The 57671-nt window shown below is 47.6% G+C and carries 49 protein-coding genes (1 of these 49 only partly in view); 10 read left to right on the top strand and 39 right to left on the bottom strand.

Annotation, left to right across the window (positions count from 1 at the left end; translation table 11 throughout):
- Positions 1–302 precede the first annotated feature (302 nt).
- From AC3WTP_RS02745 to AC3WTP_RS02650, 20 genes are all read right to left on the bottom strand, one after another.
- Entirely contained in the window at positions 303–3044 is a 2742-nt protein-coding gene (locus AC3WTP_RS02745; RefSeq protein WP_492393056.1) for a hypothetical protein, read from the bottom strand.
- Between the two features lie 6 nt (positions 3045–3050).
- Positions 3051–3875: a copper amine oxidase N-terminal domain-containing protein gene (locus AC3WTP_RS02740; RefSeq protein ID WP_492393055.1), complete on the bottom strand. Its 825-nt coding sequence runs from the start codon at positions 3873–3875 to the stop codon at positions 3051–3053.
- 239 nt (positions 3876–4114) lie between these two features.
- The gene (locus AC3WTP_RS02735; protein WP_492393054.1) at positions 4115–4927 is read right to left on the bottom strand and encodes a copper amine oxidase N-terminal domain-containing protein; all 813 of its coding nucleotides are present in this window, start codon (positions 4925–4927) and stop codon (positions 4115–4117) included.
- An 87-nt stretch (positions 4928–5014) separates the two neighbouring features.
- The gene (locus AC3WTP_RS02730; RefSeq protein ID WP_492393053.1) at positions 5015–6925 is read right to left on the bottom strand and encodes an Mbeg1-like protein; all 1911 of its coding nucleotides are present in this window, start codon (positions 6923–6925) and stop codon (positions 5015–5017) included.
- Positions 6918–7754 carry a hypothetical protein gene (locus tag AC3WTP_RS02725; protein ID WP_492393052.1) on the bottom strand — a complete coding sequence of 279 codons (837 nt, stop codon included), beginning with the start codon at positions 7752–7754 and terminating at the stop codon, positions 6918–6920. The genes AC3WTP_RS02730 and AC3WTP_RS02725 overlap by 8 nt, the downstream gene beginning before the upstream one ends.
- A 40-nt stretch (positions 7755–7794) precedes the next feature.
- Positions 7795–9060 carry a hypothetical protein gene (locus AC3WTP_RS02720; protein WP_492393051.1) on the bottom strand — a complete coding sequence of 422 codons (1266 nt, stop codon included), beginning with the start codon at positions 9058–9060 and terminating at the stop codon, positions 7795–7797.
- Positions 9061–9151: 91 nt separating this feature from the next.
- Entirely contained in the window at positions 9152–9451 is a 300-nt protein-coding gene (locus AC3WTP_RS02715) for a WXG100 family type VII secretion target (RefSeq protein WP_458568560.1), read from the bottom strand.
- A 35-nt stretch (positions 9452–9486) separates the two neighbouring features.
- Positions 9487–9816 carry a WXG100 family type VII secretion target gene (locus AC3WTP_RS02710; RefSeq protein WP_492393050.1) on the bottom strand — a complete coding sequence of 110 codons (330 nt, stop codon included), beginning with the start codon at positions 9814–9816 and terminating at the stop codon, positions 9487–9489.
- A 51-nt stretch (positions 9817–9867) separates the two neighbouring features.
- Positions 9868–13755 carry a type VII secretion protein EssC gene (gene essC / locus AC3WTP_RS02705; RefSeq protein ID WP_492393049.1) on the bottom strand — a complete coding sequence of 1296 codons (3888 nt, stop codon included), beginning with the start codon at positions 13753–13755 and terminating at the stop codon, positions 9868–9870.
- Positions 13756–13759: 4 nt separating this feature from the next.
- Entirely contained in the window at positions 13760–14584 is an 825-nt protein-coding gene (locus AC3WTP_RS02700) for a DUF5050 domain-containing protein (protein WP_492393048.1), read from the bottom strand.
- A 15-nt stretch (positions 14585–14599) separates the two neighbouring features.
- A complete protein-coding gene (locus AC3WTP_RS02695; RefSeq protein ID WP_492393324.1) occupies positions 14600–14821 on the bottom strand; it encodes an EsaB/YukD family protein in 222 nt (73 codons plus the stop codon).
- A 27-nt stretch (positions 14822–14848) separates the two neighbouring features.
- A complete protein-coding gene (locus tag AC3WTP_RS02690) occupies positions 14849–15346 on the bottom strand; it encodes a hypothetical protein (protein ID WP_492393047.1) in 498 nt (165 codons plus the stop codon).
- Between the two features lie 14 nt (positions 15347–15360).
- Positions 15361–15840: a hypothetical protein gene (locus tag AC3WTP_RS02685; protein WP_492393046.1), complete on the bottom strand. Its 480-nt coding sequence runs from the start codon at positions 15838–15840 to the stop codon at positions 15361–15363.
- A gap of 19 nt (positions 15841–15859) precedes the next feature.
- Complete coding sequence (locus tag AC3WTP_RS02680; RefSeq protein WP_492393045.1) at positions 15860–16054, bottom strand: hypothetical protein; 195 nt, start codon at positions 16052–16054, stop codon at positions 15860–15862.
- 18 nt (positions 16055–16072) lie between these two features.
- Complete coding sequence (locus AC3WTP_RS02675; protein WP_492393044.1) at positions 16073–16954, bottom strand: hypothetical protein; 882 nt, start codon at positions 16952–16954, stop codon at positions 16073–16075.
- Positions 16951–17934, bottom strand: a complete 984-nt coding sequence (locus tag AC3WTP_RS02670) for a hypothetical protein (protein ID WP_492393043.1) — start codon at positions 17932–17934, stop codon at positions 16951–16953. Before AC3WTP_RS02670 ends, AC3WTP_RS02675 begins: the two co-directional genes overlap by 4 nt.
- Positions 17912–19381 (bottom strand): TadA family conjugal transfer-associated ATPase, encoded by a 1470-nt coding sequence (locus AC3WTP_RS02665; protein WP_492393042.1) that lies wholly within the window; start codon positions 19379–19381, stop codon positions 17912–17914. The genes AC3WTP_RS02670 and AC3WTP_RS02665 overlap by 23 nt, the downstream gene beginning before the upstream one ends.
- Before the next feature lie 14 nt (positions 19382–19395).
- Positions 19396–20223 (bottom strand): AAA family ATPase, encoded by an 828-nt coding sequence (locus AC3WTP_RS02660; RefSeq protein ID WP_492393041.1) that lies wholly within the window; start codon positions 20221–20223, stop codon positions 19396–19398.
- Positions 20196–21086 (bottom strand): hypothetical protein, encoded by an 891-nt coding sequence (locus AC3WTP_RS02655; protein ID WP_492393040.1) that lies wholly within the window; start codon positions 21084–21086, stop codon positions 20196–20198. The genes AC3WTP_RS02660 and AC3WTP_RS02655 overlap by 28 nt, the downstream gene beginning before the upstream one ends.
- A gap of 2 nt (positions 21087–21088) precedes the next feature.
- On the bottom strand, positions 21089–22453 hold the full coding sequence (locus AC3WTP_RS02650; RefSeq protein WP_492393039.1) for a CpaE/TadZ family protein: 1365 nt from the start codon (positions 22451–22453) through the stop codon (positions 21089–21091).
- Between the two features lie 120 nt (positions 22454–22573).
- Between AC3WTP_RS02650 and AC3WTP_RS02645 the strand changes: the two genes are divergently transcribed.
- Positions 22574–22996 carry a prepilin peptidase gene (locus AC3WTP_RS02645; RefSeq protein ID WP_492393038.1) on the top strand — a complete coding sequence of 141 codons (423 nt, stop codon included), beginning with the start codon at positions 22574–22576 and terminating at the stop codon, positions 22994–22996.
- A 784-nt stretch (positions 22997–23780) separates the two neighbouring features.
- Here AC3WTP_RS02645 and AC3WTP_RS02640 read toward each other — a convergent pair.
- The 9 genes from AC3WTP_RS02640 to AC3WTP_RS02600 all read right to left on the bottom strand — a co-directional run bounded on the left by AC3WTP_RS02640 (position 23781) and on the right by AC3WTP_RS02600 (position 35048).
- Positions 23781–25433: an FAD-binding dehydrogenase gene (locus AC3WTP_RS02640; protein ID WP_492393037.1), complete on the bottom strand. Its 1653-nt coding sequence runs from the start codon at positions 25431–25433 to the stop codon at positions 23781–23783.
- A 381-nt stretch (positions 25434–25814) separates the two neighbouring features.
- Positions 25815–26921 carry a zinc-binding dehydrogenase gene (locus tag AC3WTP_RS02635; protein WP_492393323.1) on the bottom strand — a complete coding sequence of 369 codons (1107 nt, stop codon included), beginning with the start codon at positions 26919–26921 and terminating at the stop codon, positions 25815–25817.
- 73 nt (positions 26922–26994) lie between these two features.
- Positions 26995–27756, bottom strand: a complete 762-nt coding sequence (locus AC3WTP_RS02630) for a DeoR/GlpR family DNA-binding transcription regulator (protein WP_492393036.1) — start codon at positions 27754–27756, stop codon at positions 26995–26997.
- Positions 27757–27907: 151 nt separating this feature from the next.
- Positions 27908–28711 carry a TIM barrel protein gene (locus AC3WTP_RS02625; RefSeq protein ID WP_492393035.1) on the bottom strand — a complete coding sequence of 268 codons (804 nt, stop codon included), beginning with the start codon at positions 28709–28711 and terminating at the stop codon, positions 27908–27910.
- Between the two features lie 27 nt (positions 28712–28738).
- On the bottom strand, positions 28739–29617 hold the full coding sequence (locus AC3WTP_RS02620; protein WP_492393034.1) for a carbohydrate ABC transporter permease: 879 nt from the start codon (positions 29615–29617) through the stop codon (positions 28739–28741).
- A gap of 18 nt (positions 29618–29635) precedes the next feature.
- A complete protein-coding gene (locus AC3WTP_RS02615; protein ID WP_492393033.1) occupies positions 29636–30535 on the bottom strand; it encodes an ABC transporter permease in 900 nt (299 codons plus the stop codon).
- An 84-nt stretch (positions 30536–30619) separates the two neighbouring features.
- The gene (locus tag AC3WTP_RS02610; RefSeq protein WP_492393032.1) at positions 30620–32239 is read right to left on the bottom strand and encodes an extracellular solute-binding protein; all 1620 of its coding nucleotides are present in this window, start codon (positions 32237–32239) and stop codon (positions 30620–30622) included.
- A 111-nt stretch (positions 32240–32350) separates the two neighbouring features.
- Positions 32351–33427, bottom strand: coding sequence for a response regulator transcription factor (locus tag AC3WTP_RS02605; protein ID WP_492393031.1), 1077 nt, complete (start codon positions 33425–33427; stop codon positions 32351–32353).
- Positions 33402–35048, bottom strand: a complete 1647-nt coding sequence (locus tag AC3WTP_RS02600) for a cache domain-containing sensor histidine kinase (protein WP_492393030.1) — start codon at positions 35046–35048, stop codon at positions 33402–33404. Before AC3WTP_RS02600 ends, AC3WTP_RS02605 begins: the two co-directional genes overlap by 26 nt.
- A gap of 394 nt (positions 35049–35442) precedes the next feature.
- On the opposite strand from AC3WTP_RS02600, the gene AC3WTP_RS02595 reads away from it, so the two are divergent.
- Both AC3WTP_RS02595 and AC3WTP_RS02590 read left to right on the top strand, forming a co-directional pair.
- Positions 35443–37281 (top strand): right-handed parallel beta-helix repeat-containing protein, encoded by a 1839-nt coding sequence (locus tag AC3WTP_RS02595; protein ID WP_492393029.1) that lies wholly within the window; start codon positions 35443–35445, stop codon positions 37279–37281.
- Between the two features lie 53 nt (positions 37282–37334).
- The gene (locus AC3WTP_RS02590; protein WP_492393028.1) at positions 37335–38144 is read left to right on the top strand and encodes a glycerophosphodiester phosphodiesterase; all 810 of its coding nucleotides are present in this window, start codon (positions 37335–37337) and stop codon (positions 38142–38144) included.
- A gap of 50 nt (positions 38145–38194) precedes the next feature.
- Here AC3WTP_RS02590 and AC3WTP_RS02585 read toward each other — a convergent pair whose 3' ends face one another.
- From AC3WTP_RS02585 to AC3WTP_RS02570, 4 genes are all read right to left on the bottom strand, one after another.
- Positions 38195–38722 carry an AAA family ATPase gene (locus AC3WTP_RS02585; protein WP_492393027.1) on the bottom strand — a complete coding sequence of 176 codons (528 nt, stop codon included), beginning with the start codon at positions 38720–38722 and terminating at the stop codon, positions 38195–38197.
- A 70-nt stretch (positions 38723–38792) separates the two neighbouring features.
- Positions 38793–40754, bottom strand: coding sequence for a GTP-binding protein (locus tag AC3WTP_RS02580; RefSeq protein ID WP_492393026.1), 1962 nt, complete (start codon positions 40752–40754; stop codon positions 38793–38795).
- Positions 40755–40851: 97 nt separating this feature from the next.
- Entirely contained in the window at positions 40852–41118 is a 267-nt protein-coding gene (locus AC3WTP_RS02575) for a hypothetical protein (protein WP_492393025.1), read from the bottom strand.
- A 96-nt stretch (positions 41119–41214) separates the two neighbouring features.
- Positions 41215–41970 (bottom strand): IclR family transcriptional regulator, encoded by a 756-nt coding sequence (locus tag AC3WTP_RS02570; RefSeq protein WP_492393024.1) that lies wholly within the window; start codon positions 41968–41970, stop codon positions 41215–41217.
- Positions 41971–42204: 234 nt separating this feature from the next.
- Here AC3WTP_RS02570 and AC3WTP_RS02565 point away from each other — a divergent pair, with 234 nt between their 5' ends.
- Genes AC3WTP_RS02565 through AC3WTP_RS02545 form a run of 5 tightly spaced genes read left to right on the top strand, consistent with a single transcriptional unit; the run spans position 42205 to position 47320 of the window.
- Positions 42205–43341: an extracellular solute-binding protein gene (locus AC3WTP_RS02565; RefSeq protein WP_492393023.1), complete on the top strand. Its 1137-nt coding sequence runs from the start codon at positions 42205–42207 to the stop codon at positions 43339–43341.
- A gap of 33 nt (positions 43342–43374) precedes the next feature.
- The gene (locus tag AC3WTP_RS02560) at positions 43375–44484 is read left to right on the top strand and encodes an ABC transporter ATP-binding protein (RefSeq protein ID WP_492393022.1); all 1110 of its coding nucleotides are present in this window, start codon (positions 43375–43377) and stop codon (positions 44482–44484) included.
- Positions 44485–44488: 4 nt separating this feature from the next.
- Positions 44489–45352 (top strand): ABC transporter permease, encoded by an 864-nt coding sequence (locus AC3WTP_RS02555; protein WP_492393021.1) that lies wholly within the window; start codon positions 44489–44491, stop codon positions 45350–45352.
- A complete protein-coding gene (locus tag AC3WTP_RS02550) occupies positions 45349–46164 on the top strand; it encodes an ABC transporter permease (protein ID WP_492393020.1) in 816 nt (271 codons plus the stop codon). Before AC3WTP_RS02555 ends, AC3WTP_RS02550 begins: the two co-directional genes overlap by 4 nt.
- A 16-nt stretch (positions 46165–46180) precedes the next feature.
- A complete protein-coding gene (locus AC3WTP_RS02545; protein WP_492393019.1) occupies positions 46181–47320 on the top strand; it encodes a M20 family metallopeptidase in 1140 nt (379 codons plus the stop codon).
- A 179-nt stretch (positions 47321–47499) separates the two neighbouring features.
- Here AC3WTP_RS02545 and AC3WTP_RS02540 read toward each other — a convergent pair whose 3' ends face one another.
- Positions 47500–48411 (bottom strand): ArsR/SmtB family transcription factor, encoded by a 912-nt coding sequence (locus AC3WTP_RS02540; protein WP_492393018.1) that lies wholly within the window; start codon positions 48409–48411, stop codon positions 47500–47502.
- Between the two features lie 211 nt (positions 48412–48622).
- Here AC3WTP_RS02540 and AC3WTP_RS02535 point away from each other — a divergent pair, with 211 nt between their 5' ends.
- The gene (locus AC3WTP_RS02535) at positions 48623–50365 is read left to right on the top strand and encodes a glycoside hydrolase family 2 protein (RefSeq protein ID WP_492393322.1); all 1743 of its coding nucleotides are present in this window, start codon (positions 48623–48625) and stop codon (positions 50363–50365) included.
- An 87-nt stretch (positions 50366–50452) separates the two neighbouring features.
- Here the strand turns inward: AC3WTP_RS02535 and mutT are convergent, their stop codons facing one another.
- A complete protein-coding gene (gene mutT / locus AC3WTP_RS02530) occupies positions 50453–51457 on the bottom strand; it encodes an 8-oxo-dGTP diphosphatase MutT (RefSeq protein ID WP_492393017.1) in 1005 nt (334 codons plus the stop codon).
- Between the two features lie 259 nt (positions 51458–51716).
- On the opposite strand from mutT, the gene AC3WTP_RS02525 reads away from it, so the two are divergent.
- The gene (locus AC3WTP_RS02525) at positions 51717–53207 is read left to right on the top strand and encodes a stalk domain-containing protein (RefSeq protein WP_492393016.1); all 1491 of its coding nucleotides are present in this window, start codon (positions 51717–51719) and stop codon (positions 53205–53207) included.
- A gap of 84 nt (positions 53208–53291) precedes the next feature.
- Here AC3WTP_RS02525 and AC3WTP_RS02520 read toward each other — a convergent pair whose 3' ends face one another.
- The 4 genes from AC3WTP_RS02520 to AC3WTP_RS02505 form a co-directional block, all read right to left on the bottom strand.
- Positions 53292–54317 carry a Gfo/Idh/MocA family protein gene (locus AC3WTP_RS02520; protein WP_492393015.1) on the bottom strand — a complete coding sequence of 342 codons (1026 nt, stop codon included), beginning with the start codon at positions 54315–54317 and terminating at the stop codon, positions 53292–53294.
- A 6-nt stretch (positions 54318–54323) separates the two neighbouring features.
- A complete protein-coding gene (locus tag AC3WTP_RS02515; protein WP_492393014.1) occupies positions 54324–55454 on the bottom strand; it encodes a mandelate racemase/muconate lactonizing enzyme family protein in 1131 nt (376 codons plus the stop codon).
- Positions 55455–56151: 697 nt separating this feature from the next.
- Positions 56152–57234, bottom strand: coding sequence for a lactonase family protein (locus AC3WTP_RS02510; protein WP_492393013.1), 1083 nt, complete (start codon positions 57232–57234; stop codon positions 56152–56154).
- Between the two features lie 89 nt (positions 57235–57323).
- Positions 57324–57671, bottom strand: the 3' portion of a protein-coding gene (locus AC3WTP_RS02505) for a hypothetical protein (RefSeq protein WP_492393012.1). The gene runs 243 nt beyond the window's last position; 348 of the gene's 591 nt are visible here — the last part of the coding sequence; the start codon falls outside the window, past its right edge — the gene reads right to left on this strand; the stop codon is at positions 57324–57326.

Genomic DNA, 57671 nt, shown 5'->3' with positions numbered 1-57671 from the left:
TATCTTTATTCAAACCTATCATTCTACTTAAATATAGTTTTGACAAACTTATCATCATCGACGACAAGCATTTTTAGCATCCTAACTCACCGCCTTCCGCTAGAAATTTATTCTCAAAACGTGTCTATCACAAACTAGAGAACGATAAAAAGTGCCACGTCGTAATAAACGATCGTGGCACAGCTACATAATCAAGAACTAATGACTCACGTGCTTCTTCTAACATTACGTTTAACTGATTCGTTCGAAGATTCATTAGCCCGTATATGTGGGGTTCTGGTACCCGCACTTATATTATGCTATTAATTGTCCAGATCATCATGCATCGATCCCATAACCGTGATCTCCATGTTGTCTAGATTATCGATTCCTGCTAGTGTTCCTAACTTCTTATATTCGTGATTGCCTCTTGTTAGTTGAGCAGCATCGATCCATACTCGCACATTGTACTCGCCATTCGGCATCTGGGCGTGGGTGTAGACAGGGATGTTCTCAGGATTGACGACGATCGTCACGGTTGTCTTCTCCGTGATCTTGTACATCTCCTGGCCAGATTTCACATATTCCCGATAGCGGTATTTATCGTAGCTGTCCGCTGTCTTCGAATCCGCATATCCTTCGAGCACTCTCTTCCAGTATTCATGCGTGAAGCCGGTGCTTTCTTGTGAATGTTTGATTTCTTCCACTTTCTTGCTATAACGCGACCCATCTGCGCTTCGATCCAACACTTGGAGCATCACTTGACCGTCTACTCCTTGATTGTTCTTCGCCGTAAGGACACCTGGCTTGCGATCGTAGCCGGCTCCGCGCTTCGGCAGCTGTTCATCGCGAATATTAACCGCATCCTTATGTTGGTTAATATAGATCAGGTCGCTCTCATAACGGAAGGAGTCCACAAGTGTACTCACGAGATCCTTGTGATCCTGCGTATCATCGTTTGTCGGTTTAAAAGACACCGTCTCTACTGTAAACGTATAGCTGCCGGCAGGATTAAAATAATAGCCTGATTTGATCGGATAAGCATACTTCTGCAGCTCCTTATCGGTTGCGAATACCGCTTTGTCATATAAGGACTTGCGATCGCTCTTGCTCGCTGCAGCCTTACGAGCTTGCTCATATTGTTGCTTCAAGGTGCTCTCGGTCTGCCACTTCACGGAAGCGCTCGCCTGCTGCGTGAATGATCTTTTATACTGTCCGCCTACCGCAGTCCAGCCATATGCCTCATCCTTCTCATCCAGATGATACATCCAGCGGATCACATCATAGAGGTACGGCTCACTCTCCCACCATAACTTCTTCGCGTGGGAAGTCCCTTCATTTTTCTCAATTTCATTCTTATAGCTCTGCTTAGGCATCTTCTCGCGGCCATTATAGACATACATCTCATAGACGGGGCTGTCTGTACCCGAAGGAAAATCAGCCGTTGCCGTGCCCCTATCTGTATACGTGGTGCAATCGGTATTACCCTTTTCATCTATATCACAGACCTGATAAGTATATTCGTAGTTTCGCTGCACAGAGCCGCTGTAGCTAATCTGCCCGGTCTTGGTCAGAGGTACCGCAGGATTATCATGAGGCGACCAATGCTTGTTGATCGGATCATCTCCGAAGTCTTTGCGATCGATCGTGAAGTTCGCGATTGGTTTACGGGTAATCGTCGCACTTTCTTCATTTACAATAGGATTGTTCGTAACAGTGAAGCTTCGCAGAAGATTCGCCGACCCATTGACTACGCCAAGCGAACCGCTGGCATTGCCTTTCCATTGTCCCTTCGGTAAGACAAGATGAGCTGTCAACGCATTCCCTCCCATGATAGGGAGAGCAACCTTTTTCGTCAGCACATTGTATGCAAGCGGCTTCGGTTGAGCCCATCGGATTGCACTTGGTGCGGACTGTATCATATTGTTAGCGAGATACTTCTCCTTAGGCGAAGCCCCCTTCTCGTTGATCTTGAACTGAATCGCCACATCGTTCTCCGGCATGGTAAAAGTCGCATACATCAAGTATTCCTTCCCTTTTTCAAGGGTCAGTTTACCCGTTTCTGTCTCCCCGTGCCCCGAGAATATTGTTGAAGTCAACCTGTTGCCGCCGTTGGTGATCGACCAGCTGTAACCAGCAGTCACCGCCTCAGGGAATGTCGATGTTACCCGAACACCGACGATTACCTCCTTGCCCGCACTAGACATCATCGGTAACGTATCGAACATCGCGGACAGATCCGGCTGATCCGCAGCACTTAAAGCGGCTATCGGAATGTCCAAATAAGTGCGTCCGTTCTTGCTCTTAATATAAACCGTCCCGTAGCCCTCAGAAAAATAAGTCGGAGGCTGGAGAATATGCACATAATCGACCCATCTTTCGCTCTTCGGCTTCTGATTGGCATCATATACGATCTCTCTAATCAAACCTGAGTTTTGATTATTATATATAAATTCCTCGTAACGGCGTCCCGCATACTCCTTATTCAGTGCAATTTGAATCGCATTTTCGAATACGCCATCATCCACAAATTTTTGGTAGATCTTTTTATTTTCAAAAAGTTTGCTTCTCTCTATCGGTATATCAGCGTCATTCCAAGGTGCCTTGATCAAGTTAAATTCATTAATCTTAACCCCGCTCCAGCCCGCTGTCCATTTTACACCTTCCGTAGAAACAGAGTTACCTTCAACTGAGTACCCGGAATACTCCATTAATCCGCCAATCAGCCGGTCACCGTGATCCTCACCATACACGATCTCAAACCCTTTATATTTATCGTTACCAATATCAATTTGGTTATCTTTATAATATTTGAGGCGCTTATTTATTAGATCCTCTCGCAGGTCCAATTTTACTTTTTTCTTGTTTATGACCATAGTTATGGAAAGAGGAAAGTAATTCTTAACTCCATACAACTCCTCCACTTCCTTATTGCTGAGCTCGAGTATCTTCTGCGGCGTCAAGCCATCCAGTTCAAGCTTCTCTGCTACAAGAGGATGAGGTAGCATCGTGAGCAGCATGAGCAAGATAAGCACAGATAAAAAAAATCGACTTTTTCTCATCATCAGCACCTACTTATACCATACGCCAACACCGACACCTCCAGCTGATCGAGAGTGAATTCTGACTCGATAAGTGTCGTCATTGAACCATTTTTGCTCCAGCTCATCTGCAAGCTCCTTCTTCTGACGAATATACGCCATAACGTCGTCTACGACATTTGTTGCGATCTTCTGACGAAGAATATCCTCTACCTCTTGCTGCTGCATCTCATAATTATCAGTTCTGCCATCGGTAAATTGTCGATCCATTTGCAGCGTAAAAGTCATTAAAGCTCTATCCTTATCCTTATACTCAGCATAATCGCCTCTTTCAACATACAACCCTGATCCAGTATCATTAACGACCTTGAAACCGTACATATCCTCAATAACAACATCTTCTTCCCCTGTACCGCCTGAATACTCTGGAGTGCTGATATAGACGGTATTGATCTTCATATCATATTTCACAGTTGCCCCTAGCCCCTCACTAACGAAACGAATCGGAACGAAGGTGCGCGCATCCTTCAGCAATGCCACGGTATCCATACTCTGCTTCTTGCCATCCAATTCATACTCTTTCTTGCCTACCACCAGCTTTATGGTCTTTTTCCCATACTTCAACGTCGCCGTTCTTGTCTTGTTATCCCAGCCAACTTCAGCCCCCAGCGCCTCACTTACAAACCGTATGGGTACCTGCGTTCTGTTGTTTGCATCAACAAATGGCTGTGCATCGGGAAACAACACCCGTTCTCCATCCACCACCACCCGTAAAGGCAGCGCCGCATTCGTAAGAGTGGGGATTAACATGGAGATCAGCAATAATAGCGTAAACGTGATTTTTAATTTTTTCATGAATATGAACCTCCATTATTCAACATATAACGTCAATTTGTTAACGAATCATACACCAACACTATTCTTAGTAAAATGCTAATTTCCTTCACTTCTTGATTACTCATCTCCAATATCTTCTGTGGAGTTAGACTATTCATATCAAGCTCCCTAGCCTCAAGGTGATTAGGGAGTATCGTAAAGAACAGCAGTAATATAACAGCAGCTATAAGATATCGGTTAGTTTTCATGTTTCACACCTATTGATACCATATGCTAACACCCGTTCCCCCACTAGGTATAGTGATTACTCGAACTCGATAGGTTCCATCATTGAACCATTTAAGCTCCTGCTCTGTTTCAACATCCTTCTTCTTCTTTCGAATAAACTCCATGATGTCATCAACAGTATCAGATTTAATCTTCTGGCGGAGAATATCTTCAACCTCTTGGATCTGCATCTCATAATCACCGTATACGAGGTTCATTTCCAATCCTAAGAACAGCAAAGATCTATTCTTCGTACCGTATTCATCATAGTCGCCGCGCTCAACATCTAACTCCGATCCTGTAAACAGCGGTACCTTGAAACCGTACATATCCTCAATAACAACATCTTCATCCCCTGTACCGCCTGTGTGCCCTGGAGTGCTGATATAGACAGTATTGATCTTCGTATCATATTTCACAGTTGCCCCTAGCCCCTCACTAACGAATCGAATTGGAACGAAGGTACGCTCATCCTTTAGCAATGCCGCGGTATCCATACTCTGCTTCTTGCCATCCAATTCATACTCTTTCTTGCCTACCACGAGCGTTATGGTCTTATTCCCATACTTCACCGACGCTGTTCTTGACTTGTTATCCCAGCCAACTTCAGCCCCCAGCGCCTCACTTACAAATCGTATAGGTACCTGCGTTCTGTTGTTTGCATCAACAAATGGCTGTGCATCGGGAAACAACACCCGTTCTCCATCCACCACCACCCGTAAAGGCAGCGCCGCATTCGTAAGAGTGGGGACTAGCATGGAGATCAGCAATAATAGCGTAAACATGATTTTTAATTTTTTCATTGCAATGACCTCCATCATTCAGCACATAACGTCAAATTATTTACGAACCATAAATCATTACTATTACTAGTAAAATGCAATTAACTATTATATCGGACGTATCGGATGTAACGATGTACGAGTTGCTCTAATGATCTTCGATTCCACTTCACGGTACTTCCCAACCGACGATTGCAAAGCTGATGACTTCTGTCGTAGATTGTCCGCTGCACGTTTATGGTCTGTTCGAATCCGGTCGCTTACCCGCTCCAGCCTTCTCAATTGTGCTTGCACATAGTATTCGTTGTAATTTCTGCCTACATCAGAGGCAACTCTCGAAGCTTGGGCTTGGATGCGATTGACCAAGTCTCTTAACTTCTCTTCTTTCCTCTGTATGGTCCGCTGTAGGTCTTCGATCTTAGGTAGATTAGCCAGCATGTTCAATCCTGTTGCCGCACTAGAAGCACCAACCATGAAACCAACTACCGTCTTGAGCGCTTTCGCTCTTACTTTGTCAATCACTTTATCTTTAATGGAATCAGCAGTTCTGATAAAATTATCTTTCATTTGTTTGACTTTCTCTTTTACATTCCCGACGATATCGTTTAATTTTTGGGTCACTTTGTTCTTCACACTAATCCAGTATTCCTTTTTCGCCTTAATATACTGAATCATATTGTCCACAAATTTCTTGAACCCTTTCTTCATATCATCGCAAAATTTCTTTGCAGCCTTTCTGACGTTCTCTACAATCTGCCCCACCTTGTCGGCAAATAAATTCATTGCTACGACTGCGCCCTTGACCATATCTGTAATAAAATCTACACTCTTCTCCCAGAACGAATGGATGCTTTCCATCAGATTCTTAATGCCTTCCTTAATCCACGGAATGACTTTATCTATAATAAAGCCAATAGCGATCAATGCGAGCAGCGCAGTGACTGCGATTTCAAGTGCAGCAATTGGTCCTATCGCTACAACCGCTGCGATTCCAAGCACGGCGTAAAAGAAATGTTGGAAATCAATATTTCCATCCCAAATATTGATTGCCTCAGTTATTATTAATTGCTTGATCGCGTCAGGAACGATCTCTAAGCCAACCGTTAAATTGTGCACCACAGAAGGTAAGATGCCGCTCGCTTGCACATCTGAACGCTTAAAGTTGGTTTCGTCCCCCACCATATCAAGCATGAACATCGAATGATGATCGAAGCCAACCCCCTTCGCTTCAGTATCGATGTAGATCCCCTTCGAAGGATTCAGGAATAATGCAGGCACGATATCTTCCACATTCCGGAACTCTTTTAGCTTTCCTTGCTTATTCATCTCCTCAATCTGCTTCGAATACTCAGCTAGAACTTTTCCGTTAAACCCAGGCGCGTTAAAGGTCGTTGCTGAAATAAGCTTCTTACGCTGCTCATCCGGTAGAATGAAGGAGGAGAAGAGCGCCAGATTGCCGCCTAAGGAATGACCTGTCAAATAGGATGGAAACTTGCCTTTTTTAATCATATCCAGGATGTAATTTTTCGCATCCGTTTGCTGTAATGATTCATCGAGATAGGCGGTAGTCGCATTATTTTTCCAATCATTTCGATAAAGCGGGTCATTCATCGGTTCACTGCCTCGGAAAGCAACCACGTTAACACCTTTTACCTCGAACGTCATAGCTACGAAGCCAGATTCTTCCTTTTTGTTCTTTGTAACTACATTCGTAATCTTTATTTCCCGATATTTGTCTTGATCCAATTTCGTAAGCAGCTCGTTCCAGTATTCAGATTCGTTCTTGCCGTCCAGTTTTTCAGAAAACCTCGTCTTAATCTTCTGCTTGCCTTCAAGGTGACCCTCATAACTCTTTTGACCAAGATAATAATCGATCACTTCACCTAGTGTGATCTCCTTTTTTCGATTATAGGCATCAGCTAGTTTCGTATCTTTGCCCTTGGAATCCTGACCTTCAATATCCAAATAAACAATCTGCGCGATCTGACGAAGCTCTACTTCAGTTAGAGGTTCAATCATTGAGATCCCCCTTTAGCTTCGTGCTCTTTACCCTTTCTTCTTTCCAAATATCAAAGCCTTTGCGCAACTCTTCATTTGTTGTTACTATTTGACCTTGCTCATCAATTTCAATACCGTTCGCAGTAACCAGATTCAGTTTACCCTGCTCTTTTTCTTCATCCTTGAAATAATTAATTACGGTCGAATCTGAATTTTTGGCCTCATCAAATCGATCGTATGCATCGGGCGTAATATACCAGATGGAAATGCTGCTTCTCATGTATTTATGGTCCGCCAGCTTCTGTGCGAATGCTTTATATTTATCAATCTCAGCTTGTTGATCTATGCCGCCGTTACTGTCGATGTAGCGTTCACAATTTAAATACACCTTTACCAGCTGCCAATTCATCGGATATAGCTTCAGAAACTGTTCATAGGACATATTTGTATCCGAATGTTCTGGATAGGTCATAGCTGTATCGTTCGTCACCTGAACCCTGCTCTCTCCCCAAATGCTGTTCGCCATTTCTGAAATTGGTTGTACAGCAGCTTTTGCGACTGCTTCATTCAAATAGTCATCATATACATTTTTCAGGTCCTTAGTGATTTCTACAGCCACTCTAATCGAAGGGTCATCCTTGGGCTTCACGATGGCTTTTAACGTATTGCTGTTCATCGTCCCCCATCCGCCGCCGATCGAATCGACTACAAACTCCTTTCCATACTTCTCCTGCAACGCTTCTACGATCCTCTTCGCTGCTTTCTCATCCTTTGATCCACAACCTATCATGCTGAATATTGACAAGAACACCATAAGGATCAACACCGCCTTCTTTGTTTTATGCTTCAAACGATCCCACTCCTGTTCTGCTTGAAATCTTCCTCCATACTTAGAAGTCTAGGTGAAATTCCGGCAATCGGAAGAGATTGTTTCTATGCATTTGGATAATATGATCGACATGCTCGCTTATCTGCTCAGCAAATTGTTCTATGCTATCCCCTAATGCAGCCGACAAAGCCATCATCTCATCTTCTAGCATTGTAGTATAGAGCGGCTGATCCGCATTGGCGATAACAAGAACACCCATCAGGGCGTCCACATATTCAAAGGTTCGCTCAACAATGTCTGCTGCTTCAAGCATAACCTGATCCACATAGGTGTTGATGACTGTCTCCTCGTCATCCAACGCAGAATCTTCAAATTTCTGGGTCATCTCACGTTTCCAGAGTTGATATTGATGATGCAGCATCCGATCACATTGGCTTACGATATCACGGACAGCAGTCTTTACTTTAAGTGGATCCAAGCGGTTATGCAGCAGAAGCAGCATCAAGCCATATGGATCATACGCTGTTTCTTCAAGCTCGAGTGCGCTGTTAAATGCTCTCATCACAACTTCAGCTACAGGAGATTCTTCTTCAGCTATATGATATAGCTTCGAAACAATCCGGTAAATATCACCTGCTTCTCCTACGTGAACACCGCCGTCCTGATCAAAGCTGAACATGGGATACACACTTCTGTTCATATCGAAGATATCGCCATCATCCGTCAATTGCTGAACCGCATATCGAATTTCTTCTACATGCGAACCAAAGGCTGACACAAGACTGTTATGGGCAGCGTAATTAATTACAGGCACGCACACTTTCTGCTCAGCTGTAAGTCTGTCAGCAATGCCCGGCGCATCGAAGACTACCCCTGCGCGAACACCCTCCGTCGCGGCTGCTGCATATACAGCCATAGCTCCTCCCCATGAATGCCCGCTGACGAGACAACTGCCTTCTCCTGGATGATCGTTCATATAGCGTATAACGGCATCAAACACACTGCCATCTCCGTTCATAATGACCGGAAAGGCTTCGAGTACATTCGCACATTTATATGAAAAGATATGAATGGTATCGTTATCGTCATCTTTAAAGGAATAGGCCTCCAATTCGCCAGCTTTCATTCTAGCGTTCAGCTTAAGATGGCTTAGATCATGAATGAACAGCTCTTGATGCAGACTGCGTACATCATCATTCAATCGGATAGCGTCCGAATCCTTTAAGACTAGCAAAATGTCCTTTATCGAATAATTAAGATGTTCGTCAGTCATATTGAGTTCCACAAGTGAATTCAGCAATAAATACTGTCTCTCCGTAAGCTCCACTTCATTCCCCCCGTATCTGCTATTGCTGCAGCATTAATAAGGTTGACAAGGCAGCCCTATGTTGCTGACCGCCTTGTCTAATAAGTATGAATTATCTTCCGCGCAGTTTTGCTGCCATATCTTGCTCAGCCTGCTGCTTAATTCTCGCAATCTCAGAAAGATTAGAGCTGATCTTCTCTACACAGCCGATCATCTCTTTGAAGCTCGGCATGAGACTTTCGAACTGATCGACGAACGCCTTTTGGGATTCACCTGACCACCAGCTGCTAACGGAGGTAATCTCCTTACGTAATTGGTTGATAAGTGTCTCAGCATTTGACGCTTTCGTTTTGATAGACTTCGCTACACTAGTAGCTTGTTCTGGACTAAACGTTAAATTGTTTCCAGCCATTTTTTCACCTCCTTTCATTGCTTAACCATTCACTTTTATGGCCTCTTGGATTTCTGTGCCGCTGCGGCAGCTAAAGCAGCCGCTTCTTTTCGTTTCTTTTCTTCCCGCTCTTCATCTGCTCGTCGTACATCATTCGCGAGCTGCCTCATGACCTCAACCAGATCCTCGAGCTGATTCAGCTGCTTCGTTAGATTAGCATCTATTTCTCGAGCCTCCTTTTGGAAGGTCGTGTGAGCCAATCCTTTCCAGTATTTGCTTGCGCCTGCTATTTCTTTATTGACATCTTTTGATTCTTTCCTTACATCCTGCGTCAATTGATAGATTTGAGAAGCACTTCTATTAATGTCAGAAGGACTAGTAGACATGCATTCAACCTCCTTCAGAAAGCTCAACGGCATGCTGTCATATGCTAGTGTTTATTGTTGCTGCATCGCGCACCTGAGACCTGTATATTTATGCTTGACGATCATGTAGCCGTCGCCATACTCTGTAACTTGTTCTTGAACACCGTATGGCAGATTGACTGAATACAGCGATTGATCCTTCATGCGTCCAAGAAGCACGCCGGTCTGCTCTTCTCTGATTGCTTTGCCAAGTGAATCCCAATTCGAGGCGAGGTCTCCCGTATTATCAGCTGCTATAATGGCTACTTTCATCCCGCGTTCCTGCTTCACTATTCTCTCCAGCAGTTCATTGAAGTTGTACATCATACCGCTAGTTAATTCACTTAATCGATCGATGACAAAGATGATCTGAGACCATTCATTCATCAGCTCAGCCAGGTTTCCGCCGGACATACGGCACTGAAGAAGCTGAGATCGTCGAAGATTAAGCTCATCCGTAATACTTTCGATAAGCTCTTCCATGTCATCCAAGCTCGATAAGTCGGTGACATGAGGTTCATTCATCATCTGGTAGATCCCCATGGCTGATGAATCTAAGGCGTATACTTGAACCCGCTTCAGCTTATGGACCAGCACCTTCACCCAAGAAACGAGCAATGTGCTCTTCCCACTGGCTGCATCCCCCGCTACCATAATGACCGGCGTAGCGGCTAGATCAAGCAGGACAGGCTGCAGATCATGGTTGCCTAGACCGATTGCCAGCTTATCTGAGTTCTCATTCAATAGTTGAATATTCAAGCTGGCAGGCATAATCGGAATTGGAGCTGCTCGAGCAATAGTCTGACGAACAGCCAACTGGTCAAAGAAATCAATCCATTCTTCTGTATTCCAAGCTTGGAATGCTGGAAGAGCGGTTTGAAATTCTAGCGGAGGTCTGTTTCTCACAAGAGCACGTCCCGCTATTCCCGCCGGCTCAAGCCCCTCGGTTCTGCCGACAATGCCGTCATATTCGCTCTTCTCCGTCATTTGCAGGCTGATGGCCATCTTGAAATTAACCGCCAGCTTATATCGAACTAATGAGGCATTGGATGCTGTTACCACCATGAATATGCCGTACTTCGTGCCTTCTCTGGCGAGCAGCACCATCTTCTCATCAACCGTTTCGTACGTTTCAGACAATGCGAAGTAATTGTCTATGACAACGACGATCGCAGGCAGCTGCCCTCCCTTGCTCTTGTAGTCATAGTAGCTGTCTCGCTTTGTTTCCTCGAGCAGCTTCTTGCGCTCTTCGATGAGCCTGAACAGGTACAATACGAATTGAATCAGGCTGTCTTCTTGCTCCAAGGTGATCACTCCGCCGCAATGCGGAAGCCGTTCAAACAGCTTAAAGGATGCGCCGCCGAAGTCCAACATATAGATATGAACATCGCTGGGAGAATATCGATGTGCAAGCGACATGCATAGTGTCTTCAAGAGAACCGTCTTACCGGTGCCAGGAGATCCATATACGAATAGATTACCTTCATCCGCCAGGTCTATCATGAGCGGTTCCTGTCTCTGACCTCTAGGGTCATCCAATATACCGATTGGGACACTTAATAGATCTGCATGCTGTGCCCATACCGCCTGCTCATAATCGAAGCCCGTGATCGTCGTATAGAGCTCGTCGAGCTGCAATGTTTCCGGCAGCGGTGGAAGCCAAGGTCCTTCCAGCGGCTCGATGACGGCTCGCTCGGCAGACATCACGATATGATCGACCATTGCTCTAAGCTGTGTCGGCAGCTCCTTCTTCGCGATCTTCTCTTCATCGAGCGGATAGATCTGTTCAGCTCTGCCATCCAGCGCGATCTGGTATATTCTCGCTACCTGATTCTCGCTCTTCTGCAGCTCGCCTTCTGGATCATAGTCAGCACCTGCATAGGCGGATTGGAACAATTCGAATATTTCATCATTTCCAACCTGTATATAAGCGCGCCCCGGATCCTTGATCATAGCGGCATCCGGTCGCTTAATTACGTCTTTGCTGTCTGCCTCATCCTGTACCTTCAGGCATATCTTGAACTTAGAGTTACTCCAGATCTGATCGTCTACGATGCCCGCGGGCTTCTGCGTAGCCAGTATCAGATGAATGCCTAAGCTTCTGCCTACACGCGCTGTACTGACTAGCTCCTTCATAAAGTCCGGCTGATCCTGCTTCAATTCCGCGAATTCATCCGCGATCATGATGAGATGCGGGATAGCAGGCATTCCACTATCTCGGTTCTGGCTATAGTACTGCTTCTGATAGCGATCGATATTGTTCACACCATATTCAGAGAAGATGCGCTGCCTTCTCATCAGCTCACTCTTGATCGATAACAGCGCTCTCGTCGTCTGGTTGCCGCCCAGATTCGTGATGGTGCCGACGAGATGAGGCATTCCTTTAAATATGTCGGCCATGCCGCCGCCCTTGTAGTCAATAAGGACAAAGACTACATCATGCGGATGATAGTTAATGGCGAGCGAGATGATAATGCTCTGAAGCAGCTCACTCTTGCCTGAACCTGTCGTGCCTGCGACTAGTCCATGAGGTCCATGCCCTGTCTCATGCAGGTCCAGGTTGAACAAGGCTCCGCCTGCTTTGGCTCCTATCGGAACGCTGATCCCTTTGAAGGTCTTATTCAGCATCCAACGACCGAACACATTGATCTCAGCGACCGATTCAGCTTGAAGCATCTCCATCAACGTAATCGAGCTTGGCAACGAATAAATGGCGTTCGCGTTCTTAATTCGCAGCGGAGCCAATAACCGCGCTGCCTGCTCCAGCTGTCTTCGATCCGCTTGATCCGGGGAGAAGATGGACTTTTCACCAGAGAGTCGATCTGCCAGCTCGCCGGTCTTGCCCTGAAGTGTGATGACCGACTGACAATTCATCGGAAGATAAGCTTTATTTTTAGCGATGAACACCGACGAAACCCCAAGCTCCACCGATTGATTGAACAGATACTTATGAATCGGAACGCCTTCCAGCATGGATGTATCTTCAATCACAAATACATAATGAGGAAGATAATGCCCGCCAGCCTTATTCATTTCACGTTGCTTGAATACGGTGTTCAGCTCTCCAAGCAGTTGATGTCCCGTGTCCTTGCCACACATCAGAAATCTAATGTTGCCGCCATCATCCCATAGATGAGGCAAGCTCTTGAGCCAATTCCACTTGTCGATTCCTTCTTGCGAAGCAAGCACTACAACTTTGACATCATCGTATCCATGATGAGTAACGAGCTGCAGCAGCATCAACGTAATGAGGCTAGCCGTCTTATCGTCCTCGCCCGCAATCCCGCATATTCCGGAAGTGATCAGGTTAACCGAAACAGGCACTTCCTGAACACGTTCAAATTCTAAGGCTAAGCGCTGCGGTTCCATAAGCAGCGGATCCGACTCCATGATGATGGCCTGCTTCGTATACTTGATCTGAACAGCGGACGGAACACTGCCTACACCGAGGCGAAGCGATAGAAAGTCATGATGCGAGGGGGTTCTCTCCCATAATTTATTGTCGATCTGCTTGATCCGCTTGATGCAGTCGGAAGGCTCTGGATTCAGTTCATTCATCGCCTTCACCTGCTGCTCTCTCGAGATCGCCAGATCGCTGCGTGTATCGGCGATGAACTGGAGATATTTCACTTCTCGCTCTTTCTTTTTCTTCTTGTATTTCTTGATCTGAGAGGTTGCTCCAGACAAGGAGACGAGAAGTGTCATAATGGTCGCCGTAATCGAGATCATCATCCACATTGATTGAGAACTCAAGGCGAGCAAGAACGTTATGATGAGCATAACCGCAGGCGGAGCCAGTAAAGAGAACCAACCGATTTCCGGCTTATCCTGGACATGGGGAGGATTCGGGATCTCGACTGCGCCGCCAGGCATATCCGGCATAAATCTCGGCTGCCGGCTGAATTCAACATTAGGATTCATTCAATTAACCTCTCACATAGGCAGACACAATTACAGGTTGACCGCCGTGTAATGATATTCGATTCCATTCCTTACCGCTCCAGAAGTAGATATGATCATCAACGATATGTAAGTAGTCCACAATCTCACCGCATATTCGGATCCAGGCGCTGCGCTCAATGTCCACTCGATAGAGAGTTCTTCCATTTAACTCATTCGAGCAATATAAATACTTGCCATCCGTATTCAGACCGAGCGGTAATAGCTCATCGAATGAACGGGTGCTTCTTGTGTTCAGATCCAGCAAGGTCAGCATACCGTTGTTATTCTTAGCCGAGAAAGCAACCTTCTCCCCCAGCATTACCATGTGCAGAGCGACTTGATCAGATATAAGCTCGGAACGGAAACCTTCCAGATCACCCATCCGAATTCCCATCGAGGTTGAATAATAGATGCAGTCTCCGTGAATAACGAAGCTTATAACCGATTCATCCGTCAATCTCGATGGGCGTGTGCCGTTTAACTGACACCGATACAGCTTGCGATCATCATCGTGAATGTAGTACAACCACTCCTTGTGCCTCGTCAATCCATAACAGGGCTCATCACGAAGCTTCTCCACCGTCTGCGAACTCACATGATAGCGATGCAGTGCATTCCCCCGCTGCTGATCGCTGTAATAGATATAGGGATAATCCAAGTTCATAAACCACCATATACCGTCGACACGACCGTACTCGCCTGAATCCAGGTCTAAGACCGTCGTTCCAGAGAAATGGTGTATATCAGTCAGATACAGCTTGTTTAAGGCCTTTAACACTAAGCCGCCATTAGCCGCGTTACTGTTCATGCAGCACACACCTCATTATATGAGCGTCAACAGGGCGCCATGCAGCACTCCCTCTTCCTTCAACGTCAGATTGCTGTCAAGAATTCTGCCAAGCGGTTCGGCTTGCAGCCTGCTGTCCGACTGAATAGGCAAGTTGTAAGTCTCGGACAACATAGCAAGCAAGTCGCATATTCTCACATATTCCGGAACCTTCAGTTCCGCCTGAACCCGTTCACCTGCATGAAATGTAACCAACACCCCATCCAATCGAACGCCTCCCCTCAATCAGTTCTTAACGGATAGCAATAGCTTTCGTTCTTCGATCAGCTTATAAGCGACATCTTCACCCGCATCATCAGCGATCTTCAGATACTTCGTCTTAAACTTATAATCGGACTCCGCTCTTACTGTCACTTTCGTTATGGTTCGCTCGGAACCATAATCAGTCGTCTCCTCGAAGTCTAGGGTGACGGTGAAGTCGTTATACTTGCCGTCCAACGATGAGAACGACAACATATGTCCATCTCGCTTCTTCCGTGTTAGCTGCATCGCATCTTCAAACGATTCCGAGAATAATTCCACGAACCGATCTTCATCAACCTCAGCGTCAAGCTGCCTCTGTGATTCATAGACCAGGCTTCTATTCTTAGCAGCCTGCGCGGCATTCGATAAGGCTGTGCCGAGTACAATTCGCTCTCGATATACGTTCAGGAATTCAACCAGCGGTTCGATGAAGACGGATAGCAGGATTACCATTAATAGTCCTATTGCGATATTCCTCATGATCCCAGCCCTGCTTAATCAAAGTAATATTCGAGATCCTTATAATGCTTCAGTCCTGTCGCCGTCAGTGAGAAGGATACAGGTATGACTTGCTCATATTTCTTTCCCCATAATGAAATGGACAGGGGATATTCCGCTTTTATCTCGATCTTGATCGGTTCACCACGTTGTCTGTAGGGTTTGTCTTGCTCGGAAGCGGATTCGTAGGTAGTTTCATCATCATTGCCAATAGCCTTGAAGTCGCTCGAGTTGAGCGCGGTAATGACGATCTTATCTGCGCGATCTCTGAATATCGGCCGTTCTCGCAAGGATTCGAGGGCATCGTCATAGTAGGTTTGCTTGATGTAGTTATCGCCGGCTGCGACCTGTGAGAGGTTGAATGTTTCTAAGATTAAAGTTGAATACCACGAGAAAAAGAAGATAAAGTTGGTGAAGAGCATTAAACATATGGATACTAAGATCACGATCAGGATCGACTTCGCCATTCCACGCATTTACGTCACCGCCAGCTGATCACTCAAAAAATTTCTCGATCTGGTCAATAAACATAGTCCATACTGTAGTTATCCATCCATCAAGATTTGCTTGAATGATCGAAATGGTGGCACCGATTAAGACGATAACTGCAATTGTAATGGCAATTCCCTTAACCCCGAATTCACCTTTCTCCTCTTTCCAAAATGATTGCTGCTTATTGATGTTGTCCATACGCGCTTCCTCCTCGACTTATTGGAACATCTTTAAAGATTCCATGATAGTAAATAAATAATAGATAGCTATGTAAACAACGAGCACCAAGATGAGTACGAACTGCACTCGTGCATTACTGCGTTCGCGCCGCTTCAAGTCATCTTCCAGCGCATGAATTCGGAATTGATCCACTTCATTCTTGAGATAGGCCATCTGCGATACATTATCATAGCCCTTCAGCCTCGTCTCCATAATGTCGCAGAACTTAATAATATAATGAAGCGGCACCCGCTTCTTGAACTGCTTCAGCGCATATTCCTCGCCGTACTCGATGTTATCCAGCATGACTCCGAGCTCTTCCTGCATGGCGTCATTCGCATTAGGCAGATAGTCCTTAATCACATCAGCAAAGTATATATTTACTGACTTAGAGTACTGGTAATAGACCATGCTGTAGAAGGAAGGAAAGTCTAATGCGATACTTTTATTCCTCTTCTCGATCTTCTCTTCCATCGTAGTCACTGGATACAGCCATCCGATAATGATCAATATTCCAGATACACACCCCAACAGTCTGTTCGCGCTAAACATGAATAGGGTAATCAAGATCGTAACCGCCGTGTACAGCAATTGGTTAAGCCGAACCTCTTCCGGCGTAATCGAGAGATCCAGTCTGTCGATCATCTTCTGGAATCTGAGCCGTTCTGCACTGCTTAGATAAAATTTCACATAGTTCTTCGCAAAGTTGACCTTCCACCGATTCAATTGATCATGAAACGCCGCATTCTTTCTCTCCTTCACATAACGGCGCGTACGATTCTTCTGCCTCTTATTGATCGGTCTGATCACGGGGTACAGAAATACTTTCACCAAGTAGATGATAGATAGCAGCGCGCAAAGCTTGGCGATCATGATCATTTCGCGCCACTTCCTGGACCTAGATTCCCTTGCAACGCCTGTGTACGAGCAAAGCTTAAGCAGATGATGCTCAAGATAATCGTGTTAATCGTCTTCCCGATATCACTGTTGAGCATGAACTGTTGGAATTCAGGCACTGACAGCGCGTATAGGAAGAATAAGAGGATCATCGCTGTCTTCAACAGAAAGTCTCGGTTCATTTTACGGAAAATACGGTCTTTCCGAGCATTGATCGCACGCAGTACGGCATTCTCATCGACGATATCCAGAAATATATCCGCCATCCCTTTACGCTCATTGTATTCAAAAATGATAGCTTTCTTCGTAAAATTATCAAACTTCGGTCCGAGCTGTCGGTTCAACAATAGAATAGCCTGCCTAAAGGAGTAGCCGTTGTTCTCGCAGTTGTCGATGAACTGTTGAAAGTAAGGACGTATACTCGGCTGAATATATTCATCACTCTCCATCACCTTCTTGATTGCGACGAGCACGCCTTCACGCGCTAATGGGCAGATAATATCCTCGGCATCCATGATATGCTCAAGCTTCTCCGCCTTAATCGCCTTCGATTGCATCACGAAGTAGGTCAGCAGTCCGATGAAGAAGGAGATCGTAAGCAAGACAGACAACGTAATATTTTGCATAAATAAGATCATCACCAGCGCGAGTATCGCAAAGCAGATGGAGAGAAGGGAATTGAAGCTTTCTAGCGTTAGCGGCATATTGAAATCCAGTATCAACCCCTCTACCAAACGATTGTACTTGGCGAATATGTTCTCTTTCTGCTTCACAATCCGTTCTTTCTTCACGCGTTCGATGTATCGCTTCGTGTTGTATTTGCCCAGATGCTCAGCGAGTGTATTCAGCATATCCAGAAAGAAGCCCGCCGTCCCCTTAAAAAACTGCACTTGAAACATCGTGTTCACGAGAATAAATGCCGCCACACCCATCAACAGGCTAATGATTAAGGCTGTGTTCATCTAATGCGTACCCCTCAATCTCATCATCTTCAGGATCCGTTGTCAGAAATGCAAACCGGCTCTTCTTAATCCCCGCCTTCAGCATCGACTGCTGCAGCTTCTCTGACAGCTTGCCGACACGCTTGTGCCTTCCGATAATCCGCAGCACTTTGTGTGTCTCTTCCTCTTCGAGAACATCATCGCAGATGAACTTGTAGATCGGATTCACGATCGGATTCAAGCCCTCTGAGCCGAGCACCTCAGAGATCGAGGTCACCTTTCGGGTGCCATCTGCCAGCTTCTCCTGGAAGATAACGAACTTCACCGCGCTGCATATGTTGCGCAGCGCCAGCTCCGCAGGCTCATTGGATGCCATCAGATATGCGGTTAAGAACCGATAGATCGCTTCCGTATCCCCCTCCGCGTGGAGCGTTGTAAAGAAGAAATGTCCTGTCTGCGCTGCTCGAAGCGCTGTTGCGAATTCGCCAGGAGTCCGCAATTCACCTGGTCCGATCCAGTGCGGCGATTGTCTCATCGCATTAATGAGGAGATTCTCCATCGTAGCGGGACTTGAATCATCTTCCTCTGGGACCGATTCATACTGAAGCACATCATTGATCACTCTTCCATACTCGCTGCCGCCCTCTCGCTGCAGCAGCCGCATCTCCGAAGGATTCTCAATCGTTATAATCCGGGATAACGGGTTAATCTCTTTGACGAGCACTTCATTCAGCGTCGTCTTGCCGCTTCCAGTGGGTCCAACTGTTATCCAGGACATATCCGACTTCGGAATTAAGGACAGCAGCCTGAACATGTTAACAGAGAAGGAATGATTCTGAATCATCGTCTCATAGGTGATCTTCTTCTTGCTGAACTTCCGAATGACGAAGGCCGGAAGATCATACGGCGATATCTCTGCATGCGTCGCGTTTACGCGAAAGCCCTCTATCGTTCTGGCATTTACCATCGGGATCTTAGGGGTCAACCGCATCTTCGAGACGCCGATAAGCTTGGAAACGATTCGTTCCATATGCTCGCGATCGCTGAAGTGCTGATCCCAGATCAGCGTCCTTCCGCCGCTCTCTACGAAGATCTGATCCGGTCCATTCGCTCTGATCTCATCGATCGTCGGATCTTCCATCGCTTTCGTGATCGGGCCGTAATGCGTAATCTCGTCAATGAGCGCCTGCTTCAAGGCCGCAAGCTCGAAATAACCCTCAACGCTGGGCCGCTGAGAATCGACGAATTCGTTAATGTACGATCTCGTCATCTCGCGTTTTCTAGCTGCATCGTTTTCCCGTCGGAATGTATGTGTGGCGATCTTGGTTATGTATTTCTGACATAACTCAAGCACTTCATCGAAGCTGATCGTTGTATATTTATGCTTGAGCTCCGCCATATCATCCTTGGTGTTTATCTGATGGGATACTTTCTGCTGCATTTCACTGATCTTGCCGCGTGTTAGCATGTGTAGCTCCCCCTTTACTGGTTGGCAAGAAGATCTGCTAGTCTCCGAATTTCCTTGCGGAAATGTTTATTGATCAGTGAAGTGTCTTTCATATATAGACTTCCATCCATAGGGCTGGCGTTGGCTGCTTTCACAAGCGGCAGCGCAGCGACGATATGGAATCCAAGATCCTTAAGAGCTTCGTAATCGTAATCGATATTTTGCAGATTCATCATGATGACACTTTTGAACTTGGATGTGCTGATCCCGACGGACGCAGCGAAATCAAGCAGCTTCGTCATGTTAATCGACGCTTCAATTCGCTCAGACGCCGTTAAGAAGCCGATGTGGCAATACTTCATCGCCCCCAGGCAGAATTCGAGCGGCGGGATGTTTGGAATATCGATCAAGATGATGTCGAACATATTTTTCACGGATGTAATAACCCGCTCCAGCTGTTCAAATTCAAAGTCCAGATACTCCTCGATCAGATCATGAGGACTTGGCGACAACAGAAATAATCGCTCATACTTGGTCTGCAGTATCTCTTCTCTATAGTCAACCTTGTCGCTCTTCAGCAGCTTAAGCAGGCCATTGCCGCGTTTATTAGGCTTCGTATCCAGAAATTGATACAGGTTAGGATAGAACACCTTAAGATCTATAACACATGTATTGAGCCCTTTCTGAGCCAAGATATAGCTAATATTCGATATAAGCAGGGCGTTATCCGCAAAGTCGCTTGCAGGCAAGAAGCCGACTACACTGTATATGAGCTGGCTATCCTGAAGCTCCGCGCCGATCAATTCCTTAGCAGATATTTTCTGTAATACGCTATCTAACGTGAGTTCTGCTTCTCTAGCCATGATTCCACCTCTTTTTGCAATGTAGGAAGCTGATCCACGATAATCTCACTGTTCTGTCTGCTCAGAATCGTTATTAGAATTGAGCTGTTTTCCAGATTAGCATAGCGAGCATAGGTATTAATCTGCTCTTTGGAACCCTCCAGCAGCAGGGCTCGCGGTTGAATACTTTTCAGAAAGTCCTCACTCTTCATCACTTCTTGTCGCTTATCTTCACTGAGCTTCAGCACTTCTTTATACACTTCGTATATCGAATGGCTGTTGGCGTTCAGCATATCTTTCACGACGATGCTATCGAACAGAATATCCGTCTTGGTGGATGTGCCCTTCGAAGACTGGAATGGCGCATTAGGATTGCCGGTTGAAGCGGATGACACCGTTTCCACTTCGTACGTAACGCGAATGCGGATTCGATCGCCTGGAGTCAGAATGTCTCCTCCCGCTTCCAAGTAGTTGTATGGAAGTGTCAGCAGCTCCTGTTCTTCCTCCAGTTGGTACAGCCACTCATTTTTCAGAGGACGTTCTTCAGATAATTGGTCGCGGTGTAGTATACTGCCATCTCTTAAGTAATACTTCGTATATTGATTAATCACGTCCGGCAGATCATCAGCAAGCAGCATGTCCTCGGTATATTCCTTCTTGATAAGTGAATACGTCTCCACTTCTTTCTCCGTAAGAACCGCATAAGCGGATATTCCGCCGTCTTGATTAACGCGAAGTACCTTAATCGTATCCTTGGCATCCTTATTGGCATTCGTAATGACATAGAAAGACACGACAATAACGACTAGACTGAATAGAACAGCCATCGTCTTCTTGAACATATTTCGATTCGGCGATACACTCTTAATCTTGCTTAAATCCACGATTACTTAACTCCCTCCATCAATCTCAGCAGTATATTCCCATAGGCGCTTTCGTAATCGGCATTCGCATTCACGACAGGCACATCCAGCTCGATCTGGGAATCAAAATCATTGCTGTACGGCACACTCCCAGCAACACTCATCTCATATGTAAAGCAGTCGCTTAAACCTGATGTCATGACCTCGCTAACTTTATCCGGAGTTAAGATCTCTTTCTGGAATCTGGACCTATCATTATATCTCGTAACGATCAATTTAGACTTCGCATTCAGGTAGGATGCACCCTCCTGATCAAGGACAACCTCCACATTGCGCAGCGTACTCAGAATAGAGTGCAGATTATTCGAGACACAGAGGCCAAACATGTCCATATGAATCATGGTCTCTCTGAAAGTTCTGAATAGATCCAACGGCATATCCAAGATCACCAGATTGAACTTCGTTCTTAATACGGACAGCAGACCGATTAATTTATTGTTGTTATAGAACTGCTCCATCAATCTCTTGTCGTGAAAGCCATAACCAAGCGATATTAGCCACAGATTGTCACTAATATTAAATGCTGTAGTCATGTAGTCCTGAGGCCGCGCCAGCGAGCGAATCAAGGAGGCGCTCAACTCTTCATGGCGCTGAGATTGCTCATGAAATCGGCTAAAATACATATTTGTGCTTCTATATTCAACATCCATGTCCACAATTACCGCACTGAGACCTCGCTTGCCCGCTTCACAGGCAATGTTTATGGCTGTGCTTGTAAGCCCGCTGCCTCGATGACCGGTGATCGCAACGATTCTGCTGATTCCGCGGCTAATATTCTCAATATCTTTAGTCAATCGGTCTGTAGCAGCCACAACGCTCTCAGCCTTAGGTTTGGACTTGAAACGATCTAAGAAGGATCTTCGTTTCTCCGTCTCCACATGAGAACTTCGATTGTCGGGCTTATGCTTATGTACTTGCTGAACAGGATGTTTGCTGTCTAATAGCAATTCAAACGCTTGCATATATTGCAGTCTTGAGATTCGTAGTAAGTCACTAGTTACGATGCTGAGGTTATCATATCGGCTGGAAAGGCTGTTCAGCTCTCTTCTAATCGATTCGAATCTAGTGAGAACGACAACCTGAGCTTTCGGCTTATTGCTATTGGTAATCCACTCCAGCAGGAGCAGCATCTCTTCCTTATCGCGCCCAGACTGCTGGGATAAGGCTTCATCCGTTATAAATACGGCTTCAATAACCGGATTCACTTCCGTCAGAAAATGGTGCACTTCACATAGGGAAAGCGAACGTTTATTAACGATATCGATCTTCTTGATGAGGTTCTCAATCAATAAAGGATGGATTCCACTGGAAATTAAAAGAGTCTTCATATTCTCACCCGCAGCACGGTTATGGATTGCTAATAAACGAAGAGTACATATTGACACATCTGAAATTAGCGTGAGATGATATTTTCTATTAATCCCAATATTATGAAGGTGGAGTTAGTAGTGGGGATATGGATATGGCTCATTATGGGTTCGTCCTTAGTGCTATGCAGTATATACGATATGAAGGGACGAATTATTCCTAACAATCTGGTTGCGATAGTCGCTGTCACTGGGTTGATGAACAGCATAATCTCCGGCAGCATATGGAATGCTTTGATTGGAGCCCTGCTTCCATCAGCTCTGCTGCTTCTGATTAAGATGAAGTTTAATGGGATCGGAGCAGGAGATATTAAGCTTCTATCAGCGACTGGTTTATGGCTGGGATGGCTGTTGAACATCTATGCGTTCTTGTTTGCTTGCATCGCCGCATTCGGCTATATATTATTGCGAAGGTATGGGCTCCGTGACAAGATAAGCTCAGTTCCATTCGCGCCATTTGTTACACTCGGAATATTGTCATTATATGTAATAGACATATTTTAATTGTATAATTATCTAATTTTACCTATAAATACTTTTACTATATTGCTTTCCTTAATACAACATGTAATTTGATCTATTCATCAAAATGAGCAATATGAACTAGGGGACCGTTGTGCTAGTAATCCGATCGTCACATATCTTGTACGCTTCCGATCTCGTATAACCGCACAGCTGCTGTTATTTCGGTTAAAAAGGGACTGTTTGCTTACTCTGTTCTGCATAATCAGCCCTTTATCCCAGAATGGAATATGGCGGTTATTGTCATAACCTGGAATTGAATAGTGCTGTGGATGGACAAAATGATCTATTAATACTAGAGGTAGTCTGGCAGAATGAGACGTCATATAAGAGCTTAAAGGGGCTGTCCCAAAAGTGGATTTTTTCTACCTAAGGGGCCGGGATTGGACACAGGAGCCGCTATTTGCAGCAAACACCACTAATTCGCCATACTAGCGGACCGTAGAGCCGTTATTTGACCCGAATAAGCCGTTTAGTGCTGGTTTTGAAGCAAATAGCGTCATCTGTGTCCGCAAGCCCTCAAAAAATACCCCGAAATCATGAAATAGCGGCCCCTGTGTCCGTTCAAGCGCGGGTCACATGGCCTTGCTGTCACCATATGTGCTATCGGACAAAAAACAGCTGATCCAGTTCACAGTCTCATCGACTAGGTAAGCGATTTCTTATTGGTGTAGAATCAAAGAAGGGTTGACCCAAAAGACATGAGAAAAATGACTTTTAGGACAACCCCCACGAGAAGTTGTATATCGCACTAAACACTGCATCCCTATAGTTCCGAGGCGATCGCACGTCCGGCAACGCGTCCTGTAAAGAGGCAGCCGCCAACAAATGTACCCTCAAGCGCGCGATACCCATGCACGCCGCCTCCGCCGAACCCCGAAACCTCGCCAGCCGCATAGAGACCGGGGACAGGATCGCCTGACGAATTCAGCACCCGGCCTGATAGATCCGTCTGCAATCCGCCTAATGTTTTGCGGCTGACGATATGCAATCGTACGGCGATCAATGGCCCATTCTTAGGGTCAAGCATCTTATGCGGCGCGGCAACACGAATGAATTTGTCGCCGATATAATTTCTTGCGCCGCGCATAGCCGTAATCTGCAAATCTTTCGTAAATTTATTATCGATCTCTCGATCTCGCGCCTTAATCTGCCGCTCGATATCCGCGAAGTTCAGCAGGTTGTCACCCGCTAACTTGTTCATGCCAGCGACAAGGTCCTCTAACCGGTTCGCAATGATGAAGTCCTCGCCTTTATCCATAAATGCTTGAACAGGACCAGGAGCCCCAGGCAAAGCCCGGTTCAGCACTTTCCGAATGCTCTTGCCTGTAAGGTCAGGGTTCTGCTCTGAACCCGAAAGTGCAAATTCCTTCTCCACGATCTTCTGCGTTAATATAAACCACGAATAGTCGTATCCCGTCTTCTGTATCGCCTCAAGTGTACCTAACGTATCGAAGCCAGGGAAGTTAGGCGCAGGGAACCGCTGCCCCCTCGCATCCAGCCACAACGATGAGGGACCCGGCAGTATTCGAATCCCGTGATTGGTCCATACGGAATTCCAATTCTTGATTCCCTCGGTGTAGTGCCACATGCGATCTCGGTTCACGATTCGTCCGCCTGCTTCTTCCGTGATCGCGAGCATCCGTCCATCTACATGCGCAGGCACGCCCGATATCATATGCTTCGGGGGCTGCCCAAGTCTGCTCGGCCAGTTCTGGCGGACAAGCTCATGATCAGCTCCTATCCCGCCGCTTGACACTAATACGGCTTGGCCGCAGTACTCAAAGCTTCCTATGACCTCTCTATTACTGTCTTCTCCACGCTGCGCATCGCTCGGCGCAAGAACAGAACCGCTTACACCGACAACCGCGCCGCTGCTGCTCACCAACTGATCCACTCGGTGGCGAGGTCGGTAATCGACCCGCCCGTTATTCATATGCTCTCGAACTCTTCGTTCGAAGGGTGCTACAATAGCAGGCCCTGTACCCCATACGATATGGAATCGAGGCACAGAGTTCCCGTGACCTTCAGCCAGATAGCCGCCTCTTTCTGCCCAACCGACTACGGGGAAGAAGCGAACTCCCATCGCATGCAGCCATGCTCGTTTCTCTCCTGAAGCAAAGTCCACGTACGCCTCAGCCCATTGTCGTCCCCAATAATCTTCGTCATCTTCCCGATCATAACCAGCCGCTCCAAGCCAATCCTGCCAAGCTAATTCTCTCGAATCCTTAATCCCCAGCCTGCGCTGCTCCGGTGAATCGACGAGAAACAAGCCGCCGAACGACCACCATGCCTGCCCGCCTAAGGAGGCTTCCGGCTCTTGGTCTAACAGCAATACTTTCTTCCCCGCATCTGCAATCTCCGCTGTTGCTACCAAGCCGGCAAGTCCCGCTCCGACAACAATTGCATCATAACTCATTGCATATCCCCCGTTTCATCACAAAGTATTGCTTCGATCGCATCATTCTTGCGAATTGGTATGACTTCATCTATTCGAATCACGCTGATACCTGAGGACATCGTAGGCTTATATAAAATAGTATATATTTCCAATCTGAAGAGGGTCAACATCAAAAGTCGAGAGCTGTGACTATCATAATGAAAGAAGGGGCCGAATAAATCGGCCCCTTCTTCACATCTGGATTGCAATTTGCATTATTCAATCACGGCAAGCTGAATCTCGCTCGGCACTTTCGATTCCTATGCTATTGCCATCGAACTCGTCATATCCAGATCAACCGATACAGGATTACCCATCGAGTCAATTCTATGTTACAATTCCTCTGAGACTTTCACTGTGTCACCAGTGAAAGTCGAGAATGGTTTTATGCCAGCTTTTGTGAGCCAGAGCAGATTCCATTGCGCCAGCGAAGTCATCTGCCTGGCTCACCACAGTATACGTATCCGGAAGCAAACGTCTCAATGTTGCTTGACACTCCTGCTCCGCCATCACCTTCAACACTTCTCTGAAATCTCGATCTGAGCTGCGGCTGCTGCCATAGATCGTGATCCCCTTCTCCAGCACATCCCGTGTATTAATAGGAACACGTTCCTCACTAACTCCCATCACGATCAAGTGCCCGCCCGGCTTCATCAGATCAATCCCTTGATTAATCGCGCTCTCGCTGAATTGGCCGCCTGTACACTCAACAACGATATCTGCCGTGCCTCCAGAGGAGAAATCATAGCTCTGCACCATCTCGGTGTCAGCAAACGTAAAGTAATCCAGCTTTGCCCGATCTGCTCCGAATACGGTCAGTCGTTCGCGATCTACTCCGTATGCATGATGAAGCATTGCTGCGGTCAGATAACCGACCGGTCCGTCGCCAAACACCGCAATTTTTGAATTAGGCAGTAGCTCTCTCACCTTTCTCAGCGCCCGGAATGATACACTGCACAGCTCGGCTAGGACAGCAATCTCATCCGGTATTTCATCAGGGATCGCGATGACGCACCGCTCTGGAAGCACCAGTCTGTGCTGTGCGATGCCATCCATGCTGCTGCCCAGAAATCTACCGTTGCTGCAGTAATTATCGGCAATCTCGCCTCGACATGCCGGACAGCACTGCTCCGGCTCTATGTCCTGAAGCATATAGCCGGGAACATACGGTACGATCGCTGCTCTCTGTCCTTCCGTCAGCGCTGTCGAGTTGCTATTGATCACGACCCCGATGCCTTCATGCAGCAAGGCCAGCGGCAGCTTTCGAGACAGCACTTCCAGCTTCCTTAGTCCGCCATAATACCGTAAATCTGCATGGCATATGCTTGCCAGCTTCGGCTCTACGACGACAAAGCCGTTCGGTATCGTTCTTTCAATCCATTGTTCTTCAACTACGTGAGGTTGAACCAAGCGCAGCGTTCGCGAGCTTACGGTTTCTGTCGTTGTGGGACCCGCCAATGATAACACCTCCATATGGACAATATGCTTACGATGAATGGTTCACAATTGCGGTTCCTAGACGCGAACGATTCATTGCAAGTTAGACCTTAATAACGTTTATGCCCTGATCCTGAAATGGCTTCATCTCATAATCAGGCACTTCGCCTCCGGTTATCAGCGTATTGATGCTGCTGTTCAGCGCTACCTTATGCAATGACAGCTTGCCGATCTTGGAGTCGTCTGCCACGACAATGACTTCCTGCGCTGAAGCGATCATGCTCTGCTTGGCAGGGACAAGCTGAGCTTCCGGATGCATCAGGCCGTATGTCGGATGAATCGCTGGCGTTCCGATAAAAGCCTTGGACACATGCAGTGAGCGGAGTACATGCTCGGTGAACATCCCGTTCAGCATATAGCTCGAAGGATACAGCTCCCCTCCAGTTACCATCACCTTCACGCCCGGCGCATCGCGCAGCTCAGCCGCTACATTAATATCGTTCGTGATAACGGTCAGATTCGAGCGATGTACGAGATTCCTCGCGATATGCAGTGTAGTGGTACCGGAATCGATAATAATATGCTCTCCATCCTCAACCAAGCTGGCAGCCATCTTGCCTATCCGCATCTTCTGCTCCAGTTGGACATTCGTCCGTTCATTGAATGAAGGCTCTCTATTGGTGAGCCTCTCTATGATGACTCCTCCATGAGTTCGCTTAAGCAGCCCTTCCAGCTCGATCTCTGCCAGATCTCTGCGAATCGTCGCTTCATGTACAGCGAATTCCTGTGCAAGCGCTGCCACAGATGCGGATCGCTGCTGCCTGACATAATCGATAATTCTCAGTTTTCTTTCCGCGGCCAACATTGTTGATACTCCCCTTCCATGCGAAGCTAGGGATGAACTACTTATATAGCGCAGCTGCAGCTCACTTTTGCAATAAATAGTTCATCTCCGTGTATATTTGCTCATTTTGGGGATTCTAACACTTATTTCCATTAATTTCAATAATCATTATTTACACAGATTGATTGACAGTATGACTAGACAGCTCTCGCTCAACAAGATCGGCATGCTCCAGCACCTGATCAACCGGCGTATCGAACTGATATTCGAGAATGGAGCGGATAGAATGCTTCATTCCGCCTAACGCTTGCCAGATTGGCTCCCATTCAATCTTCCCTTCACCGATAGGTTGATGGAGATCGTCGATGCCATCGTTATCATGCAGATGCACCGCGCTCAACCGCTGCCCCAAGCTCTGAAGCACATTTGGCGTATTCCATCCGTTAATGAACGCATGACCGACATCGATTAACGCAGTAATCGTCGGGATCTCATCAAATAGCCGTACAAACTCTTCTTCATTAAATAAAGCCGTATCTCCGAATCCGACGTTCTCCACCGCCAGATCAATGCCTAGCCTGTAAGCTTCATCACCAAGCCGCTTCAAGTTCTCTTTCGCCCAATACTGAGATTCCCTCCGCAGGAAGAGAGGCGTTGAGTACAAGCTTGGATGCAGCACCATCTGCTCTGCACCGATATGGGCAGACCATGCTAAGCATTCTTTATAGATCTCGTATGAATAATTACGAATAACTTCAAATCGAGCAGACGCTAGATTCAGCTCCCATATCGGAGAATGCACACTTAACGGACATGGGTGCCCTTGGAATCTCTTAAACTCCGTGCTCCAATTCAAAGGCTCAAGCCAATTCGGACCGTCCATCGATATTTCCAGGCCGCCAGACCAACGCTCCAGCAGCTCCCGGCAGTCATCAATACGGTTCATATAAGGCAGCATGTTAATAAATACAGCCATGTGATCGCCTTCTTTCATGTAATGGTCTTATTCCTTCAAAGAGCCCAGCATGGCACCCTTCACAAAATACTTCTGCAAGAAAGGATATACGAGCAGAATCGGTATCGTTGTAAACAATATGGCTGCAGCCTTGATCGTTTCAGGGCTCTGCAGAATACCTGAACTGACAGCAACTGCATCTAACCCAGAGTCGGCGCTGCTGGTTACCACCATGTTCCTAAGCTTTAGCTGCAGTGGGTACAGATCCACCGAGCGGATGTATATAAGTGCTCCGAAGTAGGAGTTCCATGTCCCAACGGAGTGAAACAGTGCAATGGTAGCCAGTACCGGCATCGACAGCGGCAGCACTAAACGGGTAAACACCCCTAACTCGCCGCTGCCGTCGATCTTCATCGAATCTACTAATTCAGAAGGAATGCCCTGAAAGAATGTTTTCATAATAAACACGTTATAAGCCCCTAGGGCTCCCGGAATGATCAGCGCCCAGAGCGAGTCGATCATGCCAAGCGACTTGATTATCAGATAGCTTGGAATGAGCGGTACTGGAAAGATGAACGTAAACAAGATAAGCTTCGTGATTAATTTGCGCCCCGGCATCATGGGACGAGTAAGTGCAAAAGCCAGAGTCGAAGTCAGAATGAGGCACAGCAAAGTGCCCATTAACGTGATATACACACTGACACCCATGGATCTCCACATATCCTTCATCGCGAACAGCGACTTATACACGTCTAATTGGAATCCCTTAGGCCACAGCATGACCATCTTATTGTTCGCATAGACCGGATCGCTAAGCGAAACCGCCAACAGATGAATTATTGGAGTGATCATCGTAAAGCATAGCAGGATGAAGAAGGTCCCATTGATCCATTGAAATATCTTGTCTGAACGATGACTGACGTTCATTTCGCGAGCCTCCTCATCCTAATAGATGCTTTCCCCTGTCGTCTTGCGGCTGATCTTGTTCAGACTAACGACAAGAATGATTCCGATGACCGCCTTGAATATGCCGATTGCTGTCGTATAACTGTATTGGCCGCCCATCAAGCCGACACGGTATACATAGGTGTCGAATACTTCCCCAACTTCTCTTACTAACGGATTCAGGAAGAACAGTACCTGTTCGACGTTAGCATCCAGCAGATGCCCGATCCGCAGCAGCATGAGAACGACTATCGTCGGCATCAGTGATGGCAGTGTGATATACCAAGCCATCTTGAATCGTCCGGCGCCATCCATCATAGCTGCTTCATACAGATTAGGATTGATGCTGGTCATCGCCGCGAGATAGATGATCATCGACCAGCCGACCTCTTTCCATATCCCAAGGCTGGTAAGGATACCCATGAAATACTTCGGCTCCGTTAGGAATGATACCGCCTCTCCGCCGTAATGCGTAATGATCTGATTCAGAGGGCCGTCAATCGAGAGCAGCTCGGTAAATATGCCTCCAACGATAACCCATGACAGAAAGTGAGGTAGATATAATAAAGTCTGGGTCGTACGCATAAACCATCTGAGTCGAATCTCATTCAGCAGCAGGGCTAGCAGCAGCGGCGCAGGGAACCCGAAAACGATCGAATACAGACCAAGTCTTAGCGAGTTTTTAAATATCACCATGAATTCAGGATACTGAAACATAAACTCGAAATGCTTGAGTCCAACCCATTCGCTGTGAAGTACTCCCTTGAACATATTGTAATCCTGAAAGGCAATCACATTGCCCATGATCGGAATGTACTTAAAAATAAGAAAGAAAGCGAGACCGGGCAAGGCGATTAACAGAAGCACCCATGAGTCAACGGATTTGAATTTACGGAACAAGAAGAAAGCCTCCTTTCCTAATAGGTGACAAAGGGCCTCTAACTGTATAGTTGGAGAGGCCCTTTCATACAGCCTGAGTCAGGCTTATTTCTTGTTGGTGCTGTTATACCAATCCGTCGCTTCTTGAATCGCTGCGTCTCCTCCGCGTTGCTTCCAGTCTTGGACGAATGCTTCAAATCCCTTATCCAGATCTTCCTTGCCAACCACAAGCTTCACAAACGTATCATAGAACAGACTGCCGGATACGAAGCCAGGAGTCAGCTCTGGACGCCCTTCCAATGCTTTGAGCGGCGTCATATACATAGCATCACCATTTGGAAGCATTGTTGTTTTCGAATCTTCATATCCCTTTAAAATGACATCGCTGTCCGGCAGCACTTTAAGTGCTAGCGGATTGTTCAAGCCGTTCTCCCGCACATTCATCGAGAGCTGGAAGAATTCCTTCTCATTCAGCTCTGAGTTGTTAGGACCCTTCGGATCGAATTGCACCTCGCCATTCGTCTCCGTGTAGTTAAAGTCCTTAATTCCATAAGCGAAGAATTTATCCGCTTCTGGGCTGCTCCAAGCCCAATCCAAGAACTTGATGATCTCCTCCGGATTCTTCGTAGTTGCAGGAATCGTCCAGACATAGTAGATCTGATCGTTCGTAATCTGCAAATAGTTGTCTCCGCGTGGTCCTTTCGGAGGAACCGCCATCGTTATTTTCGCATTCGGCTGATTCGGATACTCTTGAGCGTTTACCGCTGCATATTGGTATGTCGCTGCTCCCCAAGAGGCTACCAAGCCTTTGGTGATATCCGTCCCGCTGTCGCCCTGCTTCTTGGTGATGAAATCCTTCTCGATATAACCGTTATCATAGAGCTTCTTATAGAATGCGATAGCTTCCTTCATCTCCGGTTGGATAATGTCCGGCTCCAACTTCCCGTTGTGTACATGCCATGTGCCTGGTCTCACACCGAACGATCCCGTAAGCACATCTCTCCAGCCCATAGCGTCCGTTAACGACATTACCCACTCGTTATTCGGATCTCCGTCGCCATTCACGTCCTGTACCTTTACCCCTTCGGCAAACTGCAGGAACTCATCTAGCGTCTTCGGCACTTCCATATTCAGCTGATCAAGTATATCTTGACGATAGAACAGGATTCGATCGGCCGGTGCCCCGCTAAGAACCGGTATGCCGTATATCTTCCCATCTTTGTTCACCCTAGGACTATTCCAAGCAACCTCAGGAATCTTCTTCTTCAGATTAGGACCGTACTTGTCGATCAATGGACCAAGCTCCAAGAAGATGCCTTGATCCACCGCGCCCTGATGCACATCCGAATTAATGCTATCCGTACGAACAAGGTCAGCCAGATCACCTGAAGCGAAGCGAAGTGATAGCTGCTGTCTGAAGTCCTCACCAGCTCCCAAAAACTCGTAGCTGACTTTGTAGCCTGATTCCTTGCTCAGCTCTTCATAATACTTAACCTTCTTCTCTTCTGGAGCTTTGGAAGCAAACCCTGAATTGTTATGCGATAGCAGCATTGAAATGTCCTTCTTCACTGGCGCTTCCCCAGATGCGTTCTTATTCACTTGCGCTTCCTTAGATGCGTTCTTGTTTTCTTCTGCTTTTTCAGAGGAACATGCCGTCAGCACAGTGCTTGCTAGCAGCAAGCTAACCACCGACAAAGACCATATCTTCTTCGTACTTCCCTTCACTCCAATCCCTCCGATTCAGTATCATTCCTGATTATGGATTACTGCTCGATTTCATTATAGGAAAGGAGCTCCCAACGATACATGCAATTATCAACGAAATCTTGTATATATTCACACCGATTCATAATCTTCAATATTCTCATATCTTCGATACTCTGATGGCGAGAATCCAGTATGCTTCTTGAAGGATTTGGAGAAATAAGCATAGTCCTTATAGCCGACCACTTCCCCTACTTCATAGAGCCTCGTCATGGGGTCCAGCAAACAGGCCTTCGCTTTCTCCATCCGCAGCTGGGTCAGATACTGATTAAACGACATGCCCGCTTCTTTCTTAAACAGATTGCCGAAATAGTTCGGAGACAGTTCAAAATGCTCTGCCGTATCCTTAAGAGAGAGCTCACTATCGTTGTAGTGTTGTTCGATATATTCCTGAACTCCCTTCAACAGCCGGTTGTATCCCCACCAATTTCGAGATGACCGAATGTATTCGATCAGATCGAACAAGCAATTGGCGAAGGAATCGAGGAGTTCTCCAGCGGTTGCCGCGTTCTCGGGAAGCTGTATTTTGGGCAGGGGCAGACCATTTGAATTCAACTCTGATAGAGCGCCTTCCATCACGATTAAGAAATATTCCAGTCTCTCCACCAGTTCAAGTTCTGCCTTAGAGTCATTGCTGTGGATCATGCTGCGGGTCCATTCCAGCTCTGTGTCGAGCGAAGTGTGATTCAGATGCCATAGCGCTTTAGCCGTTTGTTCAGCATGCACCTTCCAGGTCCAGATCCACTCTTTGCTCGATCGGCGCTTTAGCGATTTAGAATGGATCTTGGTGTTGATGTTGGACAGTGCGGACAGAAAATAGCTTGGATCGATCGGCTTCAGCATGAAATCGGCCACTCCGTAACGAAGTGCGCTCTGAGCATATTGAAAATCTCCATGTCCTGATATGATGAGATATTCCGGATTGAGACGATGCTCTGACAGGCAGCGTATCAGCTCAAGACCCTCGATTCCCGGCATACGGATGTCCGTAATCACGAGATCAGGCTTATGTTCGATACATTGCTGCAGCGCCTGTTCCCCGTCCTTCGCCTCACTGACTACACGGAAACCTTCCGAGTCTCGCTCGATCATCGTCCTCAGATTCATCCTAACCATACGTTCATCATCCGCAATCAGCACGGTAAACATCGTTAACCACTCCTTTCAGATAAGGCAGCTTCACTTGAATCACAGAGCCCTGTTCCCCTGAACGGGAAATCTCAAGACCATACGGGTGACCGAACGCTAAGCGCAGCCGGGTATGTACATTCCACAAGCCGATCGATGGAAATGGGTTAAAGCCTACTCTCAGCATCCGATCACTCGATATGTTCGCGAATGCCTGATTGTATTGATGCATCGTTTCCGCGGGCATCCCTCGCCCTTCGTCTCTGACATAGATCGAATAATAATCTGAATGGGCGGATCCCGTAATCGTAATCCTTCCGGGAGGCAAGCCATGCTGTTCGTAAGCATGCTGAAATGCATTTTCCACCAGTGGCTGTATGATCAAGCGGAATAGATAAACTTTATCGAGCATCTCATCTGCAACATTCATTTCATATACCAAGTCGTCAAACCGTTCCTCTTGAATCTCGAAGAAATGCTGAATATACGCAAGCTCCATGCGGAGACTGATCACCTGATCCGGATTGCTGATGCTGTAACGGAACATATTCGATAGATTCACCGTCATCTTGCTGATCGGCATAATATTGGACATGATTGCATACGAGTTGATGATTTCTAACGTGTTGTATAGGAAATGCGGATTGATCTGCGACTGCATCGCGGACACAAGCGCCTCTCTGTTTCTCAGCTCCAATTCCTTTTCACGCATTCTTGTCGTATGAATCTCCACGAGCAGCTTCTTGATCTCTCTGAACATGCGGTAGAACAAGAGGAACGCCAATGTCAATATGAGCGAGCCAATCATAAGCGTTATAAGCTGAAGCTGGAATAGGCCTCCGAGCATTTCAGATCGAGAGATTTCAGATATGATCGTGAAGCCGGTCACGGGTGACACCTGATAGAACACATTTTTCTTTCCTTCATCACTTTCCACTGTGAACTGTCCGTTAGCAGAGTTTATTTTCGCAGTCCAGCTCTCAGAGAGAGATTTCCCCCATAGCCTGCGATCTGTATGATAGATGATCTGATCCTCTTCATTCACAATCACAATTGAACTGTTCTCTCCATAAGGCTTAATGTCCGCAATCTTCAGCATCTGTTGGAGGGATAGTGACATGACGATCGTACCGGCGGGTTGGTAGGTTACATTATCAAATATCTTTCGGGACACCGTTATGATTGGGACTCCATTCCATTCAGATATCCCAAGTATCTTAAAGGTTGCATCCGACTCCATCCCAGGTGCTGCTTTCAGTTCGCCATAATAAGCGCCCTTAGCAGATATAAGATTGAAGCCGTACATATCCTTTCGTAGATTCGGTACCAGTTCGTTGGAGATGCGGCTTTTTAAAATGTACATTTCGTATGTGTTCTGAGGGTCAGCCTTGATGAATTGCTGCACGAGCGGATGCCCTGGAAGTGCTTGCGAATCGGCCTTTATACTTGTGAAATATTCATCCAACTGCGTGCTTACTCGATCGATTAGCTGCTCGTTATAGTAAATAACATTCTTTTCTATCGTTTGAGCAGACTTGGCATACCAGATCAGACAGAAGCACAGCAAAGGGGCGCAAAACAAGATGAGGAAAGATAATAGCAAGTTCTTCTTAATCGATAAGGGCTGGCCCAGTCGTTTCATCGCACTCTCTCCTTTCACGTTCCTTATTGGCAACAGGGGCATTTACATAATCTTCACAAAAAGAAAGCGCTTGCGATAACATGTGCGGCAAATACATGCGATGGACACCATCACATGTGCAATTATTTATTCGTGAACTGCTTGCTGTATCTGGACAAACGGCTTGTGTTAAATGAGTTCATTCATGTTCATTTGCGCTCATTTATCCTCATTTATGTTTAGCGTAGTCGACTGAAAAGCACACTGTCAATAAGTAAATCTCAATTTTGGAAAACATTATTTTTAAGTTAATATCTTGACAAATATGGAATCGAGCCATACATTTAATTGCAAAAACGAGCAAATCTGAGTGGGATATGAACCGTAATAAACAAGGTCAGGGAGGCATGTGCAAATGAGTCAACTGTTCGAACCTTCTCATCAAGATCCCGCATTCGAACGCAAGATCAGCCGAAGAAAACTGCTCACCGGCATGGGGATGGCAGGAACCGCCGCATGGTTAAGCGCGTATACCGGCATTGGCAGCGCACAAGGCAAGAATGTGACAGAAGCGGTCTATGGTGAAATGGAAGATCACTCGCTAAAGCCGCCGCAGCTTATGAACATGTCGTACTGCATTCCAATAACATTAGCTGCACTGCGATCACTGGACCAAGTGAATCCCACCTTTACTTATTACATCACAGATCCCGGTCATGAAGGCATGTTTCGCATCGATCCCTTCGATACGTCCGTAGACAACGTCGGCACCGTCCTCGTTCATCAATCTGGTGTTCGCTTGAGGCGGGTCGTAGACCATTTCACGGTTAACGTCTCCTGGTACGGAGCGAAAGGAGACAACTTGACCGATGATACCGAAGCCATTCAAGCTGCGCTGAATGAAGCGAATCGCTGGCCGTGTCTCCGAGTCATCATTCCGAACGGCACTTATCGGCTGTCGCGAGAGCTCTACCTATTCAAGAATACACACCTGCTAATGGATGAAGGCACTGTCCTGCTTCGTTGTCACGACGGCAACGTCATACGGAACTACCGCACCACAGACGTATTCTACGGATACGAAGGCAACGGCAACATTACGATCGAGGGCGGCGTCTTAGACTGCAACGCTGTCCAATATAGGAGAGTGTGCAACGGTATCGCTCTCGCACACGCCGAGAACATCACCTTGCGAAAGCTCACGATTAAGGATACCCAGAGCGGTCACGGCGCGGAGCTGACGGGCGTTCGGCACGTCTTGTTTGACCGCTGCCGGTTCGTTGGGTTCATGTTCACCACTCAGAATTACGCTGAAGCCATTCAGCTGGAGCCTGCGATCAAGGCGGGATTCGTCGGGCAGGCGGCTGACCACACTCCCACCCATCATGTTACAGTACAGCAGTGCTACTTCGGGCCGAGCGGGACGCCGGGAACTGTTCCGTGGCCTTGCGGAGTTGGTGCGCACGGTGCTTATCCAGGCGCATATTTTGACCATATCATCGTTCGTGATAATGTGATGGAGAATTCCACCTACTGGGCGATCCGCCCCTTTAAGTGGAGAAACTCTGTTATCGCGGGCAATCACATGATACGGGTGAACGGCGGCATATTCATCTCTACTCCTTCAGCCACCTCTGCATCCTCCAAGGACGATTACGGCGTATTCCATCCAGTTCAGCCTGCCAGCACCATTATTGTCGAGCATAACATCTTCGATACAGGTACTAACAATGGGATCTATGTGGAGGGCTTTCCTGAAGACAGCGGGGAGAAGGTTGTGATCGCGAATAACATCTTCAAGAATTCCAGCGGACAGTCCATCAGCCTGCGAAGCAATCGTACCATCGTTACCGGCAACATATTGGAAGGGGCCAGCAAGAACGGCATATCGCTCACCGACTGCACTCAGGTTATCATCACGGACAATCTGATCCGCGATATTTCGCTCAACGGCATCCAGATCAACAACTCCAAGGAAGTAATCGCTGATGGCAATTCCATCACGAATGCCGGGCAAGCAGCCGACAATTCCTACGATGGGATCTATGTATCGGGTACAAGCTCGAACATCCGCGTGATCGGGAATGTCATACGGACAGAAGCCGACAGAAAAAAATTGCGTTATGCACTGCATGCGGCCAGCACAGTCTCTGGACTGACTAGGCTGCAGAACGATCTGAGATGCGGTGCTATTAGCGGCAACCTGCATGACCTATCTGCTAATCCGAATACGTCATATGCGGATATGACCTAATACATTCAGCTATGGTGATTGAACCAATCTTGAGAATCTAAGGGGGAACCTACATGAGCATCTACTGGCAAGCCCATCGGGGCGGCGGCGCATATGAACGTCCGGATAATACGATGTCAGCTAATCGCTATGCATGGGAGCTTGGAGGAATTCCGGAAGCGGATATTCGAACTACGCGTGATGGAGTGATCGTCTGCTTGCATGATGAGACACCCGCTCGAACGACGACGGCTCCTGACGAGGTCAAGAATCGGCCGATATCCGAATTTACATTTGCCGAGACAAGGCTGTGGGATGCTGGGGTTAAATTCAACGAGGCGTTTCAAAGGGAGTGCATTCCCTCATTGGAAGAGGCTTTTCAGGAAATGAAAGGCCGCCCGGAGCGTATGATGTATCTCGATCTGAAGGAAGTCAATTTGACCGACCTTGGCCGACTCATCGATCAGTATGAAGTGAATCGGCAAGTCATCTTCACCCATAACATTCAGGACAATTGCCGCCAGATGAAAGAGATCGCGAGTGAGGTGCGAAGCATGCTGTGGATCGGCGGAAACGCAGCGCAGCGAATGGAGAGGTTCCATGCAGCCGCCTCTACCGGCTTTGCAGGACTGGATCAGGTACAGCTTCATCTGAAGATAGCAGATAGGAATGCGCATTGGAGCTTTGATCTGGAACCTGCGTTTCTGACCGAGGCGCTAGCCCTTACCGAACGGAGCGGAATAGACCTGGAGCTGTTCCCATTCTCATTCGACATCGCCTCTCTGCATCAGCTGCTGGATCTCGGCATTCGCTGGTATGCGACCGATGAACCTGCTCTGTTCCTCGAAGGCTTGAACAGCTGGAAGCAATTGAAGCAAGGATGACTTAATCTTTAGGGCTCGTGCGGGCAGCACGAGCCCTGCTTATATTCAACTCATACGCTATCCCTCTGTATCGTAAACCGAGGATTCAGCATAATTTCTCTAACGATTGCTTCAGTTTGACTGTTAGAAGTATCGAGCAGATACTTCTGATTCGCTGCTCGCTCTTCCAATTCTCGAAGCAAGGTTAGTGAACGATCAAGCGTATCGGGATCCCCCCGTCTGTTGAGCCGCTCCTCTAGAATAGGTTCATCGGCTCTCAGTACAACATACTTGATGTCCAGCTTCAAGTCGGCAAGCTGGTCGCAGAACCATTCCAATTCCGTTTCAACGACAAAGTCGATTACGACTTGAAGATGGTGCTGAACAAAGTTTCTCGTAGTTGCCAGGATGTTATCCCATGCGATGCTCAACCGTGCTTCCCACGGCGGTTCTTGTCCTTCTACATACATATCCAGAAAAACGTCGCCATGGATAAGCACAGCTTGCTTCAGCTGCCGAGACAACTGTACTGATGCTGTTGATTTTCCGACTCCACACGGCCCTGATAGGATATAAATCTGTGTTGTCTGATGGTTCATTGTGCACTCACTCTATTCTTAGATATATTAGCTCGGCATGAGCATTGCAGCATTGCAGTATCGTGAAATTCTACACGTGCATATGCTCGTCCGCCTCATCCCATGGCACGGCATAACCAGAGCCCTTCGCGCAGAAGATCGACGTTGATGTATATTCCGGATCCGCTTGCTTGTTATAGCCTTTGCGGTCGATCACATCGTCTTCGTTATGGCAGCGATCATAGCCTCCGTAGGCAAGAGTCATGACACCTCTCCCCTGTGTATAAGCAGCCAGCTCTGCGCTGTAATTCATAAACGTCGCTACCGGAACTCTCCCAGTCAGCACAGCCTGATTCCCCGACGTTTCCGGCGGGTTGAAGCTGCCGCTCGCCTGCGATAGATCGGACATGAGTCGCCCGAGATGATCAAGATGAAGCTTGATCTTAAAATCATAGAAAGGCTCCAGCACAATGTTGCGAGCTTTCTCCAGCCCTTGCCGCAGCGCGCGGAACGTCGCTTCCCGAAAGTCCCCGCCGTGCGTGTGCTTGTTATGCGCTCTCCCCTTTAGCAGCGTCACCTTCACATCCGTGAGCGGCGAGCCTGTTAATAGACCGTGATGATCGCGTTCACCGATATGCTGTGCGACGAGATTCTGATAATTTGTCAGCAGCACATCGGGGTGGCAGCCATTGCAGAAAATGATGCCGCTGTTGCGTTCCGCAGGCTCCAGCTTTAGATGCACCTCCGCATAATGCTTGAGCGGCTCGAAGTGTCCGCTGCCGATCACGGCTGTTTCTATCGTTTCTTTGTATAGAATCTCCGGCTGCGCAAAGGACACGCGATAGCCAAATCGTTCATATACAATCCTCTGCAGAACCTCCAGCTGGATAACGCCCATCACCTGAATCTGAATCTCCTGATTGGCTTCATCCCACGCGACACGGAGAGACGGATCCTCAGCGTCCAGAAGACGGAAGCACTTCAGCATATCCTTCGGGTGAATCGTCTGCTCATATTGAACCTTAGAGCTCAGTGTCGGCACCAGCTCATAGCTCGCTTTTACACGCAAAGTCCCAACACCTTCACCTGTAGCCGCAGCAGATAAACCTGTTACGACGAACAGATCGCCTGCCTCGACTCGGTCCACATTCATCAACTTGCTGCCGTTCACGACCCGAATGCTTGTCACCTTCTCGGCCATGGGCTCTGTTTCGTCACCATAGTTCAACTCTTCCCGAACACGCAGCGTTCCTGCCAAAGCTTTAATATACGTTAATCGCGCTCCTTGCTCATCATGACGGATCTTATAGACACGTCCGGCAAATGGCTTGTCTACCTCAGCTTCATATGAAGTTATCATTAGTCGATTCAATTGAGCAAGAAAATGAGCGACCCCGATATTCTGCAGCGCGGATCCGCTGAAGCAAGGAAATAGACGTCTCTCTCGGATCATCTCCGTTACCTTCTGAAGCCACATTTCCGCATGGTACCCTTCTTCCATATATCGCTCCAGCAGCAGTTCATCCCGCTCTGCTACGCTTTCGATGAGCGATTCATCCATGATTCCCTGTTCCAGGTCGGTGGACTCCGCGATCATGCAGACATCCACGGTCAATTCTGCCCGTATCTCAGCTAACACGCGGTCAACATCAGCCCCCACGCGGTCTACCTTATTAATAAAAAAGATCGTCGGCACATGATGCTTCCGCAGCAGCTGCCACACCGTTTCGGTATGTCCTTCGATACCTTCAACCGCGCTGATGACCACAATCGCATAATCCATGACCTGCATGGCCCGCTCCATTTCAGGCGAGAAGTCGACGTGCCCAGGTGTATCGATCAAGTAGTACGTCGATCCATTGAACTTCATCACCGCTTGATCCGCGAATACGGTAATCCCTCGTTCACGCTCGATATCATGGCTGTCCAGAAACGCATCGCGATGATCGACGCGGCCACGCTTCTGAATGCTGTTCGTATAGTAAAGTAGCTGCTCGGCAAGTGTTGTCTTGCCCGCATCTACGTGTGCAAACATTCCAATCGTTATGTTCATGCCATCCCTCGCTTACGCTTGATTCGACTATATTCTAGCATAGAACACAACAGACCGTCCTTAATACCATAAGGACGGCCTGCCAGCTTATATTGCATTAGAGCTTACCACTCTTTATTTTCCTTGAGGATACGACGATACGAATAATTAATACCGTTATAAAAACAGCATTCAAGATGTTGATAGCACCATTAATATAACTTCCATAGTTGAGAGGCAGCGAGATCATAACGGCCAGCACCATCAAGGTTATATTTTCCCGAATATAGCCGCATGTCTTCTGAATGAATAAGCGGTAGAACAGCATTCCATATATGAGTATCAATGCGACTACAAAAACAGCATCCGTCAGTATACTTAACATCACGCACTCTCTTTCAACAATAGGATGCTTTAAGTATACCCCTGCCCGTATGCGAATTCAATATTCATCTGCTCAAACCAAACCTACACTTACCGCTTATTGCCGGTAGCCTACCAGTCGTGATATTTCAGCAGCGGCGGTCAATATAGTCTGAATCCATTCCTCACGGTGCGGATCTACCCGATCGCTTGGCCCAACCAAGCTCACGGAAGCATTCACCTGTCCGTCTGCGTCATGGATCGGGGCGGCAATCCCAGTTACCCCGACATTGCGCATATTCGAGCTGATCTCATACCCCTGCTTCTCGATGCGGCTGATCCGTTCACGCAGCTCATCTACACTCTTCATCGAATGCTCCGTGAAGGCCGCGATCGGCTCCGCGTACAAACGCTTCTTCACCTCTTCAGGACTGTACGCCAGAATAACACGCGATGCGCTGGTAGCATAAAGAGGGAAGCGGCGATAGGCATCAATAATAAACCGAATCGGTAAAGGAGAATCAATCTTATCCATATAGATCGCGTCATGTCCTTCACGAATGCACAAGCAGACCGATTCTTTCGTTTCCGTCGCAATACGCTCCAGATAAGGACGAGCAATGCTGACCCAATCATTATTCCTCTTCACTCGATTGCCAAGCTCTAAACATGCATAACCAAGCGAATACTGACGGGTATGCACATTCTGCTTAATGAATCCTTCGCTTTCCAATGTAGCTAGCATCTTATGGACGGCGCCTTTCGACCATTGCAGCTCCTTGCTTATGTCAGTTACTCCCCATTCTCTTTGGTCACGCAGAAACAATTTCAGCAATCTGCAGCTCTTTTGCACGGATGTCAACAAATGATCCATGTACAGCCTCCTACTAGCATTCGTGATCTATATGTAAGCCCACCAAGATGGTAAATTCCATTTCCGAACAAGAACGATGCCATTTTATACAAAATTCCAACGAAAAAATGTGACAAATTTCATTGCTAACACGATTGAATATACCATGTCGCTGTGTTAAAATCAAAAACAAAATTCACTATTATTAAACACCGTTCTCTAATAGTGAACAATTTAATAAGGGGAGATTATTTGATGAAGACACGTCGCTTTGCATCTATCATTCTCGCTTTAACGCTTATGACCTCACTGTTTACCGCATGCGGAGGAACGAAATCCTCTACTGACACCTCAGACTCTCCTGCATCGAAACCTGCTGCCACCAACGAAACCAAGACTGACAATACCGCTGCAATCAAAGGCGATCTCGTCTTTGCCGGCAACGGCGCTACGGTCGAAGCACTGTTCAAGGATGAGATCTTCAAGAAATTCAATGAGAAGTATCCCGATGTCAAGCTGACATATGTCGCGGGCGTAGCGACGGACATCGTAGCTAAGGTCAAAGCTCAGCAAGGCTCTGCTCAGATCGATATCGCCTTTATCGAAGGAAGCGAGCAGGAAGCAGGACGTGTTGAAGGCTTGTGGGAAGCGCTGAACCCTACCGAGATTCCTAACATGTCCAAAATAAGCGACCAGTTCAAGGTGACAGAGAACAGCGGCGTGACGATCAACTATACACCTATGGGCATTTCCTACAACTCTAAGCTGGTAAAGGAGAAGAATCTCCCGATTCCGCAATCCTGGAACGACCTGGCCCTCCCTGAAATGAAAGGCAACATTACACTCACCGAAATGTCGAGCAACTTCGGTCGCTCTGCCACGATCATGATGTCGTACGCTAACGGCGGCTCCGAAGCAGATATGACCACTGGTTTTGAAAAGTTGAAAACGATTGCAACTTATATGCCTACCTTCGCGAAGACTGCTGCTCAGATTCAGCAGAACCTGCAAAACAACACGGCAGCCTACACAGCATGGACCATGGCGCGCAGCATCGTGCAGAAGGATTCCGGTGTTGAGCTGGAATTCGTCATTCCGAAGGAAGGCGCTAACGTGGTGCCAACCGTAGCATCTATCGTGAAAGGCTCGAAAAATCCTGAAGCCGCGAAGGCATTTATAGATTTCCTGCTTACTGAAGAAGTGCAATCCTTATTCGCGACGAAGCTGTACTACAACCCGGTTATTGATGTGACATTGCCGGACGATATCGGCAAGCTGCTCAACTTTGACAAGAACAAGATCGTGAACTTCAGCTACTCCACGATCAGCGAAAATAAAAAGGCATGGCTGGAAACATTCAATAAAGAAATCGCGCCGCTCGTAGGCAAATAAGCTTATCGGATCATAAGGATCGGAGGAACACATATGACGAAGAGTTATGACGTTGAATTGCATCAAATCCGAAAGCGCTTCGGCAGCACGACAGTGGTGGACAATTTCAATTTACAAGTGGAGCGCGGTGAATGCGTTACCTTTCTAGGTCCGTCCGGCTGCGGCAAGACGACCACCTTGAATATGTTAGCGGGATTTTTGGAGCCTGATGAAGGTACGCTGATCATCAAGGGCAAACCGATGAACGGCGTGCCTGCCAATAAACGTGATCTCGGCATGGTGTTCCAGACTTATTCCTTATTCCCTCATATGACGGTAGCTGAAAATGTGGCTTATGGGTTAAAGCTGCGCAAAGTGTCAAAGTCGGAGATCGAGACGAGAGTGCGGAAGGTGTTGGATGTGGTCAAGCTTCCGCACTTGACCGACCGCTATCCGAAGCAGCTGTCCGGAGGGCAGCGGCAGCGCATCGCGATTGCGCGCGCGCTTGTCACGGAGCCCTCGCTCTTGCTGCTCGATGAGCCGCTCAGCAATCTAGACGCCAAGCTTCGCGAGGAGCTGCGCGAGGAGATCAAGCGTCTGCAGCAGGAGATCGGCGTGACCACGATATTTGTAACCCATGATCAAGAAGAGGCGATGTATATGTCCGACCGCATCGTCGTTCTCGATCATGGCAAGGTGGAACAGATCGGCACACCTGAAGACATCTATCAGAAGCCGGCAACAGCGTTCGTGCATGAATTTGTAGGCAAGTCGAATGGATTCCAAGCTGTCATAACCGGCGGGGATGAGCATCATTGGCGGCTAAAGACAACGGAAGGAATGACCTTCACCGCCAAGCGCAGTGACCGACTCTTTAACTCGGGAGACGAGGTCAATGTATATGTTCGGCCTGAGTACATTAGCTTAGAGAAAGTCGGAAACATGCAGGAAACTGCGAAAGAAGCGGGTATCAATTCGATCTCAGGCACTGTCAAATTGCTATCCTTCCTTGGTTCATTCATCGAGGTCATTGTAGATGCCGGGGGCCACATCATCACCGTGCGCACCCATTATTCGCCTAACGTCAGCTTCTCTGAAGGCGAGCCGGTCAAGTTAAGCTGGAATGCGCATCAAGTCAATGTATTTCCGCGGAAGGAGGCATAATCCGATGCCCCAATTGAAGCGATCCAAGGGCTTGATCGCAATGCTTCTGCTCGTCCCGGGACTCATCATCATCTTAGGTGTGTTCGTGCTTCCGATGATCTACATGCTGATGATCAGCTTGCGCGAAGATATGGGCAGAGGTGCTTGGACGTTGGCATCATATGCCCATCTGTTCCAGGATTCCTATTACCTAGAGATTCTATGGCGCACCGTAAAGCTCAGTCTGTATACCGTTGTGGTATGCCTGCTGTTGGGTTATCCGGTCGCTATGTACATGGCGCAGGCTGCACCGAAGATGCGCGGTCTTATCACGTTCCTGATCATCTCCCCTCATCTCATCAGCGTAGTCATCCGAAACTTCGGATGGGTTGTCATTCTAGGAGATGACGGCTTCATTAACAACACCTTGATGTCGCTCGGGATCATCTCAGAACCGCTGCGTTTGCTTTACAACGAGCTTGGAGTTGTTATCGGTTTGTCCGATTCATTGATCGTATACATGGTGCTCGCGATCTCAACGAGCCTTTACGCCATTGACTCTTCTCTCTACAAAGCTGCTGGGATTCTGGGCGCATCGCGATCTAAACAATTTTTCAGCATTACATTGCCGCTCAGCATGCCTGGGGTATTCGCCGGAACAACGCTTGTGTTCAGTCTGGCCATGAGCTCATTCGTGACTCCCGCTCTCATGGGAGGAACATCGGTCAAAGTGCTTCCTGTGCTGGCGTATGAGCAAATGATGGCCTCGTTGGATTGGTCTCTCGGCGCTGCCATTGCATTTCTATTGTTAGGCTCGACGATTCTCTTAGTCACGATATTCACGAAGCTGGTAGAAACGAAGCGGTATAAGGAGGTATTTGCATCATGATGCTTGAGAAGAAACGTCGGCCTACCGCACTCGGAATCATCACCTTTTTCGTTGTGCTGATGGTCATTTCGCCCCTCCTTATCATTATACCGACCTCTTTCACATCAACTGGCGCGCTGCGATTTCCACCGGAAGGGTTCTCGCTGCAATGGTATGTGAAGATATTCGACCGCCCGGAATTTATCGATTCATTCTGGTTCAGCTTGCAGTTGGCTTTCGTTACAGCGCTAATTGCAACGATTATCGGTACGCTTGCGGCGCTTGCGCTTCATAAGTATAAACCGCGCGGAGCTGGAATCATCAACTCGCTGTTGATGTCTCCGCTAACCGTGCCATCCCTTATCATCGGGATCGCGGCTCTGCTGTTCTTTACTCGAATTGGGTTAGCGGGTACCTTCATCGGCTTGCTGCTGTCTCATATTCTCATATCCGTCCCTTATGTGGTGCGGTTGGTGTATACGGGATTGAGCACCTTCGATTACACGCTTGAGCGCGCAGCCTCCATCTTGGGGGCCAATCCGCTCCGAACGTTTTGGGATATCACATTCCCCATCATTCGGCCAGCGGTGTTCTCGGGGATGGTATTTGCATTCTTAACCTCATTTGACAACGTGACGGTGTCGCTGTTCATGGTGTCTCCATCGACAACCACATTGCCGATGGCCATCTTCAGCTATATGCAAGAATCGCTGACTCCGCTTGTCGCTTCGATATCGTCGATCGTGATCTTGCTGAGTTTAGTGTTCATATTCATCTTAGAGCGAGTATACGGCTTGGATCGCTTGTTCGGCTCCAATTCACACGCTCATTAAGGCAGGTAGAACGGCTATGGAAATCGTAACGAGGCTGGAGCAGCTGTTGCCCGACATGCTCCGGCTCTTAGAGCAAAGCGTGAATATGGATTCGCCATCACAGGATAAACGCTTAACCGATAAGATGATCGACTGGTACGAAGCGACCTGCCGAGCGTGGTTGGATGCCGAAGTGATCCGCATCCCGAATGAGCAATATGCGGATCGCTTAGAGGTATTTGCAGGCAGCAGCAGTTCGCGCCGTATCCTGCTAGTTGCGCATGCCGACACCGTATGGCCCGCCGGCGAGGCGGAGCGCAGACCGTTTCGGATCGATGGCAATTATGCTTACGGCCCTGGCGTTGTCGATATGAAGGCGGGCATTATTCAAGCGATATTTGCGCTGAAGGTGCTCCAGGAGATGAACCGTCTGCCTGCGGATACAGCCTTCGTGCTGCTCATCAACAGCGATGAAGAGATCGGCAGCCAGACTTCCCGCTCCTGGATCGAACAGCATGCCAGAGCGAGCTCAGCCGCGCTCATCCTAGAGCCGCCGCTCGAGCCAGACGGCGCATTGAAGACGGCCCGCAAAGGCAATGGCCGCTATCACCTGGTGATAGAAGGACGCTCGGCTCATGCAGGAGTTGACCCTGCATCAGGCATATCCGCGATTGAAGAGATGGCGCGGCAGATTCTGTACCTTCACGAATTGTCCGATCCTAAGCGCGGAGTTCATGTGAATGTCGGGGTGATGAACGGAGGAATCGGTTCTAACGTGGTCGCTGCCAATGCAGAAGCATTGATCGACATTCGCGTGCAGACAATGGAAGATTTCGAGATGATGGCGCAGAAGATGAAAGAGCTGGCGCCGTTTCACTCCGAGATCCGCCTAAGCGTGAATGGGCACATGAATCGCCCGCCTATGGAGCGGACCGAAGCGATAGAACGGTTATTCCACATCGCTGAGAAAACAGCACTGGAGAAGCTCGGCCTTACGCTTCACGAATCAAGCACTGGTGGAGTCAGTGACGGCAATTTCATCGCGGCGTGCGGCACTCCCACTTTAGACGGACTCGGCGCTCGCGGGGACGGCGCCCATGCTCTGCATGAATACGTAAGAATCGATGAGATGCCGAAGCGAGCAGCGCTCTTAGCCGGTATCATGGAGAGATTATAAAGTCCTTTTGAGATGAAAAATAGCTAACCCAAGCAGACTTACTGCATCAGGGTTAGCTATTTTTCATTCGCTGTTTTCGTAAAGCTTGTTGTTTTAATACGTTCCTGTTCCTCGCTCTTATCAAAGTATTGATAATTTGGAACCATCTAATCCATGTTTTTAATCGACTATGAAAATTATTAACGTGTTGAATAGTACATGTTAACTTCTATTTCTTGATCGTAATTGCCAAATCCTTTGCCAAATAACGCCACTCCCCCGCAATGCTCTGCTGTTGTCAGCGATGCTATGCGCAAGGTCAACTCTTTATTAAGCTCGATGTTCAACATTCGTGTCGTCACATCGGAAACCTGCACACCATCTATATAGGTGCCCTCTTCTGTAACGATCAGCGTCTTGAGCTGACCATGCTGAGTACCTTGATTCCACCAATCAGGCGTATATATACCTGGCTTGCTTCCAAAATCACCTGGAGCTGTCCACATGGCAGCTTCGACTCCATTGATGAAGAAACTGATATCCGAAGGCCATTGTTCATTGTAGCCTGGTGCCTCTGAGCAGATCTCGAGTGATATTTCCAGTCGCTTGAGCTCTTGGTTTCGCAGTAGGAAGTTAGGAATACCATACTCAACCCATCCGCTGCCGAACCATAGATGCTTCGCCTGCACATGTTCGGGATCTGAAAAATAACGCGGATCATCGACCATGCCGATCATCTTCGACTCAGATGCAAGACCGCATGTCGGATTCACTTCAAAGACGCTATATTGTCCGACTGGTATTGAGAAGGTATAGCTCTTCTTAGGCTGCGGCTTACTTGATCTAAATTGCAGGTTAATTGCATCAAGTTGAAGTGAGCACAGCTTCTGCCTGCCTCTCTTGCCCCCAGTGCTCTCGCAGGCTACAATCCCTGCACGCTCCAGCTTCTGGATATGCTTCGTAGTGATTGCGGAGGAAACGTCCAGTACCTCGGCCAGTTCGCTTATATTCATCGGTCTATCATTCAACAGTTCTATGATTCGAATTCGGGTTCCCGATGATAAACACTCTAAAAATGAAAGATTATCGCTGTTTACTTCGATGGTTTGCATGGTACTGCTCCCTTTCCTCTTCACAATTAAGCCTATTATATAACTTTAAAGTTAACGAAAACAAGCAGTTCTCAATTTAACAATAAACCCTTATATTATGCGAATGATTTATATTGACAGATACTATAAACAAAACTAGTATGGCATTGTATAGTTCTTTTTCACTAATATATTAACTTTTAAGTTATGTAAATGGAGGGTTCTTATGCTTATGACCAACATCCCACGCCCAGAACATCCGCGACCTCAATTTATTCGTGATCAGTGGATGAATTTAAACGGTGAATGGCAGTTTGAGATCGATCAAGGATGCAGCGGAAAAGCACGCGGTTATCAGTATGATAAAGTGAAGTTAAACCAGTCGATCACCGTGCCTTTCTGTCCTGAAAGCAGATTATCCGGCATCGGCCATACCGACTTCATGAATGCTGTCTGGTATAAGCGAAGCTTTACCATGCCTGAAGATTGGTCTGGCAATAGAACTTTACTTCATTTTGGTGCTGTTGACTACAAGACAGAAGTCTGGGTGAACGAGCAGTTTGTAGGGTCGCACCGTGGAGGCTACTCTTCATTCTCGTTCGATATCACTAACACCTTGAAGCAAGGTGACAATACGATTGCGGTTTATGCTGAGGATGACAATAGATCAGGTTTGCAGCCGAGGGGCAAACAGTCCGCCGCTTATCAATCGCAAGGCTGTGAATATACTCGAACAACCGGCATATGGCAGACGGTATGGCTTGAATCCGTGCCTCAGACTTATATCTCGTCCTTCCGTATGACGCCAGATCCCGAAAATGCTTGCATTCATGTGGAAGCGAAGCTCAAAGGCGCAGTGAACGGTCTTCATCTTTCATGCGATGCTTCCTTCGAGGACAAGCCAGCTGGCTCGGCAGCTATAAAGCTTAGCAGCTCATTGGCTAAGCTTACGCTTCCTTTATCTGATGTTCATCTGTGGCAGCCAGGCTCGCCTAAGCTTTACGATTTGAAATTAAAAATAGTAAGCGACGATTCAACAATCGATTCAGCTAACTCCTATTTTGGCTTGCGTTCTATCCATCTCGACGGAATGGCGTTCCGAATCAACGGAAAATCGGTATTTCAACGCCTTGTACTTGATCAAGGCTTTTATCCAGACGGTATCTATACCGCTCCATCGGATGATGATTTGAAGCGCGATATTGAAATATCGTTAGATCTTGGCTTCAACGGAGCAAGACTTCACGAGAAGATGTTCGAGCCGCGCTTCCTATATTGGGCGGATAAGCTAGGATACCTAGTATGGGGGGAGCACGCCAACTGGGGACTGAATATCTCTACTTCAGAAGGGCTTATGCAGTTTTTACCGGAGTGGATCGAAGGCGTTGAACGCGACTTCAACCATCCAAGCTTGGTCGGCTGGTGCCCATTTAATGAGACATGGGATGATGGCAACGGCGCACGCCAGAACAACGAAGTGCTGCGAATCGTATATGAAACAACCAAAGCGATCGACCCGACTCGCCCTGTCATTGATACAAGCGGCAATTTCCACGTTGTGACCGATATCTACGATATCCATGACTACGATCAGAATACGGAATCTTTCCGCGCTCGATATGCGCCTATGGCTGAAGGCGGCGAAGTGTTCAATACATTCCCAGAACGTCAGAAGTACGAGGGCCAGCCTTATTTCGTCAGTGAGTACGGCGGTATCTGGTGGAACCCGAACCAGCAAAACGATAAAGACTGGGGGTACGGAGAGCGGCCGAAGAGCGAAGAGGAATTCCTCGCGCGCTACGAAGGTCTTACCTCGACCTTGCTCAACAACCCATATATGTTCGGCTTCTGCTACACGCAGCTGTATGATGTGGAACAGGAAGTCAATGGCCTGTACACCTATGATAGAAGATCCAAATTCGATCAACAGGTCATTCACGCTATTAATACTAAAAAAGCGGCAATCGAGGATTAAGTGAACTGCACCTCGTCAAGTGAATAGTACAATTAAATTAAGCGGCCTTCGTCCTGAATTTCAAAGGACAGAGGCCGCTTAGCTTCGTTAGAGTCGATCATTTCTCAACATCATCGATTGAAAATGCGGCGCTCCTTCACCCATACTCCGAGTGTGAAAGTCCAGCACCGTAAAATGCTCTCTCACGATGCTCAGTATATCTTCATCCGGATACATCGCGAAGTAACGCTTCGGTTCATAAGAATCCTGTTCCCAGATCCCATCTGTTGAGTCCCCGCCATACAATCCTAAGTAGAACTGACCCTCCGGTTTAAGCACACGCTTAATTTCTAGCAGCACCTGAATAAGACGCGCCTTAGGAACATGAAGCAAGCAGTTCAGCGCATAGATGCCATCGAATGTATGATCAGGAAACTTCAATTGGTAGAAATCCATCACTTTCGCAGGCACACCCTTCTGTTGACAGAGAGCAACCATTTCATCAGACAGATCAATAGCCATTACATCCAATCCCTGCTGTTGAAAAAATAAACTGTCTCTGCCCGGCCCTGCTCCAATCTCCAGCAGCTTGTTGATCCCTTCACGCTTCCATGTCGACAAGACGACATCACGTTCTTCCTGTTTCCACGCCACATGCTTCGTTGCTTCTCTTGCTTGAGCAAAAGTGTTATAGGCCTGCTTTAATGTAGATTTGACCATGCTGTCAGTACCCTCATGAACCAGCATTTCTACAAACTTCACATCTGCCGGTGCAAATGTATACTCCAGAAGCTCGTTGAGCCGCACCCATCGGTATTCATCATGATCGATCAACTTGATTGAACCTCTCACGAATCGGGCTTTATAGGCAATAAGCTGAATGAGCACGTCTCCATATTGATGCTTATTCTCTCCATAACGCTCATACGGCTCGATCTCAATATGCATCTCCTCCGCCAACTCTCGCTTCAAGCACACTTCAGTGGATTCCCCCAGCTCCAGCTTACCTCCTGGAAACTCCCACATGCCGGCTTGCGACTTACCTGCGCGACGTCGAGCGATGAGGATCTGACCTTTTTCATTTTCAATGATTGCTGCCGCTACTTGGATCAAGTTCATTCACTCCTATATGTTCAGCCAACAAGCTTCATGCTAATGAGCCTATAGCTGCGAATTGTTGTTGGAATACACTTATATTACTGTAAAATGCAGCTCCACTACCATCATTTGCTCTATAAGTTTCAGTATTTGTCCTCAAACCAAACGACAGTTTTGAATCGTTCCATAATATTGATTGGAACTTTTTGCTATACCCTGCGTCTAACTAGTATGTACTTACTTACACAAATCTTACGAAAGGGATGAATAATCCATGAGATTTCCATTCTCATTCTACAAAACACAAACTTCAACCATCCAACATTCCGCTATATCAGCTCGCTTTAAGCCGCTGATCATCGCCATGATCCTCGTGCTTGTCGGGACAGCGATCCCTATATCCGCTTCTGCGTCGGAAAAGGGAATCCCTGATGACTTGCAATTCACACAAGTCGAATCAGGCTACTATTACTCGATCGCGCTCCGCAAGGACGGCTCGGTATGGACCTGGGGACGCAATCTATTAGGCGAGATCGGGATACAAGAAACAGTTACCTTCTCGGAAACTGACGGGCCTGTTCGTCTGAGCTCGCTGTCGGGTATCGAGTATATTACAAGCGGGAATGGACACAATCTCGCGGTTAAGTCGGATGGGACAGTATGGACATGGGGCAGCGCACCGCGTACAGATGATAATAAGATCCATTCTGTATTGCCTCAGCAGGTAGCTGGAATTACGAATGCAGCCACTGTAGCAGCAGGCTGGGACTTCGGTGTAGCGCTTCGTCAAGACGGGAGCGTATGGTCGTGGCAGCGTGAGTCGAACAAGAATGATACGAACAGCGTTCGGAAACCTGCTGCTGTTAGCGGCATTGCAAATGCGGTGCAGATTCATGTATTCAACAACAAAGTCTATGCCGTGAAACGAGACGGCACCGTATGGAGCTGGAATGAACCATCACCCGCGAATAACTCCAATATCAAGACTCCTACTAAGCCTGTACAGGTAAAAGGATTATCTAATATCCAATCCGTCACTTCTAATGAAGATGCCTTGTATGCGCTGGATAAGAAGGGCAAGGTCTGGACTTTGGACGCCAAGGGTAAGCCAATTGCCGTCCAACCTAAATTGACGGTTAAAGAAGTACGAGCAGCTGAACGGTACACGCTGTTTCTAACGACAGCAGGCGATGTATACAGCTATGGAAAAACGGTGACAGGCAAGCAAGGCAAGGTTAACGGCTTACCTAAGATCCAATCGATTAGCGCAGGTGCCTACCACAATCAAGCGATCTCGGAACGCGGCGAAGTATGGGGTTGGGGCGGCAACCATTTTAATTCAGTTGGCGCAGCGACAGATTCACCCGATCACATGGTCTATCTCCCGGTAAAGGCCAATATGGCAGTAGACATCATAATTGATGGACAACTGATCAACTCGGCATTTGCTCCGACAGTAACTGCAAGTACAGTCCAAATTCCGGTAACTACGATTACCCGGGCAATAGGAGCACCATTTGCGATCAATCAAGATCCATCAGGCACACTTACCTATTCGATTGATTATGAAGGCCGATCCGTCAAGTTCCGCGGCGGGGAAAGTAATATGTTGGTGAATGACCAATCCATCGTGCTCCCCGAACCTGTATCTTCTTTAACAGGTGCTTTAGCTGCCCCTTATCAGCTCTTCGAGAAGGGACTCGGCCTTTCCGTCACATGGGATTCACAGCTGCAGCAGGTGCGAATAGATACAAAGGTGCATTAAATAGAACAGCGGATGGCCTCTTCTGGCCATCCGTTGTTTTGTGTCCAACATCAGTTAGACTCCGTCCACTTGCCCATGTACGGTTTAAATAAGCTCAATTTCTTTATGTACTCGAGCAGATTCATATATGGCATGAATAATATCGACTGCTTTGCGGCCTTCTTCACCATTCACGAACGGCTCGCGATCCTCTATGATTGCTAAGGCCATATCTTCAACGTATTTATAATGACCTAATGCAGGAACACGAGATTCTGCCTGCAATTCGTTGTTTAATGCATCAATATCGATTTCTTCGCCAATAACCTTCCATTCTACTATTCCGCTGTCATTAAAAATAATCGTGCCCTTCTCACCGTGCAGCTCGAATCGAGTGCTCTGCTCGGGATATACCGTAGTTGCGGCTTCTATGACTCCGAAAGCGCCATTCTTATATTGGACAAGCGCAACTGCCGTGTCCTCGACTTCAATATGGCGCACAAGCGCAGAAGCGCGGGCGAATACCTTGCTCACGCCGCCTGCCAGCCAGTTGATCATATCGACACCGTGCACGCCCTGATTCATCAAGGCTCCACCGCCGTCCACAGCCCATGTGCCACGCCAGCCCGCGCTGTCGTAATACTCCTGACTGCGATAATATTTCAAGTACGCATCGCACAGGACAAGCTTGCCGAGAACACCGCTGTCGATCGCCTGCTTCACTGTGACCGCCGTGTTCATCATGCGCCGCTGGAATACGGTGCCCAACTTCACTCCTGCCGTACGGCACGCAGCGATCATCGCCGACATTCTCTCCGCGTTAATGTCGAGCGGCTTCTCGCACAATACGTGCACGCCGGCTTCCGCTGCCGCGATCGTCGCATCTGCATGCAAACCGCTTGGCAAGCAGATCGATACGGCATCAACTTCGCCTGATAACAGCATTTCCTTATAGTCGCTGTAGTGATGCGAGATGTTGTGCTTACTCGCAAATTGTGCCGCGCGATCTGCATCGATGTCAGACACGGCTGTCAGCTCCGTATACGGGCATTCGGTTATAGCCTCCGCATGTGACGCTGAGATGACCCCGCAGCCGATGATGCCGAATCTAATTACACGTTCATTTTTCATATGGACTCATCCTCTTCCCTCTGAACTATAATGCTGCAGCTTGCTTTCGCTGATGACACAGCCAATGCCGGGACGATTCGGCAGCGAAACTACAGATTCATTCACGATTGGGCCGTCTTCAACCGGGTCATCCTGCAGGAAGATCGGTCCATTCAAGTCAACTGGAATATGAATGCCTAGATAATTAAATAGATGCGCGCTCGCGGTTAATCCGATAGATGATTCCGTTAGACCGCCTCCCAGCAGCCCAAGTCCTGCTTCGCGAGCAAGCTCTCCGCACAGCTTCGCTGGCATAAGTCCGCCCATCTTCGTAAGCTTAATCACGACTGTGTCGCAAGCTTCAAGGCGTATCGCCTGCATCATATCACTTGCGGACCAAACGCTCTCGTCGAGCGCGATCGGCACATCGGAACGGCGGCGAAGCTCAGCATGCCCGAGCAGATTGTTGGCTTTCAGCGGCTGCTCAAACACATCTACGCCAATTCTCGCCATCTCCTTCACGATCCGAAGTGCCTGCGGCAGATCGTAAGCCTGATTCGCGTCGACACGAAAATATAGATCGGGAGCCTCCGCCTTCACCGCCTCTAGCACAGCAACATCCTGGCTTGGGTTCAATCCAATCTTGACGTCGAGGGCGGTGTATCCATTCTCTTTCGCATGCCGCGCCATCCGCGCTGCTTCCTCCGGGTTACGCGTCGTGATCAAGTAAGAAAGCTCGATGCCTGGCTTTCCATCCGCATACCATAGTTCCGGCAACGACTTATTGTCCAGCTTGCCGATCAGATCATGCAGCGCCATATCCACAGCGGCTTTCGCGATCGGCTGGCCTCCGCTTACACCTGCTGCGATTATACTGTTCATCGCTCTGTGCATTCCTCGTAGATCATGGACCGGCTTGCCCAATAGAGCAGGACCTAAGTATTGCCGTATCGTCGATACAACGGTCTCCAACGTTTCATAGCTCCAGCGGTGGCTGGGACGCGCCTCCCCCCAACCGCATAATCCATTTTCCGCCGTGACTTTAACATAGATGTGAGGGGCTCCTTGAGATACATCGCCTACCGTTCCGCCAGAGATGGCGAAGCTTCGTTTCATAGGCAGCATCAGCGGGAATGCTTCTACTTTCTGAACGTGCATCATAAGTTCTCCTTCCATATCAGTCACAGAGAAGAGGGAACTGCTCCATGTGCTTTTATTATAATAGATATAGAAGGTGACGTCATAAATATTTACATTTCCACCAATAAAGTGAACACGAGGTCAGTTCCCCATTCCTGCTCACTTCATGATTCCATAGATCCAGTGCCCCGGCGGGGGCCCTCGAACGGCTGAGACGTCGATTTTCTACGTCTCAGCACGCTGAAGGGGCTTTTTTTGCCCCGAGACGTCGTTTTTTTACGTCTCAGGCTTGGTTTCCGCCCCAACGGGGGCGCTCGGGCGACTGAGATGTCGATTTTCTACGTCTCAGCCCGCTGGAGAGGCTTTTTTGCCCCCGAGACGTCGTTTTTTTACGTCTCAGGCTTGGTTTCCGCCCCAACGGGGGCGCTCGGGCGGCTGAGACGTCGATTTTCTACGTCTCAGCCCGCTAACGGGGCTTTTTTGCTCCCGAGACGTCATTTTTTTACGTCTCAGGCTTGGTTTCCGCCTCGGCGGGGGCACTTGGGCAGTTGAGACGTCGATTTTCTACGTCTCAGCCCGCTGGCGGAGTCCCCCCATCTTTCCCAATATATGACCACACAAAAAAAGCAGCGACGAGAAACGAGTTAATCTGAAAGCTATCTTCAGATCAACCGTACTCATCACTGCTATTTTTACGTTCATCAACAGCCTGCTTCTACATCCAATATGCCCATACACATACCGGCTTAGATACTTGAACGGAATGCCCGGTGTATGCAAGCTTGCCGGATACCGGATCCACTTTAAAGACTGCCATATTGTTCGTATCGCGGTTTGCCGCGATAAGATAACGACCGCCTGGCAGGATGGAGAAATGACGCGGGTGCTGCCCTTGCGAAGATACGTGCTCGACTAGCGACAATTTTCCAGTAGTGGAATCTACCGCATACACCACGATGCTGTCATGCCCGCGATTAGATCCGTACAAGAAGTTTCCGTCTGCCGAGATTGTAACTTCTGCGCATGAATTATTTCCAGACTCGCCTTCTGGCAGGGTAGAAACGGTCTCAATTGCATTCAACGTTCCGTTATCCACATCGTACTCAAACACGGTGAATGTAGAGTCCAACTCATTGATCACATACGCGAACTTACCGTTCGGATGAAATACCATATGTCGCGGACCCGCTCCTGGTTGAAGCGCCGTATCCCCATGGTGTACAAGCTTACCAGCTGCTTGATCCACCTTATATGCGCGGATAAGATCTAGTCCCAGATCACAGACGAATAAATACCGCTCGTCAGGGCTATAGAAGGAAGAGTGTGGATGCGGCTTGTCATCCCCAGCACGATTCACATTTCTGCTGTCATGCTGCTGAATATCTAACAGCTCGCTCACGCCACCCTCTTCTGCTAGAGCGACCAAGCTTACGGATCCTTTATGATAGCTCGTCAGCGTTATGTATCGATTATCACTGCTGCGCTGAATATGGCAAGCCGGACCGTTCAACGCGTAAGCTCGGCTCGTTTCGGTCAATGTTCCATCTGTCGGTTGAATCGCGTATGAAATAGCATCGCTTGTCTTCGAGCCATCTTCAGCTGCAGTTTCAGCGATTGCATACAGAATATGATTGGATGGGTCTACATTCAGAAATGTAGGATTCTTCAATCCCGCTACGGAATGAAGCTGTTTAAGCTCTCCACGTTCTTCGTTAAACTCGTATACATATACCCCATCTGAGGACGCTTCCGCGTAAGATCCTACAAACACCAGCATACGCTGTTCTTGACTAGCCATTAAATAACCTCCACTTTGTCTTGTTTATAGCACAATTGTATCATCATCTAGGCTGACTCGACAAAGTACTTTCGCAATCTGTTTAGCTGTTATCTGATTAGGGATGTAACAATCAGCGGAAGGACTAACGTTTCTGTATCGCTAATGAGGCTGAGTTCAGTAATCATATTATCTTTCGAATGCTCTTTGATAGCAAACGAAACAACAAAATAATCCCCGCTCACTTGCTCCTTAAGCAGAGCATCGAATATGTTAATCTCAATCTTATTCGCTTGATTCGAATTAACACCATACACTATCAAGTACTCACCGCTATCTGTGCGAAGGAAGATTCCATCTTGAATGTTCGTTCCGACTCCATAATGTTTATATTGATATTTATTCGTAATCTCATTCTGTGCATATAGAGCATAACCTAATCTCGGATTAGCTGCTGC

It is taken from the genome of Paenibacillus sp. EB106-04-04-XG159, from assembly GCF_058791835.1.
Note: the sequence above shows the minus strand (reverse complement) of the source record. Positions and strands in the feature narration are given on the sequence as shown.

Excerpts from the sequence above, each read along its gene's own strand:
- AC3WTP_RS02735 (WP_492393054.1), bottom strand. The coding sequence starts at position 4,927 with ATGAAAAAATTAAAAATCATGTTTACGCTATTATTGCTGATCTCCATG.
- AC3WTP_RS02515 (WP_492393014.1), bottom strand. The coding sequence starts at position 55,454 with ATGCACGTTCAGAAAGTAGAAGCATTCCCGCTGATGCTGCCTATGAAA.
- AC3WTP_RS02575 (WP_492393025.1), bottom strand. The coding sequence starts at position 41,118 with ATGTTAAGTATACTGACGGATGCTGTTTTTGTAGTCGCATTGATACTC.
- AC3WTP_RS02630 (WP_492393036.1), bottom strand. The coding sequence starts at position 27,756 with ATGTTGGCCGCGGAAAGAAAACTGAGAATTATCGATTATGTCAGGCAG.
- essC (WP_492393049.1), bottom strand. The coding sequence starts at position 13,755 with ATGAATCCTAATGTTGAATTCAGCCGGCAGCCGAGATTTATGCCGGAT.
- AC3WTP_RS02690 (WP_492393047.1), bottom strand. The coding sequence starts at position 15,346 with ATGAGGAATATCGCAATAGGACTATTAATGGTAATCCTGCTATCCGTC.
- AC3WTP_RS02560 (WP_492393022.1), top strand. The coding sequence starts at position 43,375 with ATGACGAAGAGTTATGACGTTGAATTGCATCAAATCCGAAAGCGCTTC.
- AC3WTP_RS02595 (WP_492393029.1), top strand. The coding sequence starts at position 35,443 with ATGAGTCAACTGTTCGAACCTTCTCATCAAGATCCCGCATTCGAACGC.
- AC3WTP_RS02620 (WP_492393034.1), bottom strand. The coding sequence starts at position 29,617 with ATGAACGTCAGTCATCGTTCAGACAAGATATTTCAATGGATCAATGGG.
- AC3WTP_RS02585 (WP_492393027.1), bottom strand. The coding sequence starts at position 38,722 with ATGAACCATCAGACAACACAGATTTATATCCTATCAGGGCCGTGTGGA.
- AC3WTP_RS02730 (WP_492393053.1), bottom strand. The coding sequence starts at position 6,925 with ATGATTGAACCTCTAACTGAAGTAGAGCTTCGTCAGATCGCGCAGATT.
- AC3WTP_RS02660 (WP_492393041.1), bottom strand. The coding sequence starts at position 20,223 with ATGGCTAGAGAAGCAGAACTCACGTTAGATAGCGTATTACAGAAAATA.
- AC3WTP_RS02590 (WP_492393028.1), top strand. The coding sequence starts at position 37,335 with ATGAGCATCTACTGGCAAGCCCATCGGGGCGGCGGCGCATATGAACGT.
- AC3WTP_RS02650 (WP_492393039.1), bottom strand. The coding sequence starts at position 22,453 with ATGAAGACTCTTTTAATTTCCAGTGGAATCCATCCTTTATTGATTGAG.
- AC3WTP_RS02540 (WP_492393018.1), bottom strand. The coding sequence starts at position 48,411 with ATGCAAACCATCGAAGTAAACAGCGATAATCTTTCATTTTTAGAGTGT.
- AC3WTP_RS02675 (WP_492393044.1), bottom strand. The coding sequence starts at position 16,954 with ATGATCATGATCGCCAAGCTTTGCGCGCTGCTATCTATCATCTACTTG.
- AC3WTP_RS02605 (WP_492393031.1), bottom strand. The coding sequence starts at position 33,427 with ATGTTTACCGTGCTGATTGCGGATGATGAACGTATGGTTAGGATGAAT.
- AC3WTP_RS02740 (WP_492393055.1), bottom strand. The coding sequence starts at position 3,875 with ATGAAAAAATTAAAAATCACGTTTACGCTATTATTGCTGATCTCCATG.
- AC3WTP_RS02520 (WP_492393015.1), bottom strand. The coding sequence starts at position 54,317 with ATGAAAAATGAACGTGTAATTAGATTCGGCATCATCGGCTGCGGGGTC.
- AC3WTP_RS02665 (WP_492393042.1), bottom strand. The coding sequence starts at position 19,381 with ATGCTAACACGCGGCAAGATCAGTGAAATGCAGCAGAAAGTATCCCAT.
- AC3WTP_RS02545 (WP_492393019.1), top strand. The coding sequence starts at position 46,181 with ATGGAAATCGTAACGAGGCTGGAGCAGCTGTTGCCCGACATGCTCCGG.
- AC3WTP_RS02600 (WP_492393030.1), bottom strand. The coding sequence starts at position 35,048 with ATGAAACGACTGGGCCAGCCCTTATCGATTAAGAAGAACTTGCTATTA.
- AC3WTP_RS02510 (WP_492393013.1), bottom strand. The coding sequence starts at position 57,234 with ATGGCTAGTCAAGAACAGCGTATGCTGGTGTTTGTAGGATCTTACGCG.
- AC3WTP_RS02580 (WP_492393026.1), bottom strand. The coding sequence starts at position 40,754 with ATGAACATAACGATTGGAATGTTTGCACACGTAGATGCGGGCAAGACA.
- AC3WTP_RS02670 (WP_492393043.1), bottom strand. The coding sequence starts at position 17,934 with ATGAACACAGCCTTAATCATTAGCCTGTTGATGGGTGTGGCGGCATTT.
- AC3WTP_RS02745 (WP_492393056.1), bottom strand. The coding sequence starts at position 3,044 with ATGATGAGAAAAAGTCGATTTTTTTTATCTGTGCTTATCTTGCTCATG.
- AC3WTP_RS02535 (WP_492393322.1), top strand. The coding sequence starts at position 48,623 with ATGACCAACATCCCACGCCCAGAACATCCGCGACCTCAATTTATTCGT.
- AC3WTP_RS02525 (WP_492393016.1), top strand. The coding sequence starts at position 51,717 with ATGAGATTTCCATTCTCATTCTACAAAACACAAACTTCAACCATCCAA.
- AC3WTP_RS02570 (WP_492393024.1), bottom strand. The coding sequence starts at position 41,970 with ATGGATCATTTGTTGACATCCGTGCAAAAGAGCTGCAGATTGCTGAAA.
- AC3WTP_RS02565 (WP_492393023.1), top strand. The coding sequence starts at position 42,205 with ATGAAGACACGTCGCTTTGCATCTATCATTCTCGCTTTAACGCTTATG.
- AC3WTP_RS02700 (WP_492393048.1), bottom strand. The coding sequence starts at position 14,584 with ATGAACAGTAACGCGGCTAATGGCGGCTTAGTGTTAAAGGCCTTAAAC.
- AC3WTP_RS02640 (WP_492393037.1), bottom strand. The coding sequence starts at position 25,433 with ATGAGTTATGATGCAATTGTTGTCGGAGCGGGACTTGCCGGCTTGGTA.
- AC3WTP_RS02680 (WP_492393045.1), bottom strand. The coding sequence starts at position 16,054 with ATGGACAACATCAATAAGCAGCAATCATTTTGGAAAGAGGAGAAAGGT.
- AC3WTP_RS02625 (WP_492393035.1), bottom strand. The coding sequence starts at position 28,711 with ATGGCTGTATTTATTAACATGCTGCCTTATATGAACCGTATTGATGAC.
- AC3WTP_RS02555 (WP_492393021.1), top strand. The coding sequence starts at position 44,489 with ATGCCCCAATTGAAGCGATCCAAGGGCTTGATCGCAATGCTTCTGCTC.
- AC3WTP_RS02710 (WP_492393050.1), bottom strand. The coding sequence starts at position 9,816 with ATGTCTACTAGTCCTTCTGACATTAATAGAAGTGCTTCTCAAATCTAT.
- AC3WTP_RS02685 (WP_492393046.1), bottom strand. The coding sequence starts at position 15,840 with ATGCGTGGAATGGCGAAGTCGATCCTGATCGTGATCTTAGTATCCATA.
- AC3WTP_RS02715 (WP_458568560.1), bottom strand. The coding sequence starts at position 9,451 with ATGGCTGGAAACAATTTAACGTTTAGTCCAGAACAAGCTACTAGTGTA.
- AC3WTP_RS02550 (WP_492393020.1), top strand. The coding sequence starts at position 45,349 with ATGATGCTTGAGAAGAAACGTCGGCCTACCGCACTCGGAATCATCACC.